Raw genomic sequence first — 42,219 nt, 5'->3', positions numbered from 1 at the left:
ATACACAAAGTCGGCCTTCGCCGACTGAAATCTCAGTGTCCGAAGGGACACTTCGTGTTTTTCTTAGCCGCGGTTTTAACCGCAGAGGCCAAAACAAGGTGGATAGCATTTTGATGCGTTCGCCCTGCCAGGTGTGCATCGCCGGTCTTATGAGGAGCACACTTGTGGTATAATTGTCTAGTGCATATGCAATTGGAGACAGTGACCGAACGAACCGCCCGAGCAATTGTACGCGCCTCAGGTCTTACCATTGAGGAGTTCCTTCGTCTGTAATGTCAGTAATAAAACGTCCCGAGTGGATCAAAGCAAAAGCCCCGCAAGGAGAAAACTATACCGAGGTCAAGCGGTTGGTCGAAGGTGCCAGGCTGCACACTGTCTGCCAGAGCGCCAACTGCCCGAATATAGGCGAGTGCTGGCATGCGCGCACAGCCACTTTCATGATCCTGGGTAATACCTGCACACGCAACTGCCGCTTTTGCGCAGTTGACCACGGCAGGCCCGACCCGATTGATGAAGACGAGCCCCGAAGAGTCGCCGATGCCGTGAAGTTTTTGGGCCTGCGCCATGCCGTGATCACCAGCGTTACCCGTGACGATCAGCCCGATGGCGGCGCTCATATCTTTGCCCAGGCTATAAGGCTTATTCACGAGCAGGGAAATAACTGTTCAGTCGAAGTCCTGATCCCGGACCTCCAGGGTGATTTAGACTCTCTCAAGATCGTTCTGGATGCCAAGCCTGAGATACTAAATCACAATATAGAGACAGTCGAGCGGTGCTATCCGTCTATGCGTCCGCAGGCAGTCTATTTCCGCTCAATTGAGCTGTTAAGGCGAGCCGACGAGATCGCGCCGGATGTGCGCACAAAGTCCGGCATTATGGTCGGCGCAGGCGAGAACTGGGACGAAATCATTAAGACCATGCATGACCTGCGTGGTGCACACTGCGATATCCTCACAATAGGCCAATACCTTGCCCCCTCTGCTGAGCATGCCCCCATTGTCAAATACTACACACCCGATGAGTTCATCCAACTAAAAAATATCGGTCTTGATATGGGTTTTGGGTATGTTGAATCTGGCCCGCTGGTCAGAAGCTCATACCATGCCTCCGAGCAAGTTTGATCTATCCGGCGGTGGGTAAATTCTGACCAACGAACTCAGGTTCTTATGCTTCGCGGGCATATGCCCCGAAGCTAGTCTTATCACAAGGTCGCTTATAGTCAAGAGACAGGCCGATGCTCACCAAACAAGACAAGATAGATATCTTCCATGAAATGACCATGATCCGCAAGTTTGAGGAGAAAGCCGGCGAGATGTATGAGCGCGGCAATATCCGAGGCTTCCTGCATCTCTATATCGGCCAGGAAGCTGTGGCGAGCGGGTTTATGTGGCCGCTGCGAGCCGACGACTATGTGATCGGCGCATACCGCGAGCACGGCCAGGCTCTGGGGCGGTGTGCAAGCCCTCGCGCTGTTATGGCAGAGCTATTCGGTAAATCCACGGGAGTATCCGGCGGCAAAGGCGGGTCGATGCATCTTTTTGATGTGAACCGACGGTTTCTGGGCGGCACGGCTATAGTCGGGGGCGGGCTGCCTATAGCCGCGGGCATCGGTTTTGCCATAAACTATCACGGCGGCGATCAGATATGCCTGTGCTTCTTCGGCGACGGCGCGGTCAACGAAGGCTCATTTCATGAGACACTTAATATCGCCTCCCTCTGGAACCTGCCCATCCTGTTTATATGCGAGAACAATCTCTACGGCATGGGCACGGCAGTCGAGCGGGCATCTGCCGTTCCGAACCTGCCTCGCCGCGCTCAGTGCTACTCGATGGCTGTCGAGACAGTGGACGGCATGGATGTGCTGGCGGTCTATGAAATGGCCGACAGACTCATTTCTGAAGTGCGTGAGACCAAGCGCCCAGCGTTCGTGGAGGCTGTTACCTACAGATATCGCGGCCACTCTATTGCCGATCCGGGCACGTATCGCACTAAAGAAGAGATCGAAGAGTGGCGCAGGCGCGACCCGATTGTCCAATACGGCAAGAAACTCCTTGATGAAGGCACTCTGAGTTCAGAGGAGATTGAAAAGATACACTCCGATGTCGCGAAAGAGATAGAAGCGGCAGTTCAATTTGCCGAGGACTCGCCCATTCCCAAGCCCGAAGCCCTGTACCAAGACGTCTACGCGAACCGGATTTAGCATTTAGTATATCGTATTTTATATTGATTATTGATTTTTGTGTTTTGAGATGCCGGCCTGTTCCCTCTCCTGGGGGAGAGGGTTAGGGTGAGGGGGCATCTGATTTGATATTTAATATATTGTATTGATTACTGATTTTGTATGTTTGGGGTTGTTCGCCTATCCAGTGCAGGGCTGGGGTAAAGGTGCAGCCTATCTCAAAGGGTGATAAAATGCCGGTTATATACTACAGACAAGCCCTAAACCAGGCGCTTCGCGAAGAGATGAGGCGCGATGAAAACGTGTTCGTCATCGGCGAGGAGGTCGCGCAATATCAGGGCGCGTATCGCGTTACCGAGGACCTGCTCGAAGAGTTTGGCGACAGGCGGGTCAAGGATACGCCCATTTCTGAAGAGGTTATAGCGGGAATAGGCACAGGTGCGGCCATGGTCGGTCTTCGACCTGTGGTCGAGATGATGACTGTCAACTTCGCGCTGCTTGCGATGGACCAGATCGTAAACCATGCGGCAAAACTGCGCTATATGTCCGGTGGTCAAATCAAGATTCCTATGGTGATCCGAGCGCCTGAGGGCGCAGGTATGCAGCTCGGTGCCCAGCACTCGCAAAACCTGGAGGCCTGGTTTGTGCATGTGCCCGGCCTCAAGGTTGTAACCGCCTCGACTCCATATGACGCCAAAGGGCTCCTAAAGAGCGCGATCCGTGACGACAGCCCCGTGATCTTTCTCGAACATGCGCTCCTCTACTCCATGCGCGGCGAGGTCCCCGAGGAAGGATATACACTTCCAATAGGCAGGGCGGACGTCAAGCGCAAAGGTGATGACATCACAATAATCGCCTACCTTCGCATGGTCCATATAGCGCTAAGCGCTGCTGAAGCTCTTGCAAAGACAGGCATTAGTGCGGAGGTGATTGATCTGCGCACACTCAGACCGATGGATATAAGCACGCTCGTCGAGTCTGTAAAGAAGACCAAGCATGCGATCATAGTTGAAGAAGACTGGCCGCAGTGCGGTATTGGCGCGCAGGTGGTCGATCAACTCCAGTTACATGCTTTCGACTATCTCGACGCCCCGATCATGCGCGTTACTCTTGCCGATACCCCCATGCCGTATTCAAGAGAGCTTGAGCAGTCGGCATTGCCGAACGTGGAAAAGGTAATCGCGACAGCCGGCAGCGTGCTGAAGGGGACTGCAAGAGAGCCGGCCGTGTCGATCTAGAGAACTGGTAGATGCTGAGAGCGCCACAAAGGGTTTGTTTTGTTTGAAGAACTATGAGAAGAGGTTCATAGACGATAGTCGATCCGCCAGCCCGGGTGTTGTTGGATATTTACCCACCTGATCCAATGGGACCCATCCTGCATCTGCTGCATCGTCCGACGGAGCAAGTTCACCTGAGATCAATTTTGCGCGGAGAGTAATTATGACGTAATGAAAGAGGAGCGCCTCGCCATCTTTCGATATGACTTCATGCGCGCCAACCACATCCCCGGCCTCGACAACCAGCGAAGTCTCCTCAAAGACCTCTCTGGCTGTCGCTTCACGCAGAGTCTCACCGGGTTCAATGCTGCCGCCCGGCAGCGACCATAAGCCCTTGTTGGGCTCGCAGCCCCTCTTTACCAGAAGCACCCTGCCGTCATCGACAATCAGAGCCGAGACGGCAGGTTTCGGAGTTATGTCGGCCATCAGGCCACTTCAACAAGCTGTATGTCGAATGTTAAATCCTGCCCGGCAAGCGGATGGTTGGCGTCCAGAGTCACGCTGTCTTCGGTAATCTCAGTAACCGTGACCACCGCTGCGCGGCCGTCCGGCTGGCTGATCTGAAGCTGGTCACCGACCTCAGGCTTGATATCTTCAGGAAACTGTGCCCTGTCGATATTGATCACCATATCATCATGGCGCGGACCATAGGCTCTGGCAGCCGGAACCTCGATAGTCTTGGAGTCGCCGGGGTTCATCCCGACCACAGCCTCTTCAAAATCCGGTATGATCTGACCGCCGCCTATTGTGAACTCCAACGGCTCACGGTCAGCGGATGTATCAAACACGCTGCCGTCTTTGAGCTTGCCCGTATATTCAACTTTAACATTGTTACCCTGTTTTGCCTGCGCCATATTATCCGTCCTCCTTAATAGCCCAAGAGCGGAGAGTAGAAAGCCAAGAGCCAGGTACCCACACCGCTCAGTTGTTCGATATATCGTGACGATTCCTAACCTTATTGATACCCTTGCAAAACCGGTCGGAACCGCCTCACCACAATAACACGAATGGCCAATATCACGCAAGCCAAATGCAATTTGACAATGATATAGGCTAAACAGGTATCATAAGCGAAAGACAACGTCTGAGGTAATTATGAGAAGAAGCTGGATTGTGTATATATGTGTTATAGCTTGCGCCGTCCTGATGGTGATGCCGTGCGCAGCTCAAGATGCGTCGGAGCCAGGCATAGGCTCGGTCAATACAAATGACCTGCACATAGAGATTCCGCCACTGGCTCGATCCATTACATTCCAGGGCAATACGTTGGTCCCGTCCAGTCAGCTCCTGCAAGCCTCAGGACTCAAATCAGGTCAGTTGATAAATGAAGACGTGCTTCAAAAGGCGATTGATAGAATCCAGGCAGCTTATCAGGAGCGGGGATATATAGCTGCCGTAACGAGCATTGACCTGCCAAAACCCGGACAGATCGGCACAATGACAATAAACATCACCGAGCTGAAAATCGCAGGCATCAAATTTGAGGGGTTAAAAAAAGTCCGCGAGAGCGCAGTCAGGCGGGTACTGACGACCAAGACAGGCGACCTCTTCAGCCGTGAAGCGATAACACGCGACTATATCCAACTCCAGCAGCTTGGAGTATTCGCCGGTATAAGCTCGGACATGGAGCCTACCCAAGAGATGGGTGAAGCGATGCTCATATGGAAGCTTGACGAGCAGACGCAGTTCAACTACGCCGACCTCGGTGGAAGCTACAGCCCTCAGGACAGCCTGATAGGTTCAATCGACCTCACATTCGGAAACCTCGGCGGTTATGCGCAAAAACTGCTGGTCTCGGGCGAGATAGGCAGTGTCGAGTCTCAAGCGGGCGGTCGGATCGAATACTGTAATCCTTGGATAGCGCCTGAGAACACATCATTGAAGCTCGACCTCTTCAGCCTGCCGCGTTACAGGTTCTCAAGAGACCTCTCCGCCGTCGGGCGCTACTACGAACGCCGCAGCGGCTTTACGGCTGAAGTGAGCCATATGCCGGAACCATCTTTGACTCTGACACGCGGGCTTAGATATGAAAACGTAATAGCCAAAAACCTGCCTTCAACCGAACTGACTGATCCGACACTCCAGAGCGGCAGCCTGCTGCTTGCGAGCCTCAAGGCTGCGCAGGACTATCGCAACTCGGCTACAAACCCTACCCATGGCATATACACCCTCGGCTTCTTCGAGAGCGGATGGTCAGACCAAGATAACGGCGGCAGCAGCATGATCGGCAAACTCTGGGCCGACCGCAGATGGTATATTCCTTTGCGCCAACAAAGCGTTAAGCCGGGCGCAGTCGGCGAACAGAGTGTGCCGGTCCTGGCTGTGAGGACAATGCTTGCCGGGTCAGCCGGGAGCCTGCCATATTACGAGCAATACTTTGTCGGTGGAATCGGCGACATGCCGCTTAGGGGTTACCTAGAAGGCCGGTACTGGGGCAAATACGCAATGCTGGCAAATGCTGAGCTGAGATATCCGTTCACACGGGACATCTGGGGCGTGGCATTCGTGGACACGGGTGACGCATGGGGAAGTGAATTTCAGTATGTCCCGGGAATAACCACACAATTCAGCCAGACAAATAGCTTCTCACCACGAGCAGGCGCTGGGTTAGGGGTCAGGTACAACTCGCCTTACGGCCAGATGTCAATCGACTTCGCATACGGTGACGCTTTTCGGACCTACTTCAGCGTAGGACAGTTGTTTTAACGCGGTCTATTAGCAATAAGACCCTTCGCACACTGTCATTTCGAGCGTAGCGAGAAATCTGCTTTTGAGCACAGCTTCTATGAAAAAAGCAGATTCCTCGTCGTTTCTCTTCCTAAGAAAACGTCTATGTGCAGTCGACAAATAAAGGGTTCGCATCCAGACGTTTTTCTAATCGAAACAAGTGGGCAACCCCCACTGGGGGCTCGGAATGACAGAACAACAGCTCCCTTTGTTATCGCAATTAAAAGCTCCTGTCAATCATATAATGCGCCCAGGACTCCAGCAGATGCTTATACTCCGTATCCGGCAGCACATCCAGCTCAGGCAGCGCCTTGTTCACGTGTTCGAGCGCCAGTTCCTTTGTCTTGTCTATGCCGCCTAGCTGCGCCATCAGGTCGGTTGCTTTTTGAACTTCATCATTAGAGGCGTCGGAGTTACCGAGCACTGAGAGCAGGAACTTGCGCTGCTCACTGGTCGCTTCTTTTAAGGCAAAGAAGACTATTGTGGTCTTCTTTCCCTCGCGGACGTCCGATCCGACGGGCTTTCCGAGCTTTTCTTCTTTTCCCAGCAGGCCGAGAATATCGTCCTGCAGTTGAAATGCCGTCCCACAGCTCGATGCAAACCGCGACAAGGCCGCAACTGTCGGGTGGTTGATATCTGCGGTGTTCAGGCCGATCATGGCTCCTGCCTTGGCGGCGAACTCATAGAGCACACCGGTCTTCATCCAGAGCATATAAACGATATCATCGCGGGTAAGCTGTTCTATTGGTGTGTGCGAATACTGAACATCCAGAGCCTCACCTTCGATCAGGGTGTTGACCACATGCGATTCCAGGTAATAGATGATCTCAAGTGCCACTCTGGCGTCCACATCACCATTTCGGGCGCACTCACAAAGCAGACTCACATTCCAGCCATGCTGAGAATCACCCGTAAGGATCGCGAGGTCCCGGCCATATTCTTTCGCCTTCTCCTCGCTGTATCCCAGTTTTTGAACGGCGAATGTCTCACCCAGCTTGTGAACAGTCGGGCCGCCGCGCCGGAGTTCGTCATTGTCTATAACGTCGTCATGGACCAGCGTCCATGTGTGGAACAACTCCACAGCCGCCGCAGCCGGCAGCGCGATATTCTCATCGCCGCCCACGGCTCCGCATGCCCACATAAGCACAGACGGTCTCAGCCGCTTGCCGGACCGCTCGATGTAAGCAAAAACCGCGTCCTCCAGGTCCTTTGGTTTGAACCATTCGCGGAACCGCGGCTGCTGAAAATACTTGCTGATTTTGCTCTCCCTGTCGTGAAGAGCTTCCATAAGATCGAGAGCCATACTGCCTCCGAAAAATTAGTTGGAACATAATCATCCTGGCTGCCAGGTCAGAATATACCCAAATCCAAGACCGGATGTCAAGCCAATACTGCCATCACCCGACCGACCGTCCCATCGGTCAGCATCACCTTTATCCCGCGCGTATGAACAGCGCTGTTAGTGAGGATTCGGGAGACAACACCTTCAGTTAGCGCGCCGGTGCGCTGGTTTTGCTTTTCAACAATCTGAACGCGCATGCCGGGTTTGATATCGCTCCTCTTTTCGACTGTCATACTCTCCGCCGTTTCGACCTGAGAGCCAACAATACCGTGGCTATCTGGATTTTCATCAAGCCTATCAGTGCCTTTGAGCCGGTCCGGCACTGATGTGGCGACAGTTCGTTGATAGTGGCATTGCAAAAATAGGCTACGCACTGGATAGGGCGAAGCTCATACGGAATGCGGCAGCCTTTAGCAGTCAGTTCCGGGCAATGACCTGGAACACATTCTGCCTGCATTGCGGCAGTGTTACTTTTTACCCGTTCGGCGGCAACATCGTATGGAGCCATCTTGCCCTTTTTGCGTCTGCCTTGCCTGTAAGGAGTCTGTGGGTGTTGAAGAACGCGGTCAGTGAATGCGTCGCGCTCGCGCACTCCTCCGCAGCACTTGCCTTTACAATCAGCGCAGACATGACCATGGCTCGATCCAATCCGGTTGAGTATACGCTGATACTGCATTCTTTTGCGGTTCAGCTCTCTCAGTTCAGAACCGGCATGCGCAAGGCTTTTGCCTCTTTCGAAGAGTCTGGCGGCGTGATTGCATATGATCTCACATGTGCGAAACACTGGGCGTGACCAGAGAAGAAATTTTGTGCGTTCTATTCGACTCATTATTTTCGGCTTTCATAGAAATCCCTCCAGGTTGGATATCTGGAGGGATAGAAGAAATTACACGTTCTATGTTACTGATTCTCTTCTAACTATACTGTCTCAATCGTTGCGAAAACTTCCATCGCCGAAACCGGAGGTTATCAGTACTTTACTAAATGAAGAGAACAGCTCCGGCATAAATTTCTGGGTCTTCATCAGTTTGCCGTTCAATGACAAATCGGCGACTCCATTATTGCAGTCCAAACGCATTGAGAGGACGCCCCAAGTATTAGACACAAGTACAGGTTGATCAGTCAATGCTCCGCTGCCATCTTCCTTAAGCCCGATTCCTACGCGACAACCATCTTCATTGAATTTCTGGAAAATAGTGGCCTTGATAATCGTCTGCTCACCCGAGTATAGAATAACATACAATGGACATGCTTGTTCCTTGGAACAGGCGTATTGCTCACTGCGAGGAGTGGTATAGACGGACATAGTCATCTCGACAATGCCCGGCTTTTTCAGATCCAAATTGTGCAAAGCGGCCGCCGGATATAAGTGTTGTTTGTTCAGATACATACCACAGCCCGATTTCGAACATGTAACTTTGGCATCCTGACATTCTGTCCATCCATCGAGTTTGCCGTCATTGAAGTCATCGTATAGTACGGCATTCCCATTGTTCTTAATGACAAAATCGTCGATATACACTTCTCCGGTTGCGTATGCCGTGCAGTTCAGCGCTAAAAACACAAGAACGACTATTGCAATTACGAGCATGCGTTTCGTATTCATTTGTCCCTCCTATGTAATTCAGTAGCCAGACAACGTCACTGTTCGGACGCGATATCCGATCTCGTCCGAAATTGAAATCCCACAATTTCAGATTGCGGTAGCCGATTTTACACTTTCTCCAGCTCAAAGACCTTGTGCAGCGCCCTTACGGCCTGCTTGACCTTTTCGCGCTCGATAAGGCAGGTTATGCGGATCTCGCTGGTAGCGATAGACAGGATATTGATCCCCTCGTTTGCGAGAGCCTGAAACATCCTATCGGCATAGCCGGGGTTATTTCGTATTCCACTTCCAACGATAGACACTTTTGCCAGTGTCTGATCGGCTAGCAGTCCCTTTGCGCCCAGCTCAGCGACGACAGGTTCAAGTGCTTTCTTTGTCTTTTCGTAATCGGCATCGCAGACGGTAAACGATATATCGGCATGACCCTCTGTGCTGACATTCTGCACGATTACATCGACATTGACATTGGCTTGGCACGGCGCATGGAATATCTTTGCTGCCACACCCGGCTGATCGGGAATAGCCACAACCGTGAATCTCGTTACGCCTATATCATGAGCAATCCCCCGAACGGGGTTGCGAATTTCCATATCAGGATCCTCCTTGGTGATGATTGTGCCTGGGACTTCCCTGGCGCTGTTGGCTACCAGGATATCTACGTTATATATCTGACCCAACTCTACTGCGCGGTTATGCATAACCCGCGCTCCCTGGCCCGCCAGTTCAAGCATTTCTTCATATGATATGATGTTTAGTTTGACAGCATCCGGCACAACTCTCGGGTCGGCGGTAAAAACGCCGTCGACATCAGTGTAGATTTCACATTTATCGGCATTAAGGGCTGCAGCGAGAGCTACTGCCGTAGTATCGGACCCGCCTCTGCCTAGTGTGGTAATGTCTGCCCAACTGGCATTCTCGGTGATCCCCTGGAAGCCGGCGACTACCACCACATTTCCTTTATTAAGCTCATCTTTAAGGCGCTTGCCGTCGATCTTCAATATGCGCGCCTTGCCTTGGACCCGCTCGGTGATAATACCTGCCTGCCCACCAGTGAGTGAGACCGACTTTTGTCCGAGCTGCTGCAGGGCTATCGCCATAAGCGCGCTCGATGCCTGTTCGCCTGTTGAAAGGAGCTTGTCCATCTCCCGGTCTCCGGGTGCAGTGGACAGCGCCTTGGCCATGCTGATCAGTTCGTCGGTAGTATCGCCCATTGCCGACACAACTACGACTATCTGCGCATCCTTTGCTCGTGCCGCCACTCGTTTCGCGACGGCGGCGATCTTTTCGGTAGAGGCGACGGAGCTTCCACCATATTTCTGAACGACAATCACGACGTTCTATGCCTCCTTACTAACTACGAACCCATGGGGTCCCATAGAACCCCGCCCGCCGCAGCTTTACTGTGATTAGGATAGCATATTAAGGCAGGGGTGTAAATGGGTGACGAGAGTAAGCGCCAAACCCGGCGATTTTCTTACTCGGCCACTCCTCAATACAGCGGTGAGAGCATTAAAATCGCAGTTTTTTTCTGTTGCAACGACCTAGGAGTTTATCATTTCACTGGCGGTTCATATCTCTCATAATAACCTATAAGCTGCCCGTTTTTGTCTCGAACAGCGCGCATATACACGCGGTGTTTCTCATTGTCAGAGATCATTCGCTCCTCTTCACCCTGCTCGAATGCGGAAAATACTTCGCGGATCACCTCCTTCGAGTGCTCATTATGACAGCCAAAGATGGATTTGCCTATGACATTTCCCCACTTGGCGTAATTTGCAATTGCAGGCTTGTTCATATAACGAACGACATGTTCTGTATCCACAAACACAAGCGGGTCTCTCATACTGTCCAGTATTGCTTTCATCAACTCGATGTTTATCATTACGGCTACCTCACACGAAAATGTATTAGCGATGGGTATAGAATTTCCTCGCCCGTGGGCGTAAAATATAGCTGGAGTCAATATGGAACAATCACCTCAATTATCCGCCTCAAAGCACGGCCGCGATATGACAAGCGGGAGCATCCCACGCCACCTCATTCATTTTTCGCTTCCTATGTTGGCAGGCAATATCGTCCAGGTAGCATATAGCATAATAAACGCGATATGGGTCGGCAAAGGACTTGGCAAGGTCGATTTGGCGGCGGTGACGGTCAGTATGCCGATAGTCTTCCTGCTGATGGCTATCGCGATCGGTCTTACTATGGGCACGAGTATTCTAGTCTCTCAGTTTGCTGGCGCGCGCAACTGGCAGAGGCTCAGGAGCGTGGTTCAGACCTCGACTGTCCTGCTCATAAGCTTCAGCACAATCCTTTTTGTAATTGGGGAACTTGCCACGCCATGGCTTATGCGCCAGATGCAGACTCCTCCGAACGTATATGGCCTGGCGGTCAGCTATATGCGCATATTCCTCTGCAGCATTCCGTTCGTCTACGCCACTTTTTTGGTGGTATCGATGCTGCGGGGGGTAGGGGATTCCAAGACTCCGCTTTACTTTCAGATAGGCGGCCTGATACTGACTGCCATTTTCGACCCGATACTGATGTTCGGCTGGCTTGGTTTTCCTCGGTTTGGGCTCAACGGCACTGCCATCGCCAGTGTCACAATGCAGGGCCTTGGGATGGTCGCGATGTTTATGTATCTATATAGGCGCGATCACATCGTAGCTCCGGACTGGATGCGCCTTAATGTCGATTGGTCAACGATGTGGCTTATTGTCAAGATTGGTATGCCGTCCGTGGTGCAGCAGTCGCTGGTCTCGCTGGGCATGCTTGTGGTGATAGGTTTAGTGAACTCGTACGGCGAGAACGCTACAGCGGCGTTCGGCGCGGCAATGCGGATCGACCAGATTGCGTTTCTGCCTGCAATGACATTCAACGCCGCGGTGGCAACGGTTGTCGGCCAGAATATCGGCGCCGGGCAGATCAGCAGGGTAAAGTCTGTGTTCAAATGGGCGTTGGTCCTCTGCGGCGGAATTACTATGTTTGGTTCCATATTTTCACTCACCGCGCCGCAGGTCATGTTGAAGATGTTTTTGAATGAGCCGAGCGTAATGGCCATAGGCGTTACTTATTTACATGTGGCGGCAATCAACTATCTGCTGGTTTCGATATTGTTCGTCTCAAATGGAGTCATCAATGGCGCAGGGCATACTATGATCACGACTGTTATTACACTGGTCGCGTTTTGGCTTGCACGTGTGCCTTTGGCGGTATTTCTCACACACAGGCTCCACAGAGTCGAGGGAATCTGGTATGCAATTGCAATAAGCACGGTGGTTTCTGTGATAGCGAGTCTTTTCGTTTATTTCTCAGGCTGGTGGAAAAAGCCGGTGGTCAGGCGTGATCTGCTGTCGGTGATACAGCGGCCTGTCGCTGAGCCGGAATAGTATCATCTCGCTCGAACAATTGTGCCGTCCTTATGCAGAGTAAGACACCTGCCGCGCCAGGTAACGCTTTTCTTGAAGTATCCCGCGATCCATATAATAAAAGAGAGCAAGTCGCGGACAGGCATCAGCCAAGCTCTTTTCATGTAGCCATTGTCGCCGAGGCAGATATTTGCGCCTATATACGCCGTTATCCATCTTATGAGCACGACTACCGCCAGCACAATCCATCCTACCGATGAAAACCCTACCGATACGGCAAAGAGCAGCGCATATGCAAACCCGAATGTGAATAAAAGGCCGAAGTGTCCAAACGGCCTGCTGATTCGAGTCGTGACCGACCACCTTAGTTCTCTTCTCAGCACACTCGCCATTTTTTCGCCTGATAGCGTGATATCGATCACATAGTCAGAGAGTACGACGTCATAGCCGGTTTGTGCAGCCCTTCTACCGAGTTGAAAGTCGTCCGCAAGATAATTAACAATCGATTCAAAGCCACCTATCTTCTCTATAACCTTGCGCCTAATGGCTATTGCCGCCCCAAGACCGAAGTCTATCCCGCCTATGGCATTGGCTGCCGCCACGCCCGGCGCAAATACACATGTCATATGTAAGGCCTCGAGCATATCAGCCATACCGCGGTCATTGATGCCCTTATACATGCACGTTACCATCCCGACCCTCGGGTCGTTGAACGGCACGGTTATACGATCAATAAAGTCGGCGCTTGCGCGAGTATCCGCATCGGTAATAATCAGAATATCGCCTCTTGCTTGCTCAAAGAGAGTGTGAAGTATTCTGACCTTGTTGTTGAAGCCCTCTATGTCACTGCCGGTATGCATTAATGCATAAGGCTTTCCTTCGATAATATCGCGAATCAAATCCGCTGAAGGGTCGTCTGGATCAAGTATTCCAAAGAGCACTTCAAAGCTCGGGTAATCCTGATCCGGAAATGATAGAAAGTTGTCCCGCGCCTCTGAATCTATTCCACGGACAGGTTTTAGTATGCTGACCTTTGGAACATCTCCCTCTGCCCTTGCGGGAGAGGGGGACTTCTGAAAATGGCGGACCAGAGCGGCGGTCGACAACACATAATGCAGCGTACCCATCCCAGCCAATATCAGAAGTGCGATACTGATCAAGCTCACTCTGTCGCCTCCGGCTCGGCGGGAGCCTCGCCCTCCCGCATCATAGTCAGGTCGGCATAAGTAGCCGGTATAAACCCCTTTGCTGCAACATATTCCCTAAGCCTCGGGTCAAGCAGAGTCTTCATATCGCCATGGTTGGGCCCCTGTGGGTAGGTCAGTCCGAAAGCGCATGGGTGAAAGAATAGCTCTACACTCTTTGCGCGTGCCGTGTCCAGCATGCCAATCACATAATCGATACTCATGGCTCCGCTCATCATAGCCCCGATGGACAGATCACACACCGACAACTTGCATTCATCGAGCGCATGCTTGCCTGCCCTTGCGAGGTAAGCATGGCCTATGGCCGTGATCATCTTTAAGCCTAAACAGGTGCGGTCCACACGCAGATTTGCAAGCAGCGGGTCGCGGGGAAGCCTTATCCCCTTCGCGCCATATCGCCTTGCCAGCTCAATTACAGTGGGGAGCAATGCCGGGTGCATGTGCAGGTGCTGGTGGCCGTCAACATGAGATAGAGGCAGTCCTGTTCGAGCAAACGCTTCGAACTGAGCCTCGATCTCAGATTCAAGCTGTTTCTTTACGCGCCGGTCAAAGTAGTATCTAAATGCACATGCGGCAGGGTTATTACCGAACTTGCCGTCTGCGCCCACCAGATCAGGAATTTGCTCCGGGTCGAGCACGCAGTGGGCATTGCTGAGAGCAAGGTGCAGTCCTACAGTAAGCTGTGGATCGCTGCGTGCAATCGAGACGGCTTCATCGACGGCGTTACCGGTCACCATCAGACTGGCGCTCGTAAGCAGTCCATATTGTCTCACACGCGCGACTGCTGCGTTTACTCCTTTTGACGCGCCGAAGTCATCGGCGTTGATTATCAGTAACTTAGGAAACATTTTTTTGAATACTACCCCAAAAACAGCACTATGATTCATAACTGAGCTGTGATATAATATGCCCGCAAGGCATCTTTTGGCATCGTTCCTAGAGGGGAATGAGGCGGCCATCCGCACGAATATGCGCGATGGCTATCATATTGTTAGGAATCGTGGCATGAACACTCTCGCGATTCTCCTGTGGAGAACGCTGCCGTGTTCGCCACGAAGGGAACGAAAATGTTTCGCATTTTCGAAGGAGGGACAAATGAAAGTACCTTTTTACGGTCACGTACGCCAGTATCACAACCTCAAGGCTGATATCGACAAAGCGATCGTCGATGTCCTCGAGAGCGGCAAATACACAATGGGCCCGGCCATGCAGAGCTTCGAAAAAGAGGCCGCAGCTTATATGGGCATGAAGCACTGCATTGGTCTCAATTCCGGCACGGATGCTCTATGGCTCACATTCCTGGCTCTGGGAATCGGCAAGGGCGATGAAGTCATTACCACATCAAACACATTCTTTGCGACCGCTGAGGCCATCTGGCTGGTAGGCGCGACACCCGTGTTTGTCGACTGCGAAGCCGATACCCGCAACATCGATGTTACCAAGATCGAGTCGAAGATCACTCCCAAGACCAAGGCAATCATCCCGGTTCACCTTTATGGCCAGCCGGCAAATATGACCGAAATCGCAAAGATCGCAAAGAAGCATAATCTGCTCGTAGTCGAGGACTGCGCTCAGGCCTTCGGCTCAAAGGGCGACACGTTCAAGATCGGCGAGCTTTCCGATGCGGTTGCAACAAGTTTCATTACAGCCAAGAACCTCGGCACATTCGGCGACGGCGGCGCGGTCTTCACAAACCGTGACGATATCGTCGAGCCGATTCTCAAAATGCGCAATCATGGTTCCAACAAGCGATCCCACCACAGCGTCGGCTGGAACAGCCGCCTGGATGATATCCACGCTGCCATCCTGAGCGTGAAGATCAAGCATATCGACGAGTTCAATGACAACAGGATCAAGTGGGCCAAGCTCTATGACAAGGAACTCGCCGGAACCAAGATCAAGCTGCCCTACGGCAAGCCCGGCTACAGACATATCTATCACCTCTATGTTGTCGAGACCACCGGCAGAGACGATCTGCAGAAGTTCCTGGACGAGAAGGGCATCACCGCTCTTACAAACTACCCGATTGCGATCCACGAGCAGGAAGGTTTCCCGTTCGGACCCGAGCAGGGATGGCCGTATGCAGGTGGCGATCCCAAGCCGGTGCTACCTGAGACAGAGAAGAACTCTGCAAACTGCCTCACCCTGCCGATCTATCCCGAGCTTACTGAGGAGGAGGTCAAGTATGTGGCCGCCGCGGTGCTCGAGTGGGAAAAAGGCCCGGGCGCGAAGTACTTCAAATAAAGTTATTGATTTTCGGTTCTCAGTTAAAAAACGAGGTGACGACATCAAATACAATGGCCGGGGTATTCTTGCCCCCGACCTGTATTCCTGTTTGCAAACCTGTTTTTATCCCTCCAGGTATCCTACCTGGAGGGATGTAATAGCTACTGAGCGGCGACATGTCCGGGTTCTTCGCTCTCCGCTCTCTGCTGCATTCTAGGGAGGTAATCAAATGTCTCAAGTATACACAGTGGCTATAGCCGGGCTTGGCAAGCGCGGAAAAGTCCATGCTGATGTGTTTCATAAGAATTCCAGGTTCAAGGTTGTCGGCCTTGCGGATGTGGATTCGGGCAGGATAGCCGATGCCGCAGCGCTCTGCGGCAACCCCGAAGGTTTTGATGATGCGGGAAAGATGCTTGCAGCCACAAAGCCCGACGTCTTTTGCTTCTGCACACCGCCTACGGTGCGCCTGCCGCTGGTCAAGCTTGGCTGTGAGAACGGCGTAAAGCTGATTGCTTACGAAAAGCCCATGGCGACCAACATGACCGAAGCCATCGAGATGAAGAAAGTCCTTGATGACGCAGGTGTCAAATCGGTCCAGAGCCATCAGCGCAAGTATAATATCCAGTTCGTAAAATGCAAGGAAGTGGTCGACAGCGGCGCATTAGGCCGGATTCACACCATCTACGGCACCGGCACCGGCTGGATGATGCATCTTGCGACCCATATCGCCGACTACATCCGCTGGTTCAACAGTGGAGACGAGGTCGAGTGGGTTATCGGCCAGGCGTTTGGCCGTGAGAAGCTCACCGACAACCATCCCAGCCCGGACTACCTTGGCGGGTTCATTCAGTTCGCCAACGGCGTGCGTGGTATAATGGAGGTCGGCGAGGTCGCTCCTGACGTGCCTGAAGTCGACTACTGGTGGCGTAAAGTGCGGTTTCTGATCGAGGGCACCGAGGGCTTTGCCGAAGTACATGTCGGCGGCGGCTGGAGAGCAGTCACCAAGAGCCGTGGGGCCGAGGGTTCCGACGAAGGCACATGGGATGCCGACCACGAGCAGGTCCCTTATATAGAGGATATAGCTCTCTGGCTCGACGGCACAAAGGTGCATCCATGCAATGGCGAAGACGGCTACAAGGACCAGGAGATTATGTGTGGTCTGATGCGTTCAGCCATAGAGCGCAAAAAGATCGACTTTCCTCTGGGTCCAGGCGAGCCAGAGCTTGAGGGCCTGGCAAGAGTGCTGCCTGAGTAAATAAGCAGTCATTAGTAAATCAAGGAGCCGCTTCTGTTTTGAAGTGGCTCCTTAGTAGTATCGAAGAAGGCATCCAATGGAACGAATTCCTGTCTCAATGACCCGTGGCAACCTCGACAATATCCCCGAATATCCGCTGCCTGCGGGTTATAAATTTCGCTTTTTCAAGCGCGGTGAAGAACTTGTGTGGGCACAGATGCAGGTGGATGTGGGCGCGTTTGAGAGCATCGAGAAAGCGATGGAGCGCTATAACAGTGAATTCGCTCCGCATATAGACGAGTTTGAGAAACGTTGCATTTTCCTTGTGGAAGAATCGACAGGCAGGGTAATCGGCACCACCACAGCCTGGTATCACCCTGATCGAGATGATGACCGTGGACGCATCCACTGGGTAGCAATTATACCCGGCTTTCAAGGCCGCAAGCTTGCAAAACCATTGCTTGCCGAGGCCATGCGCGTCCTCAGAGCTTATCATCACGAGAGAGTGCATCTCTGGAGTATGACTTCTGCCGCGAAAGCCATCAGGATGTATCTGGACTTCGGGTTTGTGCCTGCGAATGTCTCTGAGAGGTTTGAAGAGGCGTGGGCGATGCTGGCGGAGGTTATCGATCATCCTGCTCTGGAAGCATTTCGTGAAAAGAGCTGATTGCCACAGTCGGATAAACCAATAATAGCAGTATGTATCTGGACAAGGCTCCAATCCCGTGATATCTTATCCTCAGCTATTACGATGTATTAGGCATACTTTATTGGAGGTTCTCAATGGGTATCCGCTACAGTCGAATCCTCACTGCATTTGCAATTCTATTTCTGTCTATGGCAAGTTATGCACAGACAAGACCCATGCCCGGCCAAGCTGACGGCACGACATATACAAACCCACGTATACAAGCTAGGATACGCAGGTTTCAGAATTTAAACTCCAACACTGCAAACGTCAATTCGACGAGCAATATAGGCATAAAGGGTGTTAAGAGCCGCCTTACCGATATCAACACTCTCAAATATGCTCTGATAGATAAGAAGACACATGTCGTAACGTTTGTCGGTAAGTATGATCCGGCCTATCCGACTGGCCCGATCCCATATGACGATATTCTCAAGGACGTGCTAAACAATGCCTACCCGTCTTTTTCTCTGGAGCCCACACCAGATCAGAAGGCTCTTTTTATGAGAATGGACAAGGCAATATCAGTCGATATTGCAAAGATGAACAATGAGCCGGACTACTGCAACCAGTGGGCGAACAAGCTTATTTCAATTCTGCTGAACGACCCTGCGGTGGCGGTAGACAACAAACGCTTTATGAAGCATTTTGGCGATGCCTTCAGTCTGAGCGCCGAGGAGTTCAGGCAGATGTTCTATGGCGCTCAGAATATGGCAAGCGTGCCGCAGGAAGAGTGGATCCCTACGGCTGCAAAGATGATACGCGTGATAGGACTGCCTAAAATTGCCGATATGCTCAACGTAATGAGCGGCAACGGCGGCACTGGCGATATGATCCATGATATAGGCGCGGCGCTCGGAATATTGCCCGAACTCGACAGCCTCAAGGCGAAACTGGACTCCGGCCAAATCAGCCAGAGCGAGTACGGCACCGAGGGCTATGTCCTGTGCTTCTCTGAGATTCTGCGCCAACTGGACTACCCTGCGGATAAACTGCAGAAGATGGCCGATGGTGTGCGCAATGGCTCGCAGTCACGGGATGTGATGGCTGATGCCTTCAGCACCCAGCTTACTTCATATATTACAGACAGGTTCGGCGAGAAGATCATAAACGGGCTGGTGTTCAGCCCCGAACTGATGACCAGGCTCTACGACTTCCCTCTGCCTCAGTCAGAATTGGTATATACCAATGTTCCATCCGACTCTGTGCTGGGAGGCATTCTCTTTAGAGCCGACTATCTACTCAAAACAATCTGCTCGAACCCCGATCTGCGCGAGCAGGTGCCGGGGCATATGACGGATATGGAGTTCCAGCAGCAGGAGTCTATCAAGAACAACTATTTTACGCCATCAAATGCGGGCGCCGATGTCGGCAGCAGGCTTATACCAGCCGATGTCACCATGAGCGTGTCACCGACGGGTGATGTTGTAAGGTTTGATAATGCGCACGTGAAGGTGACCAGTTGGGTCAGAGAATACCTGGGAGATGGCTGGGACAGCCAGGCCAAGAGCTTCCTCAATTCGATCGTCCCCAAATATGCCGATTATGTCACCGCCCATTTGGACGATTATGCCAAGGTCTATCCCGAGCTTTACAGGATGCAGGAAGTGGCTAAACTGGTAGCCCTGGCTCGCTGGGCAAAGAGCAACGGCTATACGCTGGCTGCAGGTCAGACGTCCAACACAAAAATCGAGCACCCCAAGACTATAAACGGTTTCTGGAGTGCAGTCTTCCAGGCGAACCAGAACAAGTTTTCTTTGACGATCATCGGCGAGGGCGGCGCCAGTTTCTCTTCAGACGAGGGTGAAGAGTGGGTGAAGCCCAATCAGAATGTCGAGGTCACCTCCGATGTGTGCAAGCAACTGGTGGCCAGCGCAGTGTTTGCAAATCAGGCGGCCAATGCAGCGGTTGGCGGCAATATGGAGGAAGCCAGAGACCTCGCCGATAAGAGCGCTCGCGCCATGACCGGCGAGATCGATTACACTAAGCTGCCTTCACTCTCGGATATACCAATGCCGACCGACCCGGGGTCATATGCCGCAGCCGACAAGGAACTGATCGACCAGGCCGGCGACTGCTTGAAGACTATGGACCAGGCGCAAAAGGATATGGCTAAAGCGGACAGTATCGCACCCACTCAGCCCGAGGAGGCCGAAAAGATCCGTGCTCAAGCGACCAAGGATCAGGACGAAGCGAGCGAAAAGCTTCAAAGCTTAATGAGTTCCGCTAAGACACTCCAGGCAGACCCTTCTCAGGCGGATGATATTGTTGTCTCGCTCAAGGGCCTCTCCGGTGTAGTCCGGCCAATTCAGAACACGACTGCTTCGTCCGGTCAGACTCAGACTGCTCAGACACCAGTCCAGCCAGCAGCCAATATCAAGCCTGTCGACATGGAAGCTATGCGGGCGAAATGGATAAAAGAGCTGGACGAGACAAACAGGAAGATAGAGATGACTAAGCAGATGCTGACGATGCTCAACAAGCAGATACAGACTGACCAGTCTCTATATAATGACTGGGAGAAGATGGCCTCCGAGGGTATGGACAAATGCAAGTCCACCGTAAAGGACCTTTTCTTCGATACCACCATCGGCTTGCTTGCGGACCGGTTCAAGGATATAAATGAGGTCGCTCAGAAGCTTCCGGCAAGTGAGGCCGACACTATCGAAAAATACAGACGCCTGGAGTCGTTGACCACATCTATGAAAAACGCAAAAGATGTGGGCACATATGCAGAATGGCAGGATCGCGAAAACAAGACCGATGCGGACGTTTACGAATCGATCCGGGACGGCATCGGCCAGATATCGGGTCTATTGTCTCTGGATACCACTGTCCCCGGGCTTGCATGGAAATACGGCAGCATGACCGCCGACCTGGCCTATACATTCACCCAATACTATCAGGCTTGGAACGGCATCAAATCAAGCACCGACCGAACCGATGCCCAGGCGGCACAGGTGAAAAAACTAAGCGCAGACATGCAGGCTCTTATTGAGAGATACAAAGAGCTGCATAAGAACCTCGATGAGGCTAACTGGAAACAGTAAAGCACAATAAATCTGGGTCAGGATTTACGAACCCTGACCCATTATACTTCGCGGGCGAATGCCCCGAAGGTTATCTGCAAGACCTCCGGGTCGACATTTTGAAATTCTGACCCGCCGGTCTCTAGAACCTGAAGTCCCTCTCGCCTGCTCGAATCTTTTCGAGATACTCACTGGCCTTTGCGCGCACCTTCGGGTTCGGTATTGCGGCCATTTCCCTGTCGATTACCTTCTTGCCCAGCTCACGGAGTTCATCATCACCGTAGTCGTCAAGATATTCCTGCAGGGTAAGGATTGCGTTAGGCTGGCACATATTCTGTATCTCGCCGGTTTTGGCGAGCTTCATAAACCTGTCGCCTGTGCGTCCCAGTCTATAGCAGGCCGTGCAGTAGCTCGGGATATATCCGTCTCGGATCAGGTCTTTGAGCATTTCATTGGGTGAGCGATGATCTTCCAGTTTGAACTGTGGTATCTCATCCTCGAATCCCAGCTTTGCCGCATGCGCGTACCCGCCGACTCCTGTCTGTGACCCGGCGCTGACCTGCGAGATTCCCACCGCTATGACCTCATCGCGATAGCCCTTCGGTTCACGTGTAGATAGTATCATGCCGGTATACGGCGTAGCCAGTCTCAATATGGCGATAATCTTCTTGAAATCCGCATCGCTTACAAGATATGGAAAGTCTTCCGCGTTTACACCTTCGGCTTTGCGCATTCGGCAAGCGGAGTATGTATGCGGCCCCACTCCAAACCTTGCTTCCAAGTGCTCAGCGTGCATCAACTGCCCGACTACTTCGTATTTCCAATCATACAGTCCGTAAAGCAATCCCAGGCCCACATCGTTAATTTCACCGAGCATCGCGCGGTCGTGCGCCTCAGTGTGATATTCGTAGTTACGTTTTGGCCCCTCATGAACCTTGAGGTAGGTTGGTTTGTGATAGGTTTCCTGGAATAGAACATACGTCCCGATGCCGGCATCTTTAAGTTTCTTGTAGTTCTCGACGGTTGTCGCGGCAATATTTACATTTATACGGCGGATTGAGCCGTTGTCGAACTTGAGGGAATAGATTGTCTTAATGCAGTCCAGCACGTAATCTATTGGGCAGTTGACGGGATCTTCACCGGCCTCCAGAGCAAGGCGCTTGTGGCCCATACTCTCCAGCAGTTTTACTTCCCTGGCAAGCTCTTCCTGGTTGAGTTTATGGCGTGCAAACGCGTGATCATGGTTGTAACCGCAGTAAGCGCAGCGGTTGACGCAGTAGTCCGAGACATACAGCGGCGCAAACATTACGATCCGGCGGCCGTATATGTGTTCCTTGACTTTTCGGGCCAGAGCAAAGACTTCTTCCATAATCTCCGGCGATTCAATATTCAGCAGCACTGCGGCTTCGCGATGGGTCAGTCCCTTGAAGTCTGCCGCTTTTGCCAGGATTTCTCTGACCCGCACAATATCGTCAGCCTGTTCTCGTCCCTGCGCGAGAGTCTCCTCTATCTCTTCATGACATATAAACTCATTGGAATCATTGGATTTCGGGTCATACATGTTAAACTACCTCGTTTCCTTCGCCAGAGCGGTCTTTACCGATACGTTGTGCACACGGCCAAGCCTGCCCGTGAGTGCGCTTATCTCGTCACCTGTTCCATCCACTATTACGGACACCACCGACACTCCGCGTTCCTTATACGGCACACCCATGCGGCCTACTATAATGCCTGAGAACTCATGGAGCACTGCATTTATCTCTTCGGCTGCCGTTAAGTCCTCGACTATAATTCCCACTACGCCCAGACGCTTTTCCATATGCACCACCTAAACAAAAAGCCCTCTCGCATATCTGCAAGGGGGCGTCTTAAGACGTTTCGATATTAAACGCTTAACGCGCCCTCCCGCTCGGATCAATCGGCCTTGCGGTCGGGTTATTTTTCCAAACCGGCGGTGGAACAAGTCCCATCACCCGTCACTTGATTCTATATCTATATGCCACACACTGTCAAGAGCTAAACATTGAGTCAAAAGTCAGGTAATCCTTATTCTTCGCGGGCGAATGCCCCGAAGTAGGTTTCCCCTCAAGACGACTTATCCTAGGCATGTTCATGAGCACAGGGGTGAGCCATTTTTAGTTGCGGCAAGTGTTTTTGCAAGTTGCTTGAACTGATCGCAGATATCCGCTTTTTCAAGCTCATGGGGATAAACCCAGAGGAAATCGTCATGCTCACTGCTGAGTGTGAGTTTTCCCGATTCTATCTGTCCTTCGAGCAGCAGGTAGACAATATGGTTGGATGGTGACTCTGACTGAGTTGAGCCGGCAAGCCTGTCTATGGCGACCTTCAGCCCCGTCTCTTCTGCAACCTCACGCATCAGAGCCTGATCGAACGCTTCGCCCGGGTCGACCTTTCCGCCGGGGAAGTCCCATTTACCCGGGTTATTCTTTGAGTCCATAGACCTCTTCAGCAGCAGGCACCGGCCATGTTCGTCCTTTAATATCATCTTGACCGACAGCGCGAAAGGCTTCATTTTACACAGCCTTCAAGTATCGACGATACGGCCTTAATCTGTTTTTTGAGATCGAAGCAGCTATCCACCCGTATCCTGCCTGATCTGCCCATGCTTTCGGCAGCAGACCTATCTGAGATCAATTGTTCCATCGCATCGGCTATCTGTTGAGGATTGTTTGCAGGTACCAGAAAACCTGTCTCACCCGGCACTATGATCTCGGGCAGCCCTCCGACATCCGCAGCTATGACGGGCCTGGACAGAGCCATAGCCTCGACTGCAGCCAGACCGAAACCCTCCTTAAGGGATGGGGCTATAATCGCATCACACGCGGACATGAGTCCTCGCACATCTGCATTAAACCCTTTGAACTCAATACTGCCTGCAATCCCCAGAGCCTGGGCGGATCTGACTAATTCGTCGCGGGTCTTGCCGTCTCCAACGATCATCAGTCGAGCGCTCTGGCAGGTTTTAGACAGGATAAACATGGCCTCGATTGCACTCCGCTGGCCCTTTTCTTCCGAGAGCCTGCCGAACACACCAAAGACAGGCGTGTTTTCATCATAGCCCTGTGCGCGTTTTGCTTCTGAGATTGGAATCGGAGTAAATCGAGTCAGATCGACACCATTGTGGACTACGTGAATATTGCCGGCATCCAGCCCCTGTGCGCAGAGGTGTTTTTTTACAGCCTCAGACACCGCAATTACTGCTGTGGAGTATTTGAAGCATGTTGCTGTGTTCAAGCCATGCACGTGCGCGACTGACGGCACACCGGCGAGCTTTGCAGCAAAGGCTCCGAGCAGGCTTGCCGTCGAAAGATGTGTGTGGATCACATCTATACCGTGTGAGCGAATCAGGGATGCAAGTCGAATTACCGTTATCGGGTCGAGCTTGCCGTGTGTCTTCCAGTTGATGCTTGATATCCCGCGGTCGGCTGCATATTTGACAAATGGCCTGCCTGAGGGGATAAACAGCTCAACATCGATATCGAGTCTGGAAAACTCTTCACACAAGTCGGCGACATACACTTCCGCGCCGCCGATCCGTGATGGGGTTATCGCCTCCAGCACACGCATAGGCTCAGTCAAGCACTCCGCATGCCCGTTTAGCCCTGCCGATCTTTCTCATCAGCATCGGGCCAAAGGCGTTCCAGCGCACGTTTACCCTGGGTATCTCGAATGCGCTTGACTTCCAGACAATCCCCAGCTTCGTGGTGACGGCATTGGAGTAACCTGCCTCTATTGCACTTGCTATAACGCGGTCATCGCAGTCGCCATACGGGTAGGAGAACGATTTTACTGGTTTGCCGATCAAATCTTCGAGCCGGTTTTTAGATTCGACTAGTTCGTGTTTAAGCTCGCTGTCGTTAAGTTCGGTCAGGTGAGGATGAGTAAGAGTATGGGAGCCTATCTCAAATCCAGCGTTCGAGAGTTCTTTTATCTGCTCGGCGCTCATCATAGGCTCACTCTGGTCACCTGCTTTGCGGTCCCATTCATTAAGGCCGCCTATGGAGTCGACCACCACATATATCGTCGCCTTGATCTGGTGTTCGACAAGAGCGGGGTAGGCGTGCTCATATACGCTCAGGTAGCCGTCATCGAATGTGATCGCGAACCTGTCGATGTCCGATAAATCGTTTGATATGACAGATTCAAGGTTTGCCGCCGCCCATCCTTTCGATGAAAGATAGTCCAACTGCGATCTGAAAAGATTAGGCGCTACATACTGGCCCGCCACCAGTGAAGAGAGCTTAGGCAGTCCCATGCGATGATATAGCAGCACAACCGATGTTGTCGTGCGCGAAATACTAGAAAGCAATGTCCATTCTCCATAATGACTGATTCTATGATAGTATACTCCAGCATACTGAGCCCTGTCGAATGCTATCTGACCGACATGGGCATTTCGCGAATAACGACTACGAAATGCCTCGGTTTGCTGTCTCTGATAGCGGTGACGTCCAGCTTATCTCCAATTTCTTTTTGGCGGATAATTTTCTGTAGCGCGCCTCCGTCAGCTACTTTTTTATTGTCCACCTCAATGATTATATCTCCTCTGCGGATTCCGGCAAGCGCCGCAGGGCCGCCTTTTTCAACTTGGGCAACAATTACCCCTTCCTTTACAGGCAGGTCGAACTCTTCAGCCACTTCTGCACTGAGTTCCGCGAAAGAAATGCCGATCCACCCGACAACGATCCGTCCCTGCTTTTTGACTTCATCCAGCACGCTGCGAGCCGTATTGATTGGGATCGCGAAACCGAGAGTCCCGGCCTTTCCGCTGACAACGACTGTGTTTATGCCTATGACTTTACCTGCGCTGTCGACAAGCGGTCCGCCGCTGTTGCCCGGGTAGATGCGCGCATCTGTCTGGATGAGGTTGGTTAGGGAAAGTCCGCCGCCGGGGATTGTCCTGCTCAGGGCGCTCACTACACCGACGGTAACCGTGCGCTCGAAACCGTATGGGTTTCCGATAGCTATGGCGACCTGGCCGACCTGAAGCAAGTCCGAATCTCCCAGCGGCGCCACAGGGAGGTTTGTGACGGGGACTTTTATGATCGCAAGGTCTATGCCCGGGTCTCCACCCAGGCTTTTTGCTTCCACCTGCCTGCCGTCTGCCAGTGTTACGGTAAGCTTCTTCGCGCCGCTGATAACATGGTTGTTGGTAAGGATTTCGCCTTCTTTGGAGATAATGACTCCCGAACCCAGGCCGCTTTCGTCGCCGCTTGCATCAAGCTGCATGACGGCTACTACTGTCGGGCCGATGTTTTTTACAATATCTATGATCCGGCTCTCTTCAGGCAGCAGGAATGTGACCGGACCCCTGCCTGAGTCTGCCTGGGTTTGTGCAAAGCAGATTGTAGTGGATAATATGATCAGCGCTATTAAGCCGAATGCGGCTGGTTTTGGCCTTTGCATATGCGTTCCCTCCTGAAAGTGTCATATTAGGTATGATCACTTTCGGGGGTTGGGGAAACATTATGATGGTGCATTCAGTGTAAAGTGGCCGTGCTGATACCATCCGGCCCATCATATGATTTCCTAGCTGTTTCAACGTGGAACTTTTATGCCTGCTGATCTTAGACCTGAGACAAACTCGGGGCTGAAAGAATCAACTTCGCGATCCAAGCTGAAATAAAAAGGCCCTCGCTTTTTACCTGTTTTGAGACTTAGCGTGATTGTGTCTACTCGATTCTTCATTAGTGAATCTGGCAGAGTTGCAGCCTTGAGCCCATTTAGTAATGCAGCAATTGTTGCACGACTGCGAATCTCTTTCGGGAAAAATGGTGTCTTCAGCTCAATGTATGAGATGTCTTTTGCCTTTAGTCCTGATACTGCATTTTGAACTGCTACATTAGGTTTTGATTTTTGCCATGCATACCACACAGACAATTCATTCCATTTGGAAGCGCCAATGGCAACAATTACACCTATGCAGATGATCAGAACAGCAGCAATCCTAGTTTGCTTCACGTTTGCCCTCCTAATGAATGTCGAAAAACGTTGTGTAGTAGGACAAGTTACTTGCACCACCATAGTTCCTCAGATTGGTGTTATATGTAATGGTTGTTGCCCACTCATGGCGAGAGAGCGCCATGACGGCTGATCGTATGTAAAACCAGGCAGTTCGGTCCGTGATGGGGCGTAAGATGTCATCAGACACGCAACCGCTGTCTTCGGCTTGTGCTTCTTCACCGGCTGAGGCTTAAAAAGTGACCACACAATCGGCAGCGACGCAAGCAGCAGCAGGCCCACCACGGCGGTCGATATCTTCTCCTCGCGCGAGAGCTTGAATGCGCGCCAGTTAGCTGTCACCACCGCCACAGCCAGCACCATAAGCGCGGGCAGAGCGTGCAGAAGCCCGAACAACACTGCGAGCATCCCGAGTGTCATCGCTCCAAACACGAACCAGTAGTTGCGCGACGGCCGCATCGCGAACCTGTGCACCACCGCAAACACTATGGCCATGAATATAAAGTCGCCGGGTCCGATCATTGTGGCCGGCATAAATGTGCCGGTTCCTGCGTGAGGTATGGGTGTGCTAACGGCTCCGACCACCTCGGGCGCATTTTTCATTACCTGCGATACCGGTCCTCTGGTCACGGTCCAGAAATCGATATAAGCGGCAAACATTACCACAGGCAGGAGCAGGTTCTTGTCTTTTATCCGCAGCGAGACCATATATCCCAAGCTGATTGCGGCGAACATGATACAGATGAAGTAGATCATCGAAAGAGGCGTCACGTAGTTGCCGACCACAAAGAGCTTTTCGCGGAGTGTCAGTGCGCGATGCACTATCTTGACGGCTCCTGATTGCCGCACAATCAGGTTTATCAGCCCATAAGCGCATCCCAGGCTCAGTGCAAATGCCGCTAAAGAGTGTATGAAGCCCATTTTGAGCTTTGCGCTCTGGTAGATGATGCCGATCTGTATGGCCATGAACATGGCAGTCGGCAGCGCGATTATCAGCATACCGATTATTCTAATGCCTGCAGCGCCAATCCCCGAGGCGTGAGAAGCCGCTTTTACAAGGTGATTGATGATCGCAGGCAAAAATGTCGCTTTTGGGACCAGCAGCCACAGCGCAAGATATGCGATTAATGTGATCGCCAGGCTGAAAACAGGTGATTTCTTGAACACTTATCGCTCCTTGGACTTTGACAACGATTATACCACACTGTAGAATCATAGTAGGATAAATGTGGAGAGGACTGATATGAGCCAGATTAGGGTTGTGATAGCCGACGACGAATCCATTATCAGGATGGACCTGAAAACGCTTCTCGAGGAGATGGGGCATGTTGTTGTAGGGGAGGCCGCCGACGGTCAGAAAGCCCTCGAACTCACCCGGTCTCTGAAACCGGATGTCGTGATAATGGACATCAAGATGCCCGTAATGGACGGCCTCGATGCCGCAAAGATTGTTGCCGATGAAAAGATCGCGCCGGTGGTGCTGCTTACTGCCTACAGCCAGAAGGATTTGATAGAGCGCGCGAAAGAGGCTGGGGTATATGCATACCTGGTTAAGCCTTTCCAGGAATCGGATGTACTGCCCGCAATCGAGATAGCGATATCGAGATACTTGGAGCAGCAGGAACTCGAGACTACTCTGGGCGATCTTGAGACCAAGCTTGAGACCCGCAAGATTGTTGACCGCGCCAAAGGTATTTTAATGGACAAGTATAAGCTCTCCGAGGCCGAAGCATTCAGGCGAATACAGCAGCAGAGCATGAACCAGCGCCGCTCGATGAAGGAGATCGCCGAAGCTCTCATCATCGCTCACGACATTTAGCGGAGCGGGACAACGGATAATGAGCAGCTGGCACAATATAAGGCAGTGGCAGAGATATGTCTCGCGTGAGGGGTGTCCGGTATGCAATCAAGAGCCGAATGATCAACCCAACGGCGAAATGCATATAGCCGACCTTACCATATCGACGCTGGGGACTGATAGCAATACATGTATGAAAGGTCACTGCTGCCTGGTTGTGAAACCGCATGCAGTCGAGTTGTATGATCTTTCAAGTGAGGATGCTGCAGCCTTTATGTCCGATATTCAGATGGCTGCCCGTGCTCTCAAAAAAGTTACCGGCGCAATAAAAATCAACTATGAAATTCATGGCAACACTATCCCTCATCTTCATATGCATTTGTGGCCGAGGCAGATAGGTGATAGATTCGAGGACGGCCCTATAGACTGGCGACTAAGAGATCCTGGAGTATATGGTGAAGGAGAGTATGAGTCATTCGTCAGGGATATGCAAGAAGCTATTATGCAATTGCGCTGAGTAAAACACGGCCATAAACTTTTGACTTTTCGACTTTCCAACTTTTAGACTAACAATGAGCCCATGGAACGAACGTAAAAAACAGGAACGGGACGCGACCGACGCCGCGCTGCGCGAGCTTCCGCCGGAGCAGGAGCTTGAGGCGCTGCGTGTGCGTGTTGCCGACCTCGAGAAGCGCATCGCCGAAAAAATGCTGGAAGCTGATGCTCTGCGTGAGGTCGGTCAGGCAATCGGCTCCATGCTCTATATCGACGACATGCTCAAAAAAGTCGCCGATATAGTCGTCAAAGTAACGGGTACCGACTTCTGCCTGATATATCTGCTATCGGAGTCCGGTCAGGAACTGGTCCTGCGCGGGGCCAGCGGCGAGGTCAAAGATGTCGTCGGCAAGATCAGGCTTAAAGTAGGCGAAGGGATCACCGGATGGGTAGCTCAACAGGGCCAGCATGTGGTCCTCAGCCGCGAGGCTTGGCGCGATGAACGCTTCAAACCGGTCCCGATCCTCGTGCAAGACAAATATCAGTCCATGCTATCAGTCCCCTTGAGGGGCAGAAACGATCTGGTCGGCGTTATAAATGTCCGCACAAACCCTCCGCACGATTACACCAAGATGCAGATCAGCCTGCTCGACAGCATAGCGCGGCAGGTCGGCGGCGCGGTCGAAAACTACAATGTCTATCACCGTATGGAGCAGCGCGCATCACAACTGAGCACTCTTTCGGAGATCAGCCGCACGATTACTTCGGACCTATATCTTGAAGAGATCCTGCAGCTTATTGTCGCTATGACAGCCGAGAGCATGAACTTCAAGATATGCTCGGTTATGCTCCTGGATGAAGACAGGAAAGAACTGGTTATCAAAGCCACCCAGAGCAAGAGCCGCGCCTATACAAAGAAGCCGAATGTAAAGCTCACCGAGAGTGTGGCAGGCCGCGCGATAGTGGAGGCCAAGCCTATCACTATACGCGATGTACGCAAGACTCCGGGCTATCAGTATCCGGACATTGCCAAGAAAGAGGGCCTTTGCTCGCTTATTGCGCTTCCTCTTTCGGTGAAAAAAGAGATAATCGGTGTGCTTAACTGTTACACTGCTACCCCTCGCGATTTCTCCGAGGAAGATATAGGGCTGCTGACCGCTCTTGCCAACCAGGCTGCCATTTCTATTCAGAACGCCAAACTGATGGTCCAGAAGGCTGTTCTTCAAGAGATGCACCACAGGGTCAAAAACAGCCTTCAGACAATCGCAAGTCTGCTCAGGCTGCAGATAAAAATAGGAAAGTTCGACTCGCCAAAAGAGGCGCTTACACAAAGTATCAACCGCATCCAGAGTATTGCAGCGGTCCATGAGATGCTTTCAAGCGAGAATCTGGACAATGTCAGCATCAAACGTCTGGCGGACACCATTCTCAGCGCTACTGCGCGGGGTCTGCTGCCTGACGCGCGCCAAATAAACATGCTGGTTGATGGTGATGATTTCCTGCTTCCCAGCGGACAAGCTACCTATGTAGCCCTTGTTCTCAACGAGCTGGTACAAAATGCCATTGAACACGGGTTCAGCAGTGGAATTGGGACGGAGCTTACAGTGCGTATTGCGCGAAACGATGAGAATATCATCCTCGATGTCGTCAATGACGGCTGCCCGCTTCCGGTCGACTTTGACATCAAGCGCAACCGCAACCTTGGCCTGCGTATAGTCGAAAGCCTCGTCCGCGACAATCTGATGGGTGATTTTACCATCGCGACCGGCATCGATGGCCGGACGCGCAGTTCTGTCGTATTCCCCAGGTAAAGCAATTGCCTTTTACGCGAGCGCATAGTATGATATTCGCAGCTAGCTGAGGCTTTGTTTTTGCTCTTTGCTCTCCACTTTCTACTCTCCACTCACAACTATCTTTTGGGAGGTTTGCAAAAATGGATGAAAGCAAGAAGTTGCCATACTTCGGTATGGAAAAGCTCATTTCTCTGTGGGTTCTGGTGTTTTTTGCCGGCTGGTTTGTTATGCAGACCGAGCTGGTCGGCGCGCGCGCGCTTGCTCCATATTTCGGCAACTCGATATATGTGTGGGGCAGTGTATTAGCTGTTTTTCTTGTCACGCTTGCTATAGGCTATGGGATTGGAGGGTTTCTCACTCGAAGGTTTCAATCACACTGGATACCTGCGATCCTGCTTATTATAGCCGGCGCGATGGTAATCCTGTCCGTTACGTATCAGGACAGCCTGTGCGCTTGGTTTGTTGCAAAGGGTTTTGATGTTCGATGGGGGTCTCTGGCGGCTACTGCGATTCTATATGCACTTCCTATGGTGCTTGCCGGTACTATCTCACCCTATGCCATTCATCTTGCAGCGGGTGCGCGTTCCGAGACCGGCAGCAAGGCAGGCACACTTTATTCGGTCTCAACAGTCGGCAGTTTCGTCGGCAGTCTGATTACCTCATTCATTTTGATTCCATCGTTCTCGCTGGGAGCGGTCGCCATCAGCGGCGGACTGATTGTAGCCGTGGCTGGAATCGTTACAGCCATTGCTCTTTCGACGGCCAATCGCGCTTCAGTGGCGCTTAGCATTATCTTTACAGGTGCGGTTATCGCGCTGTCATGGATATCGCCCGCAAAGCTCGTGCCGATTTCGCAAAAGATATACCAGAAAAGCATGGTCGGTGAGGTACTCTGCAAAGATAACTCAACTGCTAAATCCAGACTTGCCGAGGCGCAGCGTCAGGCTCTGACGAAACTGAGCAAAGTCGGCACCGCTTCGGACACAAAGCTGCTCTTTAGGACTGAGACGGCCTACCACAGGATAGAAGTTACCCAAGAAGGCCCTGTGCGAATGCTCACATTCGGCTCTCATGAGTTCAAGTACCCACAGACAGCCATCAACCTGCGCAACATTTCTACCCATATCAGTGAGTATACCGGCGTTATGCTGGCTCCGGTGCTCTATAAGCCTCATCCGAAAAGAATCCTGATGATCGGTCTTGGTGGAGCGGATATAGCCAGGTCTGTCGAAAACTGTTACCCGGATGCTAAACTGGACGTAGTAGAGATCGACCCTGCGGTCGTTAGTATCGCCCAAAAGTACTTTTTCTGGCGACCCGGCAAAAACGTGACCGTATACACCATGGACGGCCGCACATTTATCAACTTCAGGCTGCTTACAAAATCGGAGCCTTACGACTGGGCAATAGTTGACGCGTACGACAGCGACTATACACCATTCCATCTCAACACTCTTGGCTTTTATCGCCATCTCGCCGTGGTAATGACACCTGATGGCGTCGTATCCGTCAATTCTACGATTATAAGTGAGCTTTACAGTTACCAGGCCCGGACAATGAACGCCGCGTTTGGCACTGTTGACGCTTATATGTGCCATCGCAGCGGCAATGCCATATTGGTCAGCCAGATCGGCGCAAAAAAGAATATGACACTGGATAGGGCAACAAAGGCACAAAAGAGACTTAAGTTTACAAGTGACCAGGGCATCGACCCGCAGTATATCACATCCTGTTTGGTGCTCAAGCGAAACTGGGAGAGCAAGGGTGAGATACTCACCGATATGTGGGCGCCTGTAGAACGCTTGATGAGTATGCAGTAAAGGGGAATTGCAATGAAAGTGTTTGTACGTGTTTTGGCGCTGCTTTTGCTGTGCATCGCATTGACGATACCGGCGCAAGCAACCGTAAAACCAAACGCACTGTTTTCAGACGGCTCAGTGCTTCAGCGGGGCATAAGTGTGCCTGTCTGGGGGACGGCATCCAACGGCGAGAAAGTAACCGTCAAATTTCAAAACCAGGCTGTAAGCGCAAAAGCCAAAGATGGCCGGTGGATGGTTCGTTTGAAGCCTCTTACAGCCGGTGGCCCATATACCATGACAGTCTCCGGCGAGAACACAATTGAGGTCAAAAATATACTCGTCGGCGAGGTATGGATTTGCAGCGGGCAGTCAAATATGGAGTTTCAACTTAAAAAGGCTGACAATGCAGAATCGACAATAGCGAGTTCAAAAGACTCACAGCTCAGGCTCTTTAAGGTTCCCAGAAGAGCAACCGCCGATCCAATGTATGATGTTGACGCCAAGTGGAATGAGTGCGGCCCCGGAGCGGTTGATGAGTTTTCAGCCGTGGGATATTTCTTTGGATGCAGTCTGCGCAAGCAGTTGAACGTTCCAATAGGCCTGATTGAAACTTCATGGGGCGGCACTCCTGCTCAGGCCTGGACGAGTATGGAGTGTCTGCAGGCAAATCCGGTCACAAAACCGATGATTGATGAGCATTCTCCAAAAGATGGTGACGCCAAATCGTGCACTGTTCTCTACAACGGCATGCTTCTCGCTCTTCAGCCATATGCCGTCAAGGGAGTAATTTGGTATCAGGGCGAAGCAAATGCTCCTGATGCTTTCAGGTATAAGTCTCTTTTTCCCGTAATGATCGACTGCTGGCGCAAAGCATGGGCTCAGGGCGATTTTCCGTTCCTGTTTGTGCAGTTGGCTCCATTCGGCAAGCTCTACTCGGAACCGGTCGATAGCCACTGGGCGGAGCTTCGCGAGGCGCAGCGCCTGACCGCAGAAAATGTGCCTAATACCGCGATGGCAGTCATTACCGATTACGGCAATCCCGAAAATATACATCCCATATGGAAAGAGCCTGTTGGAAATCGTCTTGCAGCGGCAGCCCTTGCCAGGGTTTATAAGAAAAATGTGCCTTATCAGGGGCCTTCTTTCAAATCTATGGAGACATTCGGCGACCGAGCAGTGCTGTCGTTTGACAATGCAACCGGCGGCCTTCAAGCTAGAGGTGGCGTACTGATGGGTTGGACAATCGCGGGCGAAGACCACAAGTTTGTGAATGCTCGTGCAAGAATAGTGGGCGATAAAGTTGTTGTCAGCAGCCCTGATGTCGCGCATCCGGCTGTAGTCCGCTATGGCTGGGCTGATGCGCCTATTGTGAATCTATTCAACAAAGCCGGTTTTCCGGCCTCGCCGTTCTCGACGTCCGACCTGCCCTGGACAACAAAAAAGTAGGCTGGTTATTTTGGGACAGCAGATTAGGTAGAAATAATCGCGGAAGCGATGAATGATGGTAAGATCAAATTCACATTCAGCGCCTCCGCGATTGTATTTTTGGGGGAAGGTTTGTCTGATTAGATACTCTGAAGGAATTTCGCAGCAGCCTGCCTAATATTGTAAAATATACCGGCGCGGGTTTGTTCCCGTGCCGACATTGATGTACGGAGATGCATTACTTGCGCCCTGCAATATATGGAGGGTTTTGATCGGGCCGACCGGTCCGGTTTGAGGAGGACATTACACGATGTTAGATTATTTTCTGACCGAAGAGCAGCAATTTATGAAGGACGTTGCGAAGGAGATCGCCGTTAAAAAGATCAAGCCGGTTAGCGCTCATCATGATGAGACCGGAGAGTTTCCATGGGAGATAGTAAAGGCCATAGCCGAGGCTGATCTCTTCCGCGTCTTCATTCCCGACGAATACGGCGGTATGGCAGGCGACAGCGCCATCATGAATATGTGCGTAGTTACCGAAGAGCTCAGCAAGGTCGACGGCGGCATCTCGCTTGCCTTCGCCGCGACTGGCCTGGGCACTTTCCCGATTTTGGTGTCGGCCTCCGATGAGCAGAAGAAGAGATGGCTTACACGTATTGCCGACGGCACTATAGCGGCGTTCGGCCTTACCGAAGCCAATGCCGGCTCGGATGTCGCAGGCATGCAGACCCGAGCGGTCGAGGACGGCGACAGTTTCATCATCAATGGCACCAAGCAGTGGATCACTAACGGCGGCGAAGCCGATATTTATTCAATATTTGCAGTGACCGACCCTGACCGCGGACCAAGAGGCGTGAGTTGCTTCGTGGTCGAAAAGGGTGCCGAGGGCTTCAGCTTCGGCAAGAAGGAAGACAAGATGGGTATCCGCGCGTCGGCCACCCGTGAGCTGGTCTTCCAGGACTGCCGCGTTCCCAAGGAGAACATGATAGGCCGCCGAGGCACGGGCTTCTTCACCGCAATGAAGACCTTCGATCAGTCCCGCCCGGGTGTAGCCGCTCAGGCGTTGGGAATCGCCGCGGGCGCGTTGGAGCTTTCAGTGAACTATTCACGCGAGAGAGTCCAGTTCGGCCAGCCGATCTCAGCCAATCAGGGTCTTCGCTTTATGCTTGCCGATATGGCGATGAAGGTCGAGAGCGCCCGTGCGCTGGTTTACTCTGTCGCCCGCTGGATCGATTCGCATCCTTCAGAGAAGACCACAGCCTACTCAGCCATGGCCAAGTGTTGGGCGTCGGATATGGCGATGGAAGTCACTACCAACGCCGTGCAGGTCTTCGGCGGATACGGCTATATGAAAGAATATCCGGTCGAGAAGATGATGCGCGACGCCAAGATCACTCAGATCTACGAAGGCACCAACCAGATCCAGCGCGACGAGATAGGCCGCGGTCTGGTCGCCGAGGCAGCCAGGAAGAAAGACTGAGCCTTCGGTTCTACAATTGTGGCGTAATGCCGTAGGGGTGAAGCATTTGCCCGCCAAGCTTTTGTTGTGTCTTACATAATAGGCGCAAATGCTTCACCCGCAACACTTTTCGACAAGGCAATTGCTTTTCCCTAGACATAACGCTGGTGGAATGATGAATAATGATAATAACCTGCCTGCAAGGAAATTCATCAGACTAAAAGGCTATGACTATCGCTGGCCCGGCGCATACTTCATTACGATCTGCACCGCTGGCAAAAAGCACTATTTCGGCTCCATTAAAGATGGAAGGGTTTCTTTGTCCCAAGTCGGACTTATAGTTGAAAAGTGCTGGCTAACCCTCCCAAAGAGCTTTCATAACGTACGCCTTGATACTTATGTAATCATGCCAAACCACATCCATGGGATTATTATCCTTGTTGATGACGAGGAACACTGTAGGGGTGAAGCATTTGCCAATCAATTATCTGCAGTGCATTCAATAATCGCCGCAAATGCTTCACCCGATCCACACTTTGCAATCGGCACTTTATCTGGGTCTATTTCTGCTATTATTCAAAGCTTCAAAGCCAATACCAGCCGACGCATCAATGCAGTCAATGGAACGCGTGGCGGCACTCTATGGCAGCGCAACTATTATGAGCATATAATTCGAAGTGAACAGTCTCTTGATGAGATACGGGAGTATACCCTCGGCAATCCGTGGAACTGGTCGAGCGACAGATACTTCTGATGCTTCCAGTGATGTATGAATTATATGACATATATGTAGGGGTGAAGCATTTGCCCATCTTTTTTTGTTGTGTCTTGAATAACAGGCGCAAATGCTTCACCCACAATGTCTTCGGACGAAGCAATCGCGCTTAAGATTAATGAGTCATCTGATTTTTTACCGGCGATTGCTTCGTCCCTACAACAGCGCGGAGCAATCTGCTCCCTGTTTATAATGGGGTGGTATAATAAACGTGCGTGACCTGGAGGTAAATCAACATGAAATTTGAGATCACTCTTATGCGAGACGAAGATGGAATGGTTGTTGCCGAGTGCCCGGCTATTCCAGGCTGCATCAGTCAGGGCAGAGACGAGGATGAGGCGGAACGGAATATTCGCGATGCCATCAAAGAGTGTCTTGAGGTGCGTGTCGAGAAAGGGTTGCCTCTGACAATAGAGACCAGACATGTCGAGGTCGCAGCCTGATGCCGTTGAGCTTGATCATTGATGAATTCCTTGCAGCTACGGAGCAGTAATACTTTGTCTCTTACAGTCCATTCCCTCGCGAGCGGAAGCTCCGGCAATTCATTCCTGATTAAGGACGGCAATACTTCGATCCTGGTGGATGCCGGGATAGGCATTCGACGCCTTACGGCAGCACTTATGCAGTCTGAGGTCAATCCTGCCGATCTGTCCGCAATCTTTGTTAGCCACGAACATACAGACCACGTTTCGGGAGCTGTGCGTATGGCCAGACGCTACGATGTGCCTATAGTCGCCAATGCGCCGACCCTGGATCGTATTTCCGGGGCGGGGGATGTGCCTCACAAAGTGCTGGATACGAGCGAGGAGATGACTCTGGGCGAACTGCTCATAAGGCCGTTTAAGATCTCCCATGACGCCGTTTGCCCGGTCGGCTACTGCGTGCATTCAACCTCAGCTACGGCGGTAATTGCGACAGATACCGGTGTGCTCACACCCGAAATCCGGGAAGAGGCATTTCGCGCCGATCTGTTGATCCTCGAGTCCAACCACGATGAGGAGATGCTGCTTAAGGGTCCTTACCCCTGGTATCTCAAGCGCAGAATCGCCTCGGAACAGGGTCACATCTCCAATGACACCGCTTCCAATCTGCTTATAGATCTGGCTGAGGCTGAGAAACCGGTCTCGGTCTGGCTCGCTCATCTATCCAAAACCAATAATAGCCCTGCAATTGCTCTGACGACTGCACAATACGCCCTTTGGAGCTGTTTGGGGATAACAATGGATATCAAAGTCGCTCTTCGCGATGTGCCGAGCCTTTGTTGGAAAGAATAGTTTAAGATAACTAGAGTTGAGGTAAATAAATATCAATCACACGGCTAAATTACCGGTTTCGCTGCGGAAAGATTGGCAATTTTACGCTCATCGGCATTCTTGTTGAATATTTGAGTCTTCTTAAAACGCGGTTTTGGCATTAATCTTGCTGAATAATTCTAGTGGCCAGGGGGTAATGTCTTGAAAAAAGACAGAGGATGGCCGGGGGGTAATGTCGTAGTAAACCATGTGGCAGCAACAGTGCCATAATCCACAATTTCCGCGCGGCATCAGTCCGCCGAATAATAATCCGCAATACATTTAGACCTGATCTGTCTCATGCGGTCAATTTGCATGGTTTAATCCCGGACTCAAATCCGGGGTGAAATGTCAGTTTGCCGTTATGGTGGGCTTGATCGACACGGAAGTTCGGACAATTTTGGAATTGATGCTGGCAGGATGAACACTATTGGAAGGTTGACTTTGGTAGTCAGCCGAATGGCGGGCAGGCAGCGACATATAAGCTGGACATGATACTGAGGGTAATGTGTCGGCGATGGCAGGCCAGAGACGGAAGTCTATGTCGATGTTCCTGTTGTGAGGTAGTTGGAGGAAGGAGGCTTGTCGATGAGCGGTAACTTGCTCGAATTGACAGAGCCCGAAAAAGAAGAAGCGCTGCCCGTAGCTTCTGAAGTTGGCGATTCGATGGATATGTATTTAAGTCGGATTGGCCGTTGGCCCCTGTTGGGGGCTGATGAAGAACGTGATCTGGCTCGGGATGCCCAGGCCGGCAACGACCAAGCCAAGCGCAAGCTGATAGAGAGCAATCTCAAGTTGGTCGTGAGTGTGGCCAAGGTGTATTCGCGCTCGGGACTTCCGCTGCCCGATCTCATTCAAGAGGGCAATATAGGCCTCATCAAGGCCGTGGACTCTTTCGATCCTGAGAAGGGGTTCAGATTCAGCACCTATGCGGTTGCCTGGATTCGCCAGGCAATCACGCGCGCCATAGAACGCCAGGGCCGCGCAATCAGGGTGCCGAGTTATGTTGTACAATCAATAAGAAAGCTCCACAAAGTAGGATCCTCGTTCACGAGCCAATTCGGCAGGGAGCCTACGGTGGATGAGCTGTGCGAGCGGACGCAGCTTTCCAGGGAGAAAGTATTGCGCTTGCTCGAGGCGTCAGAGGCACTCGTTTCGCTGGACGAGGGTGTGAAAGACGACAACAATACGTCGCTTCTCGAACGGCTTAATGACGTTCAAGCGTCCAATCCTGAGGACGATGCGCTGCATAAGGAGAGTCTCGAAGTCCTGAGTCAACTTATGTCCTGGCTGAGTCCACAGGAGAAGCTGATAATCGAAAAGCGATTCGGACTGGCAGACGGGATGACCTCAACTCTGCAAGAGATAGGCGAGCAGTTGAATATCACACGGGAGCGAGTCCGCCAACTCGAGGCGCGAGCCTTGAAGAAGATGCGGACGGCTGTGACACGCAACTGGCTGGAGACCTACTTTGAGACTTGAGAGGGAGGCATGGCAGGTATGGAGAGCACGGAGCGGACTATTGCAAGCCCCGCAGAAGTGGATGAATTAGCCCGGCTTACCGAAAGAGAACGTGAGATTCTCAGGCTGATATTCGATGGAAAGTGCTCAAACGAAGTTGCCGAGACCCTTGCGGTCAGCAAGAGAACGGTAGACTTCCACCTTGCTCGGGCTTATACCAAGCTGGGTGTATCGAACCGGTTTCAGGCATTTAAAAGGGCCGTGGAACTGGGCATCATTACGACTTAGAAACCTGTAAGTTATCTGCCGACCGTGTCCCTAGCGGTCGGCTTTGTATTTATACTGGTCCAGTATGGGCTATGCGCTGGTTTACGTCTATCCACCGCTCTTACTTATCTTTTCGACCTCCACCAGGCAGAACCTGCTCCAGCTTCCAGTCATGGTCGGCGAACTCATCGGCTCCCTTAATCAGCAGCCATTGTCTTTGATCCCCTCTAAGCCTGACCAGGCTGAAAATGCCCTTAAGCTTTGTCCCCATCATTTCAAATACGAGCTTACCTTTTTCGAGACTGCCGTCCCTGACTTCATACGTCCCGCTGTCCCAGATCTCGACCTTTCCCGCCCCGTAGTTGCCTTCAGCAATCTCACCGCGAAAGCTTATATATTCCAGCGGGTGATCTTCGACCATCACCGCAAGCCGCTTCTCCGCCGGGTTCATTGACGGACCTTTGGGGACCGCCCAACTCTTGAGCGCTCCCTCCATTTCAAGCCTGAGATCATAGTGCAGATGACTTGCGTGGTGCTCATGCACTACGAACCTTCCGCCTTCTCCTTTATGCTCAGCGCCGACAGGTTCGATTGTCCTGTCAAAATCGCGTTTCTTTTGATAATTTTCCAGTGTCATATACCACCCTCTGATTTAGTAATTAGTATATTGTATTGATTATTGTTCTTGTGTGCATTGATATGTTGCCTGGCTCCCGAGAGGGTTGGGGTGAGGGCGCAGCCTGCCTCTCAAGATATCTTGGATGGGTAAGGATCTCCGAATCCTTAACCTAAAGCCAGCGCCGGATCTCCGAATCCGGCAATCACCGTCTACGTAGTCGGAACCCAAATAGTCAAAATTTGCGTAATGCTGAGTGTAATATAAAAGCCGAACGCAGATTTATTTCCACATTCGGACATATTAGTTTGCTCAATTACGTGACGTAGAGTATATAATTTGGTAAAATCATAAGTGATATGCGCACATACAAGTTCATCGCTATCTCAATTATCGCAATCTTGACCTTAACCGGGGCGGCATTCGCCCAGTTCGGCAAGTCCGAGCCGATCGTGACGAGTAAGATCGTGCTGTCAAAGGACAAACTCCAACCCGGCGGCACGTTCGAACTCGCGGTCGTGGCGACGGTCAAGAAGGGATTCCACATCGGGTCCCACGACAAAGCCGCGCTCTATCCGGCCAAGCTGAAGATCACCGCGCCCAAAGGCGTTACGTTAGCCGAGCCGACATGGCCCAAAGCCGAGCGCAAAGCTTTTCCGATCGCACCCAAAGAGAAAGTTTCGGTATACGAAGGCAAGTTCGTGATAAAAATTAAGGGCAAGGTCGCTAAGAGCGTAAAGCCCGGAACCATCACGATTATATCAAAACTCGAGACTCAAGCTTGCGGCGGCAATCAGTGTTATCCTCCTCAGGCCAGCGAGGCAAAAGCTAAAGTAAAAATTGCCAAGTCTGGTGAGAAGGCAAAGTCTATCAACAAGAACGTCTTCGGGTCCGCGGTGGTCAAGCCCACCGCGGGCTCCGGCGATGAGGCAGGCAAAATGGCGGGCAAATTGGCGTCCGCAGGCATCCCGCTTCGCCTTGCCATGCTCTTCGGTCTCGGGCTGCTGCTTGCATTTACTCCGTGCGTATATCCAATGATCCCGATTACGGTGGGCTACTTCGGCAGCCAGGTCGGATCGAGTAATTCCAGAGTGATGAAACTTGCCGGGACATACGTCCTGGGTCTGGCGCTTACATATTCGGCCCTCGGAGCGGTTGCCGCAACCACCGGCGGCGTGTTCGGCTCCGCCATGCAAAGCCCTGCTGTGATCGTGGGGATTGCTGCATTGCTCGTTCTATTGTCATTATCCATGTTCGGTGTATACGAGCTGAAGCCTCCCGCGTTTATAGCAAACAGGTCCTCAGGCAAAGACGGCGTGCTGGGCGCGCTGATGATGGGACTGGTATTCGGGATTGTCGCAGCTCCATGCGTGGGTCCGGTGGTGCTCGGCCTGCTCTTATATGTAGCCAAACTCGGCAGCCCGTTGATGGGATTTATCTTGTTCTTTGCGCTGGCGCTTGGACTGGGAACACCTCTCTTTTTTCTGGCCGCGTTTTCGGCCAAAATGCCCGTGCCGGGGATGTGGATGGTAGCCGTAAAGAAGATCGCCGGGTTCTTGATGCTGGGCGCTGCTGCATATTTCCTCAAGCCGATCATGCCCGATTCAATTGCTGGCCTACTTATGCCGCTGGTCGTATTAGTTGCCGCGATATACCTAGGTTGGTTTGAAAAATCACTCAAGACCGGCAGACATGCGGCAGCTCTGACTAAAGTCGGCTGCACAGTTGCTGTCGCGGCTGCTGTGGTTATGGCTATGCCCGGCTCTCAACCGGCAAAGAATATGGACTGGCAGCCCTACAAGCCAGGCTCAATAGAGTCAGCCGCCACATCAGGCAAGCCCTCCATGCTGGATTTCACCGCGAAGTGGTGCGGTGTCTGCAGAGAACTCGAGCACGGTCCATTCAGTGATCCAAAGGTGATAAAGACTGCCGCCAGGTTCGATAAGTTCCGCGTGGACGGCACCGACCAAAACGACCCCATCATGCTTGCTGCGGTGAAGAAGTATGAGGTAAAGGGCTTTCCTACGGTTATCTTCTTCGACAGCTCGGGCAAAGAGGTCAAGTCAGCCAGGATAGTCGGTTTCGTCTCTTCAAAAGAGATGGCGCGCCGCATCTCCGAAATACGCTGATTTGTTCCGGGGTGCATCCCAGGATTTTTTAATCTATGATGGGTAAG

Annotated in this window: 40 protein-coding genes; 21 read left to right on the top strand and 19 right to left on the bottom strand. The window is 52.0% G+C overall.

The annotated features are described in order from the left end of the window. Positions 1-272: 272 nt before the first annotated feature. The 3 genes from lipA (at position 273) to ABFD83_05450 (ending at position 3,417) form a co-directional block, all read left to right on the top strand. A complete protein-coding gene (lipA, locus tag ABFD83_05460; protein ID MEN6356517.1) occupies positions 273-1,121 on the top strand; it encodes a lipoyl synthase in 849 nt (282 codons plus the stop codon). Between the two features lie 113 nt (positions 1,122-1,234). After that, positions 1,235-2,200, top strand: a complete 966-nt coding sequence (gene pdhA / locus ABFD83_05455; GenBank protein ID MEN6356516.1) for a pyruvate dehydrogenase (acetyl-transferring) E1 component subunit alpha — start codon at positions 1,235-1,237, stop codon at positions 2,198-2,200. A 194-nt stretch (positions 2,201-2,394) separates the two neighbouring features. Continuing rightward, positions 2,395-3,417, top strand: a complete 1,023-nt coding sequence (locus ABFD83_05450; protein MEN6356515.1) for a pyruvate dehydrogenase complex E1 component subunit beta — start codon at positions 2,395-2,397, stop codon at positions 3,415-3,417. Positions 3,418-3,468: 51 nt separating this feature from the next. Here ABFD83_05450 and ABFD83_05445 read toward each other — a convergent pair whose 3' ends face one another. Together ABFD83_05445 and ABFD83_05440 are read right to left on the bottom strand one after the other, a co-directional pair. After that, positions 3,469-3,882 (bottom strand): NUDIX hydrolase, encoded by a 414-nt coding sequence (locus tag ABFD83_05445; GenBank protein ID MEN6356514.1) that lies wholly within the window; start codon positions 3,880-3,882, stop codon positions 3,469-3,471. Continuing rightward, on the bottom strand, positions 3,882-4,310 hold the full coding sequence (locus ABFD83_05440) for a peptidylprolyl isomerase (GenBank protein ID MEN6356513.1): 429 nt from the start codon (positions 4,308-4,310) through the stop codon (positions 3,882-3,884). Before ABFD83_05440 ends, ABFD83_05445 begins: the two co-directional genes overlap by 1 nt. Before the next feature lie 241 nt (positions 4,311-4,551). Between ABFD83_05440 and ABFD83_05435 the strand changes: the two genes are divergently transcribed. After that, complete coding sequence (locus ABFD83_05435; protein MEN6356512.1) at positions 4,552-6,162, top strand: BamA/TamA family outer membrane protein; 1,611 nt, start codon at positions 4,552-4,554, stop codon at positions 6,160-6,162. Positions 6,163-6,403: 241 nt separating this feature from the next. On the opposite strand, the gene ABFD83_05430 is transcribed toward ABFD83_05435, so the two are convergent. The 6 genes from ABFD83_05430 to ABFD83_05405 all read right to left on the bottom strand — a co-directional run bounded on the left by ABFD83_05430 (position 6,404) and on the right by ABFD83_05405 (position 11,013). Further along, the gene (locus tag ABFD83_05430; GenBank protein ID MEN6356511.1) at positions 6,404-7,486 is read right to left on the bottom strand and encodes a polyprenyl synthetase family protein; all 1,083 of its coding nucleotides are present in this window, start codon (positions 7,484-7,486) and stop codon (positions 6,404-6,406) included. Positions 7,487-7,563: 77 nt separating this feature from the next. Further along, positions 7,564-7,758, bottom strand: coding sequence for a YwbE family protein (locus tag ABFD83_05425; GenBank protein MEN6356510.1), 195 nt, complete (start codon positions 7,756-7,758; stop codon positions 7,564-7,566). Beyond that, entirely contained in the window at positions 7,755-8,354 is a 600-nt protein-coding gene (locus ABFD83_05420; GenBank protein MEN6356509.1) for a hypothetical protein, read from the bottom strand. Before ABFD83_05420 ends, ABFD83_05425 begins: the two co-directional genes overlap by 4 nt. Positions 8,355-8,453: 99 nt before the next feature. After that, a complete protein-coding gene (locus tag ABFD83_05415; GenBank protein ID MEN6356508.1) occupies positions 8,454-9,131 on the bottom strand; it encodes a hypothetical protein in 678 nt (225 codons plus the stop codon). Between the two features lie 107 nt (positions 9,132-9,238). Continuing rightward, on the bottom strand, positions 9,239-10,462 hold the full coding sequence (locus ABFD83_05410; protein MEN6356507.1) for an aspartate kinase: 1,224 nt from the start codon (positions 10,460-10,462) through the stop codon (positions 9,239-9,241). A gap of 221 nt (positions 10,463-10,683) precedes the next feature. Beyond that, complete coding sequence (locus ABFD83_05405; protein MEN6356506.1) at positions 10,684-11,013, bottom strand: PAS domain-containing protein; 330 nt, start codon at positions 11,011-11,013, stop codon at positions 10,684-10,686. Positions 11,014-11,095: 82 nt separating this feature from the next. On the opposite strand from ABFD83_05405, the gene ABFD83_05400 reads away from it, so the two are divergent. Further along, on the top strand, positions 11,096-12,520 hold the full coding sequence (locus ABFD83_05400; protein MEN6356505.1) for an MATE family efflux transporter: 1,425 nt from the start codon (positions 11,096-11,098) through the stop codon (positions 12,518-12,520). A 2-nt stretch (positions 12,521-12,522) separates the two neighbouring features. On the opposite strand, the gene hpnI is transcribed toward ABFD83_05400, so the two are convergent. Both hpnI and hpnK read right to left on the bottom strand, forming a co-directional pair. Continuing rightward, the gene (hpnI, locus tag ABFD83_05395; protein MEN6356504.1) at positions 12,523-13,665 is read right to left on the bottom strand and encodes a bacteriohopanetetrol glucosamine biosynthesis glycosyltransferase HpnI; all 1,143 of its coding nucleotides are present in this window, start codon (positions 13,663-13,665) and stop codon (positions 12,523-12,525) included. Further along, positions 13,662-14,552 (bottom strand): hopanoid biosynthesis-associated protein HpnK, encoded by an 891-nt coding sequence (gene hpnK / locus ABFD83_05390; protein MEN6356503.1) that lies wholly within the window; start codon positions 14,550-14,552, stop codon positions 13,662-13,664. The genes hpnI and hpnK overlap by 4 nt, the downstream gene beginning before the upstream one ends. A 247-nt stretch (positions 14,553-14,799) precedes the next feature. Between hpnK and ABFD83_05385 the strand changes: the two genes are divergently transcribed. From ABFD83_05385 to ABFD83_05370, 4 genes are all read left to right on the top strand, one after another. Next, positions 14,800-15,948 (top strand): DegT/DnrJ/EryC1/StrS family aminotransferase, encoded by a 1,149-nt coding sequence (locus ABFD83_05385; protein ID MEN6356502.1) that lies wholly within the window; start codon positions 14,800-14,802, stop codon positions 15,946-15,948. A gap of 211 nt (positions 15,949-16,159) precedes the next feature. Continuing rightward, positions 16,160-17,185 carry a Gfo/Idh/MocA family oxidoreductase gene (locus ABFD83_05380; GenBank protein MEN6356501.1) on the top strand — a complete coding sequence of 342 codons (1,026 nt, stop codon included), beginning with the start codon at positions 16,160-16,162 and terminating at the stop codon, positions 17,183-17,185. Between the two features lie 76 nt (positions 17,186-17,261). Then, the gene (locus ABFD83_05375) at positions 17,262-17,831 is read left to right on the top strand and encodes a GNAT family N-acetyltransferase (GenBank protein ID MEN6356500.1); all 570 of its coding nucleotides are present in this window, start codon (positions 17,262-17,264) and stop codon (positions 17,829-17,831) included. Positions 17,832-17,947: 116 nt separating this feature from the next. Further along, complete coding sequence (locus tag ABFD83_05370; GenBank protein ID MEN6356499.1) at positions 17,948-20,902, top strand: hypothetical protein; 2,955 nt, start codon at positions 17,948-17,950, stop codon at positions 20,900-20,902. Between the two features lie 121 nt (positions 20,903-21,023). On the opposite strand, the gene hydG is transcribed toward ABFD83_05370, so the two are convergent. The 8 genes from hydG to ABFD83_05330 form a co-directional block, all read right to left on the bottom strand. Then, positions 21,024-22,442, bottom strand: coding sequence for a [FeFe] hydrogenase H-cluster radical SAM maturase HydG (hydG, locus tag ABFD83_05365; GenBank protein MEN6356498.1), 1,419 nt, complete (start codon positions 22,440-22,442; stop codon positions 21,024-21,026). A gap of 6 nt (positions 22,443-22,448) precedes the next feature. After that, positions 22,449-22,700, bottom strand: coding sequence for a TM1266 family iron-only hydrogenase system putative regulator (locus ABFD83_05360; GenBank protein MEN6356497.1), 252 nt, complete (start codon positions 22,698-22,700; stop codon positions 22,449-22,451). A gap of 291 nt (positions 22,701-22,991) precedes the next feature. Then, positions 22,992-23,414 carry an NUDIX domain-containing protein gene (locus ABFD83_05355; GenBank protein ID MEN6356496.1) on the bottom strand — a complete coding sequence of 141 codons (423 nt, stop codon included), beginning with the start codon at positions 23,412-23,414 and terminating at the stop codon, positions 22,992-22,994. Beyond that, positions 23,411-24,481, bottom strand: a complete 1,071-nt coding sequence (locus ABFD83_05350; GenBank protein MEN6356495.1) for a glycosyltransferase family 4 protein — start codon at positions 24,479-24,481, stop codon at positions 23,411-23,413. Before ABFD83_05350 ends, ABFD83_05355 begins: the two co-directional genes overlap by 4 nt. After that, a complete protein-coding gene (locus ABFD83_05345; protein MEN6356494.1) occupies positions 24,474-25,211 on the bottom strand; it encodes a polysaccharide deacetylase family protein in 738 nt (245 codons plus the stop codon). The genes ABFD83_05350 and ABFD83_05345 overlap by 8 nt, the downstream gene beginning before the upstream one ends. A 65-nt stretch (positions 25,212-25,276) precedes the next feature. After that, positions 25,277-26,308, bottom strand: a complete 1,032-nt coding sequence (locus tag ABFD83_05340; protein MEN6356493.1) for a trypsin-like peptidase domain-containing protein — start codon at positions 26,306-26,308, stop codon at positions 25,277-25,279. 132 nt (positions 26,309-26,440) lie between these two features. Next, complete coding sequence (locus tag ABFD83_05335) at positions 26,441-26,863, bottom strand: hypothetical protein (protein ID MEN6356492.1); 423 nt, start codon at positions 26,861-26,863, stop codon at positions 26,441-26,443. Positions 26,864-26,932: 69 nt separating this feature from the next. Further along, complete coding sequence (locus tag ABFD83_05330; GenBank protein ID MEN6356491.1) at positions 26,933-28,030, bottom strand: hypothetical protein; 1,098 nt, start codon at positions 28,028-28,030, stop codon at positions 26,933-26,935. A gap of 76 nt (positions 28,031-28,106) precedes the next feature. Between ABFD83_05330 and ABFD83_05325 the strand changes: the two genes are divergently transcribed. From ABFD83_05325 to ABFD83_05275, 11 genes are all read left to right on the top strand, one after another. Next, positions 28,107-28,682: a response regulator gene (locus tag ABFD83_05325; protein MEN6356490.1), complete on the top strand. Its 576-nt coding sequence runs from the start codon at positions 28,107-28,109 to the stop codon at positions 28,680-28,682. 19 nt (positions 28,683-28,701) lie between these two features. After that, positions 28,702-29,178 (top strand): HIT family protein, encoded by a 477-nt coding sequence (locus ABFD83_05320; GenBank protein ID MEN6356489.1) that lies wholly within the window; start codon positions 28,702-28,704, stop codon positions 29,176-29,178. Positions 29,179-29,233: 55 nt separating this feature from the next. Then, complete coding sequence (locus ABFD83_05315; protein MEN6356488.1) at positions 29,234-30,967, top strand: GAF domain-containing protein; 1,734 nt, start codon at positions 29,234-29,236, stop codon at positions 30,965-30,967. Between the two features lie 122 nt (positions 30,968-31,089). Next, a complete protein-coding gene (locus ABFD83_05310; GenBank protein ID MEN6356487.1) occupies positions 31,090-32,769 on the top strand; it encodes a fused MFS/spermidine synthase in 1,680 nt (559 codons plus the stop codon). A gap of 12 nt (positions 32,770-32,781) precedes the next feature. Then, entirely contained in the window at positions 32,782-34,194 is a 1,413-nt protein-coding gene (locus tag ABFD83_05305) for a sialate O-acetylesterase (protein ID MEN6356486.1), read from the top strand. Between the two features lie 289 nt (positions 34,195-34,483). Continuing rightward, positions 34,484-35,653 carry an acyl-CoA dehydrogenase family protein gene (locus ABFD83_05300; protein ID MEN6356485.1) on the top strand — a complete coding sequence of 390 codons (1,170 nt, stop codon included), beginning with the start codon at positions 34,484-34,486 and terminating at the stop codon, positions 35,651-35,653. Positions 35,654-35,804: 151 nt separating this feature from the next. After that, positions 35,805-36,386, top strand: coding sequence for a transposase (locus ABFD83_05295; GenBank protein MEN6356484.1), 582 nt, complete (start codon positions 35,805-35,807; stop codon positions 36,384-36,386). A 257-nt stretch (positions 36,387-36,643) separates the two neighbouring features. Further along, positions 36,644-36,850 carry a type II toxin-antitoxin system HicB family antitoxin gene (locus ABFD83_05290; protein ID MEN6356483.1) on the top strand — a complete coding sequence of 69 codons (207 nt, stop codon included), beginning with the start codon at positions 36,644-36,646 and terminating at the stop codon, positions 36,848-36,850. Positions 36,851-36,904: 54 nt separating this feature from the next. Next, on the top strand, positions 36,905-37,681 hold the full coding sequence (locus ABFD83_05285) for an MBL fold metallo-hydrolase (GenBank protein ID MEN6356482.1): 777 nt from the start codon (positions 36,905-36,907) through the stop codon (positions 37,679-37,681). 606 nt (positions 37,682-38,287) lie between these two features. After that, positions 38,288-39,181, top strand: coding sequence for an RNA polymerase sigma factor RpoD/SigA (locus ABFD83_05280; protein MEN6356481.1), 894 nt, complete (start codon positions 38,288-38,290; stop codon positions 39,179-39,181). Between the two features lie 18 nt (positions 39,182-39,199). Beyond that, complete coding sequence (locus ABFD83_05275; protein ID MEN6356480.1) at positions 39,200-39,448, top strand: helix-turn-helix transcriptional regulator; 249 nt, start codon at positions 39,200-39,202, stop codon at positions 39,446-39,448. A 100-nt stretch (positions 39,449-39,548) separates the two neighbouring features. Here the strand turns inward: ABFD83_05275 and ABFD83_05270 are convergent, their stop codons facing one another. Next, positions 39,549-40,064 carry a DNA polymerase ligase N-terminal domain-containing protein gene (locus tag ABFD83_05270; GenBank protein MEN6356479.1) on the bottom strand — a complete coding sequence of 172 codons (516 nt, stop codon included), beginning with the start codon at positions 40,062-40,064 and terminating at the stop codon, positions 39,549-39,551. Between the two features lie 338 nt (positions 40,065-40,402). Here ABFD83_05270 and ABFD83_05265 point away from each other — a divergent pair, with 338 nt between their 5' ends. Next, entirely contained in the window at positions 40,403-42,172 is a 1,770-nt protein-coding gene (locus ABFD83_05265) for a cytochrome c biogenesis protein CcdA (GenBank protein MEN6356478.1), read from the top strand. Positions 42,173-42,219 lie beyond the last annotated feature (47 nt).

The sequence above is a fragment of the Armatimonadota bacterium genome (genome assembly GCA_039679645.1).
Taxonomy (GTDB): Bacteria; Armatimonadota; UBA5829; order UBA5829; family UBA5829; genus UBA5829.
This window is presented reverse-complemented; position numbering and strand designations above follow the sequence as displayed.

Coding starts and splice junctions, on each gene's coding strand:
- ABFD83_05265 (MEN6356478.1), top strand. CDS start 40,403: ATGCGCACATACAAGTTCATCGCTATCTCAATTATCGCAATCTTGACC.
- ABFD83_05340 (MEN6356493.1), bottom strand. CDS start 26,308: ATGCAAAGGCCAAAACCAGCCGCATTCGGCTTAATAGCGCTGATCATA.
- ABFD83_05275 (MEN6356480.1), top strand. CDS start 39,200: ATGGAGAGCACGGAGCGGACTATTGCAAGCCCCGCAGAAGTGGATGAA.
- lipA (MEN6356517.1), top strand. CDS start 273: ATGTCAGTAATAAAACGTCCCGAGTGGATCAAAGCAAAAGCCCCGCAA.
- ABFD83_05445 (MEN6356514.1), bottom strand. CDS start 3,882: ATGGCCGACATAACTCCGAAACCTGCCGTCTCGGCTCTGATTGTCGAT.
- ABFD83_05375 (MEN6356500.1), top strand. CDS start 17,262: ATGGAACGAATTCCTGTCTCAATGACCCGTGGCAACCTCGACAATATC.
- ABFD83_05295 (MEN6356484.1), top strand. CDS start 35,805: ATGATGAATAATGATAATAACCTGCCTGCAAGGAAATTCATCAGACTA.
- ABFD83_05400 (MEN6356505.1), top strand. CDS start 11,096: ATGGAACAATCACCTCAATTATCCGCCTCAAAGCACGGCCGCGATATG.
- ABFD83_05430 (MEN6356511.1), bottom strand. CDS start 7,486: ATGGCTCTCGATCTTATGGAAGCTCTTCACGACAGGGAGAGCAAAATC.
- ABFD83_05325 (MEN6356490.1), top strand. CDS start 28,107: ATGAGCCAGATTAGGGTTGTGATAGCCGACGACGAATCCATTATCAGG.
- ABFD83_05405 (MEN6356506.1), bottom strand. CDS start 11,013: ATGATAAACATCGAGTTGATGAAAGCAATACTGGACAGTATGAGAGAC.
- hpnK (MEN6356503.1), bottom strand. CDS start 14,552: ATGTTTCCTAAGTTACTGATAATCAACGCCGATGACTTCGGCGCGTCA.
- ABFD83_05270 (MEN6356479.1), bottom strand. CDS start 40,064: ATGACACTGGAAAATTATCAAAAGAAACGCGATTTTGACAGGACAATC.
- hydG (MEN6356498.1), bottom strand. CDS start 22,442: ATGTATGACCCGAAATCCAATGATTCCAATGAGTTTATATGTCATGAA.
- pdhA (MEN6356516.1), top strand. CDS start 1,235: ATGCTCACCAAACAAGACAAGATAGATATCTTCCATGAAATGACCATG.
- ABFD83_05415 (MEN6356508.1), bottom strand. CDS start 9,131: ATGAATACGAAACGCATGCTCGTAATTGCAATAGTCGTTCTTGTGTTT.
- ABFD83_05320 (MEN6356489.1), top strand. CDS start 28,702: ATGAGCAGCTGGCACAATATAAGGCAGTGGCAGAGATATGTCTCGCGT.
- ABFD83_05385 (MEN6356502.1), top strand. CDS start 14,800: ATGAAAGTACCTTTTTACGGTCACGTACGCCAGTATCACAACCTCAAG.
- ABFD83_05440 (MEN6356513.1), bottom strand. CDS start 4,310: ATGGCGCAGGCAAAACAGGGTAACAATGTTAAAGTTGAATATACGGGC.
- ABFD83_05380 (MEN6356501.1), top strand. CDS start 16,160: ATGTCTCAAGTATACACAGTGGCTATAGCCGGGCTTGGCAAGCGCGGA.
- ABFD83_05290 (MEN6356483.1), top strand. CDS start 36,644: ATGAAATTTGAGATCACTCTTATGCGAGACGAAGATGGAATGGTTGTT.
- ABFD83_05355 (MEN6356496.1), bottom strand. CDS start 23,414: ATGAAGCCTTTCGCGCTGTCGGTCAAGATGATATTAAAGGACGAACAT.
- ABFD83_05360 (MEN6356497.1), bottom strand. CDS start 22,700: ATGGAAAAGCGTCTGGGCGTAGTGGGAATTATAGTCGAGGACTTAACG.
- ABFD83_05420 (MEN6356509.1), bottom strand. CDS start 8,354: ATGAGTCGAATAGAACGCACAAAATTTCTTCTCTGGTCACGCCCAGTG.
- ABFD83_05300 (MEN6356485.1), top strand. CDS start 34,484: ATGTTAGATTATTTTCTGACCGAAGAGCAGCAATTTATGAAGGACGTT.
- ABFD83_05310 (MEN6356487.1), top strand. CDS start 31,090: ATGGATGAAAGCAAGAAGTTGCCATACTTCGGTATGGAAAAGCTCATT.
- ABFD83_05280 (MEN6356481.1), top strand. CDS start 38,288: ATGAGCGGTAACTTGCTCGAATTGACAGAGCCCGAAAAAGAAGAAGCG.
- ABFD83_05370 (MEN6356499.1), top strand. CDS start 17,948: ATGGGTATCCGCTACAGTCGAATCCTCACTGCATTTGCAATTCTATTT.
- ABFD83_05435 (MEN6356512.1), top strand. CDS start 4,552: ATGAGAAGAAGCTGGATTGTGTATATATGTGTTATAGCTTGCGCCGTC.
- ABFD83_05315 (MEN6356488.1), top strand. CDS start 29,234: ATGAGCCCATGGAACGAACGTAAAAAACAGGAACGGGACGCGACCGAC.
- ABFD83_05305 (MEN6356486.1), top strand. CDS start 32,782: ATGAAAGTGTTTGTACGTGTTTTGGCGCTGCTTTTGCTGTGCATCGCA.
- ABFD83_05425 (MEN6356510.1), bottom strand. CDS start 7,758: ATGACAGTCGAAAAGAGGAGCGATATCAAACCCGGCATGCGCGTTCAG.